Origin of the sequence: Leuconostoc mesenteroides subsp. mesenteroides ATCC 8293, assembly GCF_000014445.1 — a bacterium.
In the GTDB taxonomy this organism is placed as follows: domain Bacteria; phylum Bacillota; class Bacilli; order Lactobacillales; family Lactobacillaceae; genus Leuconostoc; species Leuconostoc mesenteroides.
Map to the genome: position 1 here is coordinate 27501 of NC_008531.1, position 55822 is coordinate 83322.

The window sequence follows — 55822 nt, forward strand, 5'->3', positions numbered from 1 at the left end:
AACCAAAGTCTAACGGATAGAAATATTCGAATAAGCAATTATGAGTGGTTTAGGATAGAAGAAGAATTTGTTACTATTTAGTTTTGAGTGGCTAACACTCAAGGTGTCGTGTCGATAGCATAGAGGACACACCTGTTCCCATACCGAACACAGAAGTTAAGCTCTATAGCGCCGAAAGTAGTTGGAGGATCGCTTCCTGCGAGGATAGGACGATGCGGTGCCGTACATAGAAAAGAAGTAGAGAGCAGTAGGAAGATAATCGGAGAGGTGTCCGAGTCTGGCCGAAGGAGCACGGTTGGAAACCGTGTAAGCAGGGGAACTTGCTTCGAGGGTTCGAATCCCTTCCTCTCCATCATGGACGCTTAGCTCAGCTGGGAGAGCACCTGCCTTACAAGCAGGGGGTCACAGGTTCGATCCCTGTAGCGTCCATTGACATTCATGTCAAACTTGCCACGTCGGGATAAGCGATGCCGACTTAGCTCAGTTGGTAGAGCACCGCTCTTGTAAAGCGGGGGTCGAAGGTTCGAGTCCTTTAGTCGGCATAATTTATGCGGAAGTAGTTCAGTGGTAGAACATCACCTTGCCATGGTGGGGGTCGCGGGTTCGAATCCCGTCTTCCGCTTCTATGCCGGCGTGGCGGAATAGGCAGACGCACAGGACTTAAAATCCTGCGATAGAAATATCGTACCGGTTCGATCCCGGTCGCCGGCATATATGCACCTATAGCGCAATTGGATAGAGCGTCTGACTACGAATCAGGAGGTTGCAGGTTCGACTCCTGCTAGGTGCATAGAGGTTGAAGGAATTCAAACTCTTTTTTTAAGTTTAGTGGGGCGATAAGCTCTCGATAGACTAATTCGGGATGTAGCTCAGCTTGGTAGAGCACCTGGTTTGGGACCAGGGGGTCGCAGGTTCGAATCCTGTCATCCCGATTGATTAGGGAAGCTAATCAAGACAGACCGCGGTGTAGCTCAGCTGGCTAGAGCGTTCGGTTCATACCCGAGAGGTCGAGGGTTCGATCCCCCCTGCCGCGATAGGCTCGATTTAGGACCATTAGCTCAGTTGGTTAGAGCAGACGGCTCATAACCGTCCGGTCGTTGGTTCGAGTCCAACATGGTCCATGCAGGACAAGTAAGAAAGATAATGGAGAATTACCCAAGTCTGGCTGAAGGGAACGGTCTTGAAAACCGTCAGGTCGGGAAACCGGCGCGTGGGTTCGAATCCCACATTCTCCTTAGGCATTTGAAGAAGGTGTCATAATATAATCGCGGGATGGAGCAGTCTGGTAGCTCGTCGGGCCCATAACCCGAAGGTCGTAGGTTCAAATCCTGCTCCCGCAATTGGTCGCATGGTCTAGCTGGTTAGGACGCCTGCCTGTCACGCAGGAGATCGCGGGTTCGAGCCCCGCTGTGACCGTTCATTGGGAACAATGAGATGGCTCTGTAGCTCAGTTGGTAGAGCAATGCATTGAAGCTGCATGTGTCGGCGGTTCGATTCCGTCCAGCGCCATAGGGAGAGGATCCCGAAGAAAAGCTTGCGAATGTAGTTCAATGGTAGAATTCCAGCCTTCCAAGCTGGCTATGCGGGTTCGATTCCCGTCATTCGCTTTTGTCTATGTAAGAGTAGGCAAGGGGAATACGGGCCATTAGCTCAGTTGGTTAGAGCGCTGTGTTGATAACGCAGAGGTCCCAGGTTCGAGTCCTGGATGGCCCATTAAGAAGTAGGAGAGGATTACCTCTCCTTTTTTGTTGTGTAAAACCTTTGTATTGTTTTCTTCATATAGAAAAAACTAAGAAATAATTACTGTAAATTACTGAAAGAAAATAAATTTCACAAGAGGAAACAAGCAATTTAATAATATTAAAAGCTTATTTGTCAACTTATTTGACAAGTATATAAGTGAATTAAAAAAATTTTGCAACCTTTGTGAAATCGTGGTAATCTAATATCAACGGCTTAACGATTACATTATTTTCATGCAAACGCGCGCAGTGTTAAAATGATTGAAGGAACGCGATATGCATGTTTTAAAATCTGATTTCAAGTTTGCACCTACATAGCTACTTTGCTATTGTTAGAGTTGCTAAATAGAATTTGAGATTGGGAAAATGGAAGAAAAATTATTTAATAAAGGCTTTTTAACAATTACTATTATTAACTTTATCGTGTACTTAGTGTATTATCTGATGATGGTTATAATTGCTGTTGTTGCACACAATCAACTACATGCTTCGTTTGGGCAAGCGGGATTGGCCTCTGGGATTTATATCATAGGAACGTTAATAGCTCGGCTAATAGTTGGAAAAGAGTTAGAACTAATCGGACGGAAAAAGATTGTTCGATGGGGCGCTATTCTATATTTAATTACAACAATTGCTTACTTATTTGTACCAACAGTCGCTATATTAGATGCGGTACGTCTCTTTAATGGTTTTGCGTACGGAATGACTTCAACAGCCCTAAATGCTATTGTGACCGAATTTATTCCTGAGAAACGCAAAGGAGAGGGTATAAATTATTATGGGTTGAGTACAAGCTTAGCTGCGGCTATTGGCCCCTTCATTGGTTTATTGTTATTGAATGCAACTAGTTTTCGATTTATCGTGATATTATCGGTTATCTTAATTGGAATTTCAATGGTTGCATTGTTTGCAATTAAAATTAACAATGTGACGCTTTCACCAGAACATTTATCCGAATTGAAGTCTTGGAAGGTTTCTAGTTTCATTGAATTTAAAGTATTATTAATTGCTGGTGTAGGATTTTTGATGGGCTTGTCTTATTCGTCAGTACTATCATTTTTGGCTTCATATGCGGAAACTTTGAACTTGGTTTCAATTAGTTCATTCTTTTTCGTAGTCTATGCCGGTATTGTAACATTGACAAGGCCAATGTCAGGACGTATTTTTGATCGCTTTGGTGAAAATTACGTTATGTATCCGAGCTACTTTTTCTTAGCTCTTGGTTTAGTTGTTTTGGCATTGACTCATAATGGATTTACTTTGTTATTGTCCGGCGCATTCATTGGTTTAGGATATGGAACATTCATGTCAAATGGTCAAGCGGTTTCCTTAAAGTTAGTTTCGAGTCATCGTGTCGGTATTGCTTTATCAACATACTTCATCGGCTTGGACTTGGGGTTAGGTGTCGGACCATACGCTCTTGGTGCTTTACACGCCGTGTTGACATTCCGTGAACTGTATTTGGTTTCAGCTGTTATTCCCGTGATTTCAGCAATACTTTATCTGGTATTTTATCATCCAGATCGCATCAAAAAAAATGTAGCAACCATTCCTAGCGAGGAATTAGCTTAAAAATAAAAGCGGTATGTTTCACGTGAAACATACCGCTTTTATTTTTTAAATTGTCCAATTGTCTAAAGTTTCAACTTCATGGGTTGGCTTTTGAACCATCTGAGAAATTTGCTTAGGTGTAGAAACGCCTGAATATACGAGTAATGTGTCAATTTGTGAATTAATGCCGGCAAGAATGTCAGTATTGTAATTATCACCAACCATAACAACATCTTGTTGATTAATATGAAGCTTGTTTAACGCACCATCCATAATGGGTATTTCTGGTTTAGCTATCACAGTTGGCTCAACCTGTGTTGCAGTTTGGATGGCAGAAATTAATGAACCAGCTCCAGGTAACATGCCACGTTCATTGGGTAAATTAGTATCACGATTTGTTGCAATAAACTGTGCACCTTGTTGGATTGCTAATGTAGCGGTAGTGAGCTTTTCATAGTTGAATGCTCGATCTAGTCCGGCAACAACAAAATCAGCATTTTCGTCACTAGTTATTGTAAAATCAGCATTTATTAATGCATCCCGTAGACCAGATTCGCCTATTATATATACTCTTTTTTTGTCAGGTGAAGCAATCGTTTTAAGAAAATCGGCTGTTGCCATTGAGCTAGTATAAACTTGGTCGGCCGATGTTTCAATATCATGGTTTTTGGTTAAGTTATCAGCCACGTCTTCTGGGTTTTTGGTTGAATTATTGGTTACAAATAGGTAAGGAATATTAGCTGCCTTTAGTCGATCAATGAAACGTTTTCCAGAAGGCATCTTTTTGTTACCTTGATATATTGTGCCATCTAGGTCGATGAAGTAAGCTTTATATTTTGACATGTTTAATCTCCATTTAATATTGAATGTCTATATTATACCCATCAACATTGGTTGATATCAAACAACGAATCAACGGACTTCTCTCCCATCTCAATCTCCCTAAAATAAAATCTCCTAAAATATTTTATAAATATAGTTCGCCCGCAAGTAATTGCGGGTTTTCGTTGGTTATAGGTTAAATCTTTATCCTAATTTGATATAGAAAGGGTAAAATAGAATAACAGGGGAATAAATTATGCCTAAAAAATATCGAACACCACCGTTTTTAACACCATCAGCTATTGTTTCCTTAATTGTTGCTATCAGTGCTGCAAATTTAGCAGTAAACGTTGCAACTGGTACAAGTGAAGGTGGGAAAGTATCATCAAGTGCTAGTAGTGCCATGAGCACTTCGATGATAACAAGTAGCACAACAAGTAAATCGACTAGTAGTGATGATAAATCAAGTAGTTCCTCAACGTCGAGCAGCGATGACGAGTCAAGTTCAACATCGGATGATACATCAGGTGAGGATACGTCATCGGCTGCTACAACTTCGGCCGCAGATACGACAACCTCAAGTGCTGCTACATCATCATCTGGTACATCATCTTCAGCAACATCGTCAAGTGATAATAATGCAACATCAAGTTCATCAAATGCAACACGTACAACAAGTAGTTCGGAGGATACCCAATAATGCTGACAGTTCTTGATTTAATTAATCATTATCTCGGATATTTTACGACAAATTCAAAAACCAAGGGTCGCATATATACTGTTGTTGGGGCCGGGGGTGTTTGGTATCTACTTTATTTAGCCTATCGTTTTTTTGTGAATGGTCGTTGGTTGCGTGGTGCATTAATTGCTGCAGTATTCTTACTATTACTTTACTTCGTCATTTTGAATATAATATATTATTTTACGAAGCATACGAGTAAGTGGGATGTTTCACCTAGGATTGAGAAATTATTAGGGGGACCTCATGAGGAAAAGAGTGAACGTGAATCGGAGACGGTTATCATGCCGGCTAATGGACTATACAGTCGACAGAATGTTATGTCAGGCACAGTGGTAAGTGACGCGCAGCAACAAGCCAATCTAGACACGCTTGCATTAGAGATGCGACAACTTGATCTAATAGCAAATGATTACGGGCATCTTGGTGAACAAGCACAACGACAAATTATTGCGCAACAAGGAGTAATTTACGCCAACCATCCTGGGACTTTGTTACCTTATTTTGCAATGCGTGAAAATAATGGTACGCTACAAATATTCGGCGGCATTAACCAATTACAAGCTCGAGAATTGGGTAATGTTTCTATGGTTGGTCTAACACCTACGGCTCAAGCATTGACTAATTATCGCTTGGCAATAGCCTCAGTAGTTCTTATAGGAGGGCCAAGTCATTTAGCGACACGGAGTGAGTTAGTTGATGACGTGCAGCCCTACAAAATAAAAATAGAAATAGCTTATGATCATATATAATAATACTATCGCATAAAAAAAGAGCTAATAATTGATTATAGCTCTTTTTTCATATGTATATGTTGTATTCCAGCTTCAAAGAAAGTCGCTCCAATCGCTGCAAAGCCGAGTGATTCATAAAATCCCCGGGCCTGAACTTGAGCACCAAGGACAAGATTTTGAATACCATAAGATGGTGCTAGGGTTTCAATGTATTCCATAAGTTTTCTACCTAACCCCTGTCCACGAAGAGGAAATAATGTAGCGACACGTTGTATGTGCCAAGTATCATCTGATTCTGCTAATACACGAGCAGTGGCTGCAAGTTTGTTATCAACATAAATAACGATATGGATAGCATTCTCTTCAGCAGCTTGATCATTCAATTCATCTTTAATGTCAACCCCTTGCTCAACAATAAAAACTGCTTTACGTATTGCTAGGGCATCTTCGTGGATAGGTCCGAGGCCTTGTTCATGTTTAATCTGTATTTTCATAGCATTATTATAGCAAGTTAAGTGCAAGAAAAGCAATGGGGATAACAGTGAGACGCTGGTTCAGCAGAAATTATAAACCTAAACCCTGCAAAGTTGGTATAATGATAGTTATGAAAAAATATTTAAAAAATATTTGGCATGAAACTTTGGCGCCAAAAAATTGGATTAAACAGCTGAATACTCGTACAGGTTTTTTTACGTGGACGGTTGTATTATTTACGTTAAAAACAATTTTGGCATATGGTGCTGATTTTTATTGGTTACATGTCTCCGACCCTTTGCAGATATTCTTGATGCTAGTCAATCCAATCGGGTTTACGATAATTATCTTTAGTATTGCGTTATTTATTAAGCCTAAGCAATTATACTATGGTGCATTGATTTTACTTGATGCCGCAATGACCGGCCTACTATATTTAAATGTGATTTATTTTCGTGAGTTTTCTGATTTTATGTCAGTTAACACAATGTTGGGATACAGTTCGGTTAATCAGGGTGGAAAAGCAGCTGGAGCAATTGCGTTTGGGATTCATGATGTATTTTTCTGGATTGATATTATCATCCTGATTGGCTTATTCTTAGCGCGAAAGATTCATTTTGATAGTCGTCCAATGATGCGGTTACAACCATTTAAAATTTTAACCATCGGTGTATTTATTTTTATGGCCAATCTATTGTTGGCTGACTTGAATCGCCCACAATTACTGGTTCGGCAGTTCGATCGAGAGTACATGGTTAAATACCTTGGTATAGGACCGTTTACAATTTATGATGCCATCAATACATATCAAACTAGTCAAATCCGAAAAACGGCTACGCCATCAGAATTGACAGCTGTGCAAAACTACATTAAGAAAAACTATGCTGCGATTAATCCTAAATTTTACGGAAAAGCTAAGGGAAAGAATGTAATCGTCATTCATCTGGAAAGCTTTCAACAAATGTCGATTGATCGAAAAATAAACGGGCAGGAAGTCACACCATTTTTGAATAGTCTTTACCACAGTAAGTCAACCATTGCTTTTGATAATTTTTTCAATCAAGTTGGGCAGGGAAAAACGTCAGATGCAGAAAATATGTTAGAAACGTCTACATTTGGTTTGCCCCAGGGGTCTTTGTTTACTAAATTGGGTGATGATCAGACTTTCCAAGCGATGCCAGCAATTTTGAATCAACGGGCCGGCTATTCCAGTGCAGTATTCCATGGTAATATGGGTTCATTCTGGAATCGTAGTACAGTTTATAAACGAATGGGTTATCAAAATTGGGTTTCAGGTGATTATTTCGATATTACTGGAAAAAAGGCAACTTCTTGGGGTCTGAAGGATAAGTTGTTATTTCATAATTCAGTACCTTATTTGGAACGGCTACAACAACCATTCTATGCTAAATATTTAACAGTAACTAATCACACACCGTTTACTCTAGATAAACAAGATCAAGACCCTAATTTCCAAACGAGCAATACTGGATCAAAATTAGTTGATAATTATTTCATTACTAATCATTATCTTGATCAATCTGTGAAAGAATTTTTTGCTTATCTGAAAAAATCGGGCTTATATAAAAATACAGCTGTTGTTTTGTACGGTGATCACTATGGTATTTCGAACACAGATGCCTCTTATTTAGCTTCAATATTAGGAAAAGACTCTGACGACTGGACTGATCTAGATAATGCAAACCTTCAGCGCGTACCATTTATTGTTCATATTCCGGGAATGAAAAACGGTTATGTTGACCATACTTATGGTGGTGAAATTGATGTGGCCCCAACGATAGAACATTTATTGGGCATTAGTACGAAACGTTACATTCAATTCGGGCAGGATTTATTGAGTAAAAATCATAAGCAAATTGTCGTATTTCGAAATAAAGACTGGATAACGCCAGAATATGCCAGTCTATCGGGAAGAATATGGAATACTAAGACAGGGCAAGAGATTACAACTCCAGGTAAGGCATTGCAGGCCAAGGTTGATAAAATTCAAGCATATGTAAATAAAAAGTTATCCATGTCAGATAACTTAAATCAAAAAAACTTACTTAAATTCTATACACCTGAAGGCTTCAAGACAGTCAAGGCCAATAGTTTTGACTACAGTAAAGAAGCGACCATTAAACGACTGAAGAAACAAAATAAAAAATTGGGAACAAAATCAACAAGTTTGTTTGCTCAAAATGGTAATAAGTCGACATTGAGTGATTATATTACTGATGCACCGGAAGTTGATGATGAAACGACAGATACAACCAGATTATTGCCACGAAATGCGGATGATTGGAGTAACGACGAATAATTTTTTAGAAATCAACCTGTCGTGATGACGGGAATATAAATTTGGAGTAATATATGGCAAAAATTTTAATTGCGCTCGAAAATATTGAACTCGGGGGAATGAAGCGAGCAACAACTGTCGTCGGTAATGCATTGGCAGCAAGCCATGAAGTTACCTATTATAGTTTTTCTGATTTACCACCGTTTTATGGATTGTCAGCACCTTTAGTTGTTGCTTCGCCCGCGCTACGTCTAACAAGTGAATCGCATCCATTTAAAAGATACGCCCAAGCTATTGAAAATTTCTCACTTTTAGCACAGCGCTATGATGTGGTTATTTTAGCAGGTGGACTACTATCCAGTTTTGCAGCTGTTTTGAAACCAAAGTTGCCACGTACAAAACTGCTTGGGTGGATGCATAACAACATTACGACTTATAGAGATCAATACTATGCAATGATGCGCGAGGAATTTATAGCTGGCTTACGTGTTTTAGATGCGGTAGTGGTACTAACTGATTTTGATTTAGGTGGCTTTAAAAAATACAATGAACGTACGGTTAAAATTTGGAACCCTTTGACAATTGCACCTAAAGGCCCTTCTAAATTGGAGAAACACATTATATCGTTTACGGCACGTATTGCTATTCAACACAAAGGAATTGATTTTGCTGTACAATTGGCCACTAAATTACCGGATGATTGGCAATTAGCAATTGCCGGGGGTGGGATGCAGGAGGATATGGAAACCTTTGAGCAATTAATCAATGAGTACGGGGCGCATGAAAAAATAATATATCGTGGTCCATTGAAAGATAATGAATTGCGTGACCATTATCGTAACTCAAGTTTATTTCTGCAAACATCACGCTGGGAAGGATTACCGCTTGTCCTAGTTGAGGCAATGAGTTTTGGTTTGCCAATTATCGCTATGAGACAGACAGGGTCCGCAGAAGTATTAAAAGAGGGTGAATTTGGGGTTTTGATAGAGAACGGTGACATTGATGGGGCAGCTATAGCGATTCAACGGCTAATCAACAGTCGTCAGCAGCAACTTGATTTAGCAGAAAAGTCCTTAAATCGTGTTCGTGATTTTCAAATCGAACCCATTTTGAAACAATGGGAAGCTTTATTTTAATTATTATATAGATATTTGTTGACAAGTAACTTGACAACTATATAATATTAACTTAGAGGTCTAATTCATGGACAATCGCAGCACCATTCATAAAAAAACAGCATTCGATAAGTTACAATTCGGCATTGGTGATCTTGCGCGGATGACAGGCGTGTCTACCCGACAACTGCGTTATTGGGAAAAACAAGGTTACGTTAAGGCACTGGACCGTAATGACGATCAAGAATCCCGCTTATATGGCTTTCGTGCATTCTTAAAGGTTAGCATTATTAAGCAACACATTGATGATGGCGATACCTTGCGTACAGCAGTGATTCATGCTAATGAACACATTGACAGTGCAATGATTACAAAGCATATTATGAAACAAGCATTTCAGGGCCTAGAAGACTTTCAAGGTACTGTGGCAGTAAATATGGGTTACTTTGATGACGACGAGACACAATTGCTATACGTATTTTTAGAGGATGGTAAAGCCAAGTATCGCGTTGTCGATAGTAAAAAATGATTGTCAAACAGACAGTCATTTTTTATTATGTATACTCACATTTCTGTGTTGGGCAACTGAATGAAAATAGCGAATTAGATATATGAAAAAGTGGCAGTATAATTTTATAATAACATCCCAGAATTCTGGCCAAACTGTTAAGGAACTATTGATAAAATGGTACGTGCCACAAAGGATTCGCGGCGCTTTGCGAATTAAAAAGCATTTTAGTGTGAACAATATTATTGTACCTACCAACTATGAATTACGAACAGGGGATCAGTTGCAGCTTAATTTCGATGCAGATGACTTTCGTACTAGTGAATCAAATTATCTACCCAACCATCAGAAGTCGGTAAATATCATTTTTGAAAATAAAGACTTGGTTGTTATTGATAAACCTGCAGGAATGAAAATGCATCCGCATTCGCCAACGGAAACTGATACTTTGTTGAACTATTTAGCAGGTGAGTTTATTCAGCGAAAGGTCAGTGATCAGCCTTATATGGTTCACAGGATAGATCGAGCAACTTCAGGTTTAGTAATTGTAGCAAAGAACCCCGTCGTGGTACCAATTCTAGATAGAATGTTAGCAGATAAACGGATTGTACGAACTTATGTAACGTGGGTTAGTGGCGTCGTGCAAGATAATCATGGTACAATCGCAAAACCGATAGGAATCGACGCTCGAGATGATCGAAAACGTGCCGTTGACGGGAAAGAAGCCCAAGTGGCGATGACACATTGGTGGCGAATGCATACGGTGTTTTGCAGTTCATTACTACGGGTGCAATTAAGTACGGGGCGCATGCATCAGATACGCGTGCACTTAGCTAGTATAGGACACCCTATTGTTGGGGATGAACTATACGGTGGAGTATACAATGGCCGTATGCTGCTACATTCAGCAACCATAAAAATACCATTGCCGTTTGATGAGGGAGTAAGAATGATTACAGGACCACTCCCAAGCGATTTTCCAAGACAGCTACGATAAGCAACACAAAAAGACGAACACTTGAATGAGTGTTCGTCTTTTTATCTGACATCATTATTTGACTAAGATGAAATTATGCTTTTTTAGTTTCTTTAACTTCTTTTGGTGTGCTTGCAACTTCTTCCTTTTTATCAAGGAAGTTAGCGGCAAATGCTGCCAATGCACCACCAAGTAAGTCAGCAACTAGGTAAACCCATACATGAGTAAGTGCTTTACCTTGAACAAAAATTGCTGGGGCTAATGCACGTGCTGGGTTGAATGCACCACCAGTAATTGGTAATACAACAACAATTAATACGGCCAACCAGATACCGATAATAAATGGTGCTGGTACGTTATTCAACTTAGTAACAATTGCGATTACCAAAACGAACAAGAATGTTAATACAAGTTCAAATGCAAATGCATACCAACCTGAACCATCAGAGAAGTTTGTTTGTCCAAGACCAGCTAAGGATACGAATTGTTTTACGGTCATTGATTGACCAGACAAAGCAGTAGTTACAGTTGATGATTTCAGGTAAGCTGTTACACCGCCATAGACAGCAGCAGAAGCAACAATAGCACCAAGTAATTGTGCAATCACATAGCCAATAAATGTCACCCATGGTAAACGCTTTTGAATAGCCATTGCCAATGAAACGGCAGGGTTAAAGTGTCCACCTGAAATATGACCAAAGGCATAGATGGCAACGGCTAATGAAAGACCGAATGCCAAACCGACAGTGATGGCCGATTGTGTTGTAGCAGCTGAATAAACAACGCTACCAGTTCCAAAGAACACTAGCATAAATGTTCCAAGGAATTCTGCGATATACTTACGCATGAAATTTCTCCTTATATGTATGTAAAATTACCAATATCTACTATTATACACTCTTAGATTAACTGGTTGTTAAATATTAAGGAAAGGTATAACTAATGCTTTAATAATAATGCATTAATTGCAACAATGATTGTGGACAGTGACATAATTAATGCGGCAATCATTGGGTTTAGCATTATACCAGCAAATGCCAACACACCGGCAGCTAAAGGAATAGCAATAATGTTGTAACTAGCTCCCCACCACAGGTTTTGCACTTGTTTAGTATTGCTACGCTTAGCTAGATTAATAAAGTCAATAATTTTTGATAACTGATCAGCTATTAATATAGCATCAGCGGAAGCATGCGCTACTTCCGTTCCAACACCGATGGCAATACTTAAATTAGCTTGAGCTAAGGCTGGGGCATCATTAATACCATCACCAATCATCATTGTCGTACCATGTTGTTGATACTCTGAAACCAGATTGATTTTGTCTTGAGGGGATACTTGTGAATGGATATCTGTTATTTTTAACTCGTCAGCAATCTGTTTAGCAGCCAATTCGTTGTCACCTGTAATCATAACAGGTGTGATCCCTTGGTTCAATAAGGTGCGAATAAAGGCAGGAGCTGATTCTTTGAGATGGTCCCCCTGTGCTATTGCAGCTATAACGCGTCCCTCTTCCAATAAGTAAGAGATTGAGCCTTCCGTTTGTAGTGGCGTAAAAGTAATATGATTTTGTTTGAGATATTTTGCCGAAGCAAGTGTATATAATTGATCATCTATTTTACCACGTACACCATAACCGGCAATGTTTTCTACGTGTGATGCTTGTATTTTTGGCGCGTGTTGTTCTTTTGCGTAGTTAACAATGGATTGCGCAAGTGGGTGGGTAGATTGCTGGTCTAATGCGCTCATAATTCCTAGTGCTTTACTTTGATCAAAGTCATAGACACTAAAGTGCTGTACAGTAAATTTTCCAGTTGTTAATGTACCAGTTTTATCCATCAAAGCAAACTTTAAATGATTTGCTGCCACTAGTGCTTTACGATTTTTGATTAATATGCCTTCTTTTGCTGCAATCGCCTTTGTTCGATTGATGACCAAAGGTACTGCTAGACCCAAAGCATGGGGGCAGGCAATGACTAACACAGTTGCGGCAATATTAACTGCAAAACCTAGTCCGCGTAGTGGCGTCCAAATAAGTAGAGAACCAATAGCAAATAATAGAGCCACCCAAAACAACCATGCTGCGACTTTGTCTGCTAGTGTTTCAGCGCGTGATTTCTTATCTTGAGAAGATAGTAAGGTTTCTTTTAGCTGGCCAATAAATGAATCATCCCCAACAGTCGTTAATTTGACATCGAGCGTACCATTACCATTAATGGTACCACCAACCACTTGAGAACCTATTTTCTTTTCGACTAGTCGACTTTCACCAGTCATTAAAGATTCATCAACCTGGCTTACACCTTCAACTACGGTACCATCAGCAGGGAAAGATTCACCAGCCAACACACGAACAATCATGTTTGATTTTAGTGTGTCAATAGGCATATCCATCAACATATCATTATGTTTGACATGAGCAATGTTTGGCATTAATTCGCGTAACTTAGCCGTCGCATCTCCGGCTTGCATGGTCACAGACATCTCAATTCGGTGACCTAGAAGCATAATAACATTTAGTGTTGCAAATTCCCAAAAGAAATCCATAACGTGAACATGAAATAGTTGCGTCGATAGAACCGCGTAAATAGAATACCAAAAAGTAACATTCAGTCCGACGGTAATTAAGCTCATCATAGCGGGCTTTTTAGTACGAAATTCAGCGCGCGCACCATCCCAAAAAGGTTTGGAACCAATGAAGTAGAGGAGGGTAGATAATAGCGCAGATACCCAAGAACTGCCAGGAAAAGTAAAAGTAAATGGCAAATGGATACCCATGAAGGGTGTGATAATGATGATTGGAAGCATTAAGAAAAAAGCCCACCAAAAACGGCGTTTCATGTCTGACATATCCATACTGTCCATGCCGGCATGAGAAGTGTGTTCATGACTGGACATTTCCATATGATCGTGGTTCATGCTTGACATGTCATGGTGCTCATGTGATGTATTTTTATTTGTCATATTCATGTGATCATGGTTCATAGTCATTTACAATCCTCACAGTTTTCGGGTAGACAGTTACAAGCAATGCTTTCCGGGGCATTTTTCACTTTTTGTGCTAGTAACGCTTGTAGTTTGACAATGTCTGATTGAGATAAGGTCATGTCAGCAAGTACATCCACTAATGTGTGGCCTATACACATGGCACACATATCGTCGATTGTGGCACGTAGTGTTTGGGTCATCGTTTCATGTTCACCTACAGTTGGTGTGTATAATCGATTGCGTGTAGCACCATCTGTACGTAACAATCCTTTTTTTAGTATTCGGTTGATCAGCGTTTTAACCGTTGATGGCTGCCAATCTTTCTGGTTATGCATAATATGAATGATTTGATTGGTGGTAGCTTCACCTAACGTCCATATCACACGCATTATTTCCCATTCACTTGTTGTTAGTAATTTATTCATACTTTTAGTCTACAACTGTAAACTAAAAAACACAACTATTTTGAATGCTTTATAAATAAAAATGATTGACAAGACAAAGTGTACTGTGTATTATAGTACACGTAGTACAGATATCATGGGGAACAATGAAACACACAAAGGAACAGTTATTGATAGGACAATTTATAAAAACCTATCAAAATTTAATAAGGAAGTGCACAGATGGCGCAAATTCAACGCAGTCAACCATTATATGAGCAGTTAATGTGGCGTATTAAAGCGCAAATTGCGTCTGGTGTATTGCATATTGGTGATAAATTACCATCAGTCCGAGAAATGGCTTTAATTGAGGGATTAAATCCAAATACAGTGGCAAAGGCTTATAAGGCTCTTGAAACGCAAAATGTGATTGAAACGGTGACTGGTAAAGGTACTTTTGTTCGCGAAAACGAGGGTATTGTAGATGATAAATTATTAGCACAATTACGTTTAAAAATGACCGAAATTGTTATTGAGGCCAAACGTGCATCTATTGATGCCAAGCAGCTACATAGTTGGATTGAAGAATTATATGGAGAAATATCATGAGTTTAATTTTAGAAAATATTTCTAAAAAGATACACCATCATGCCATTCTAAATAATGCAAGCTTTGAACTCAAAGAGGGAGAAGTTGTTGGTCTAGTTGGGCGTAATGGTGCGGGGAAAACAACTTTATTTAGAACAATATCTGGGGAGATGCAAGCTGATTTTGGTCGTATTGGTCTAGATAATAAAGATTATATGAAAACAATTGCAGTTCACGACCAATTATTTTATATTGATATGCCAGACAATTGGCTAGCATATTACACACCAAAGCGGATTAAATCAATTTTATCTGTCGCTTATGTGAATTTTGATTCAGAATGGTACGATGAACGTTTGAATCAATTTGGACTAAACAATAATAAACGTGTTCAAAATTACTCAAAAGGGATGAAAGCGTTGTTCACGATTATTGTCAGCTTCGCTAGCCGTGCCCAATATGTTTTATTAGATGAACCGCTTGATGGATTAGACGTATTAGTTCGAGATCAGGTAAAACAGTTAATTATTGACCGTGTTACAAAAAACAATACGACTGTTCTCATTGCGTCACATAATTTGGTTGAACTTGATACTTTAGTTGATCGTATTCTATTGCTAAAAGATGGTACAATTGATCGCGCATTTGCGATTGAAAATAATAAAAACATTAAAAAGTATCAACTGGCTTACGATGGGGATGTGATGCCAGAATTTCTAAGGAACAATGGGACGATCATTGCTCAGGTTGGTCATATTGTAACCATTGTGTTTGATAATTTTGATGAAGATATTGGTATTAAGTTAGCTGGATCGGATTTCAAGTTCATAGAAGAACTACCCATTAGCAGTGAAGACATATTCCGCGCGAGCTTTGCCAACGAAGTATATGCTTGGCAGCAAGAATTAGGGGGTGAACAATGAAACAAGCACTACGGTTATATGGCAGGATTAAATCTAATCAAATTATATTAATAGCGATCCTTGGTGTTCTAGTGACTTGTTTTATTGGGGGCGTGAATACATATTATGGGCGAGCAATAACAAACATAGGAAGTGACAGCGAGTTAGGAGGCGTACTTATGGGTATAATGCTCATAGCAGCAGGCGCCGCTACGTACGCAGATCAAACAAGACACTTGAATACCTGGTTGAGTACGCAAAGTGCCTCTAGAAGGCAGTTCTTCATCAGTAAGGTGGTGTGGATGATTATTGCGCCAATTATATTGGGTGCTGCTATTGACTTATTTATGTCCATTACAATACGCTCTGATAATTTGCACAAAGTGGCGAGTAACAATTTAAACGACGGTGTGGAATTATTTTACGTGGCTAGTGTGGTGGTGTTGGTTAGTACAATTGTTGGACCAATATGGCAAAAAATCGTAGGTAGTTTTTTTGCATTAGTTGTTTGCTCATCGCTATCTGTGGGTGTGAACACAATATCTATTGACTTTGGGATGAAAGAACTAGTTCAAAACGCTGAGTTTACAACGTTAGTTACATTTATCGTAGCACTGCTCTTACTGGGTGCTAGCTACTATATTGTGGGCATTATCGGGATAGAAAGTGAACACGACGCAGTACGTGTACCGGCTTTGCGGTGGCCAGTGGTTATATTTGTGTTTATCTCAACACTGTTCTTGCCACTAAATGAGAGTCCACTGACAGCAAGCTCATTCGTATTACCAGTAGTTTTGAGCGTAATCACATTCATCTTCGTATTTAAACCAAAACTATCTTGGCAAAAATAGTTGATTCAATAAAAAGGGGAAAAACATGGCATTATTGGAAGTAAAGAACGTTAATAAAAAGTATGGTAATAGAGCAGCAATGGACGACGTCAGTTTCAACGTTGAAGCTGGTCACATTGTTGGATTGATTGGTCCCAATGGCGCTGGTAAATCAACAACCATGCGTGCTATTACTGGTTTAATGAGCTACTCATCTGGACAAATCACGTTTGATGGGCAACCTGTGACCTTTAATAATCATAGTGCGCTTGATAAAATTGGTAATTTGATTGAATATCCAGCCATTTATCCGAACTTAACCGCGCTAGAACACTTGAAGTTGTATGCAATGGACACAAAAAATCCCGCTGATTTCAAAGAATTAATGCATAAAACGCAAATTGACGGGGACAATTTTGGAAAACGCAAGGCGAAAAACTTTTCATTAGGCATGAAACAGCGCCTTGGTATTGCTATTGCGCTCATCCGAAATCCAAAATTAGTTATTTTGGATGAACCAATGAACGGACTTGACCCACAATCTGTTCACGACTTGCGTGAATTAATTCGCTCATTGGCTGAAGAAGGGGTGGCTTTCTTGATTTCAAGCCATCTATTGGATGAATTGCAAAAACTAGTTGATGATGTTGTAATCATTAATCACGGTAAAATTATTCAAACGGCTACCATAGAAACGTTCTTTATTCATGACCAAGCACGTTGGACATTTGACACTAGTGATAATGAATTAGCTCTACAAATAGCACAAGATAAAAACTGGCAAGCTACAATTGACAACAGTCAGTTGCAAATTAGTGGGGCAGAAAATTTGCAGCAAGTGATCACAGCGCTCAATGCGGCCAATATACAAATTCAATCACTTAATACTGCAACTGGCAATCTAGAAAAGTCACTACTTGATATGCTAGCGGCTGATAATCAGGGGGAATAACGCATGTTAACATTAATGAAGCAAGAATATTACAAAGCATTCAAGCAAAATAGATTATACATTTGGTTGATTTTGGGATTTATTTTTCCCATTGCTATCATTGGTATCTTTAAGTCAACAAGAACAGCTGGATCGATTATTAACCTTGGTCAGTCCTTAATTTATGTTGAAATGGCAGGAATCATTATTACTGCTTTGTCTATCTCCCAAGAGTTCGGTTTTGGTACAATTCGTCCATTGCTGTCACGTCGCTTTAGTCGAGGTGAAGTGTTCATCAGTAAGTTGTTATTAAATATTAGTGTTTACATTGGATTGTTTTTATCAGCTTTTATTGGCACTGTTTTGGCTACTGCTATATTTGCCCCTAAATATGATTTCTCACAAAAGTTAGGATATATAGGGAACAGTTGGCAGGGCATGATGATTTCGATTATGGATGTAGCACTTCAAATGATATTTGTGGCTGCATTAGTATTGATGGTTACTAATATGGTCAAGAGCTCAGGAGCTGCTATTGGACTTGGCGTAGTTATGATTGTTGCTACACCAATCATCTCTGTCATTTCGTTAAAATTAATTGATTTAGCACCAATCTTGAAGTGGAATCCATTCAATATATATTTAGGTATTGCTAGTATTGGACAAGTTAAACCTAGTATAATGGCACAAATAATGGATATGTCACAAGGAGCAATGATATCAGCATACTTGATATATATTGTGTTGATGTACGGTATCGCTTATTTAATCTTTAGAAAACGTAGCGTTTAAAATTAGTAAATAATAAAAAACACGAACGTAATGTGAGTTCGTGTTTTTTATTTAAAAATCGGCTGAGGAAGCATCAGTATGGAATCCACCCACGCCAGTGAGTGAATCTAATGATTCAATTTCTGCTGATGTTAGAGCAAAGTCGAATACATCGGCATTTGCTTTAATGTATGTTTCATGTGTTGATTTTGGTAAAGGTAAAAATCCCTTATCCAAGGACCAACGAATTAATATTTGCGGTACCGATTTATTGTATTTTTCACTCAGACTAACGACTTGTGGTAAATCAACGAGCTTTCCTGTACCTAGTGGGGAATAGGCTTCGTTAAGCATGCCATGATCTTTATCATAGTCAACTAATTCTTGTTGGTTATCAGAAGGGTTTAAAAAGTTTTGATTAACCATGGGTGCTATGGTTTGTGTTTTAGCTAGCGCTTCTAGATGTTCAATTTGGAAATTTGACACGCCAATGGCTGTCGTTTTTCCTATTTTATATTCGTCTTCCAAAGCACGCCAAGTATCCGCGTTTGCATCAATCCAGGCATCCTTTCCTTGTTTTTGAAGGGCAGCAGGATTTGGCCAATGGATTAAATATAAATCAACGTAATCTAAGCCAAGCTTGCTAAGGGATGTGTCAAGCGCTTGTATAGCTCTTTCATATGTGTGCGCATCGTTCCAAAGTTTAGTCGTCACAAACAATTCATCACGTGGAATACCAGAATCTTTTATGGCACGACCGACAGAATCTTCATTACCATATACAGCCGCTGTATCGATGTGGCGATAACCTGCTTCTAGAGCCCAACGTACAGACTGATAAGCTTCTGTACCGTTTGCACTTTGCCAAGTTCCAAACCCAATTATGGGAATTTCGATGCCGTTGGTTAGCTTATATGTATCTACAAGGGACATGTTATTTACCTCCGTGAGCCTTTTATTATACGGTGTTGTTTTGATAGCACCAGTTACCATCAGTATAACATGTCAGCCTCACTAATTGATTTTTAGTGCACGGAGAAAAATAATTATTTTAACACTGGTTTAATGTTAGTGCAGTACAGTGATTATATTGACAATAATACTTAATTTGTCAAATTAGCGAAGCCCCCTAAAAAAGATACACTCAATCTATTATTATTCTCTCAAATTATAATTCTCTTCTCTCCCCCGTATCTTTGGATGCGGGGGTTTCGTTTTTGAGTGGTGAAAGAATCTAGCTGTTTTAAAGTAACTAAAAAGCACCAAAACCTTATCGATTTTGGTGCTTTTTTATACTGCTCCACTTGGATTCGAACCAAGGACCTGCGCATTAACAGTGCGTTATTCTACCACTGAACTATGGAGCAATTAGCTGAATTAATCAACTATTAAAGTATATCAACGTTGGAATATCTTGTCAACAGTTTATTGCGAAAGTAACTGCTTAATTTTTTGTAGTGCTGTTGTGAGCTGTGATTCTGATATTGTCAGTGGCGGTAACAAACGAAGCGTATTGTGCCCCGCACCCAAAGTAACAATTTTTTCATCCAATAAGTCAGCAACAACTTGCTTTACAGGTATATTTAATTCAATACCGGCCATCATACCAAGGCCACGTACTTCAACAACGTTCCTTAACTCTTTGAAGGCTGCCAATTCCTGCCAAAAAAGATTAATTTTTTCTGAAATATTAGGCAGAATTAAAGATAATTCGTCTAGCGTTGCACTAGCAGCACTCATAGCCAGTGGATTCCCACCAAATGTTGAACCATGTGCATTATATGAAAATGAACTGGCAAATTCGTTTTTAGCAAGCATTGCACCCACAGGGACACCGTTAGCCAATGCTTTGGCATTCGTAAAAATATCCGGTTGAAAATGATAATTTTCAAATGCAAACTTTTTCCCCGTGCGTCCCATGCCAGTCTGTACTTCATCAATCATGACTAAAGACCCATTATCATGAACTACTTGAATTAGTTCTGTAACAAAATCTTGATGCGCAGGAATGACACCTCCTTCGCCTTGAACAAGCTCAAGCATTACGCCAGCAACGTCTTTATTAAGGAGTTCTTTTAAACTGTTAATGTCATTAAATTCTGCATACTGGAACCCATCTAACATAGGTAATCCATAATGAATGCTATCTTGTCCAGTTGCTGACATAGCACCATAAGTACGACCATGAAAAGAGTTTTTGAAAGTAATGATTGTTTCCCGCTTAGTCACTAAACGGGCTAACTTAATTGCCGCTTCGTTAGCTTCCGCTCCTGAATTAGCAAAATAAGTGGTATAATCTTCACCACCTAATTTTGCTGCCACAGTTTCTTGCAATTCATTTTCGTATAAATTAGGCAAGTGCCAGATTTCTTTAGCTTGAGCAATAAGTGCTGACTCAACAGCATCATTATTTGCGCCAACATTATAGACACCAATACCACTGGATAGGTCTGTATACTCATTGTTCTTACCGTCAGTCCAGGTGGCATTTTTAGTTTTCTTAAATGTTAGTGGGGCACGTTGATAGTTTGGAAATAGCGTCATGTGATATACCTCAAATTGTGACAATAGTACCGGGATGGGTGACTGTATTTGTAATATGAACAGCGCGCACGCCATGACGTGCTGCAAATAAGGCACTGTTTACTTTTGGAATCATGCCACCGGTAATCATCTGTTTTTTTTGTAATTCTTCCATCGTTTTGGAAGTTAGATTTTGTAAAACGTTTCCCTTAATTTTTACACCAGAAACATCTGTTAATAGATATAATTCGTCAGCCTTTAGATACTTAGCCAGAGCTGTCGCTGCGTGATCCGCATTAACATTTAACCACTGACCACTATTAGTAATTGCCATCGGAGCAATAATAGGAATGAGATTTTTTTCCCAAAGGTTATGAATTAATTTAGTATTCACTTGGTGAATGTTGCCAACGTATCCGAATGTGTCTTGATCAATGGTGTGACCAGTTAACAGTTGATCACTCGCAGCATTTAATCCAATTACAGATAGACCGTTGACACGGCAAGATTCAAGTAGCGCAGGTTGTACCTGACCAAGGAGTGCCATTTTTGTGATGTTGATACCATTTTGTGTTGTAAAACGAATACCGTTTATCTTCTGAACAGGTTCATTAAGTTGTGACATTAAGGCAGAAATAGTGTCACCACCGCCATGAACAATCGCAATTTTATAATGTTGTTTTTGCCAAAATTTGATAGTATCAAAAAAGGCTGGTGTAAGTTGAGTGGCGGCGTTGCCACCAATTTTGATGACTATTTTTTTCATTAGACTTTATCTCCCATAAAACGAACAAGATGAGAATGAATTCTCACGTTGTATAAAGTGCATTAATTTTTACATATTCGTATGTTAAATCTGAACCCCAAGCACAACCGGATTCAGTACCGGCATGTAAATCGACATCAATGTGAATGTCATGCTCCTCAAGTTTTTCTGCCATGGTATCGGCATTAAAATCTGCAGGGGCACCATTTACTAATACAGCGATTTTATTAATGCTAATATCAATAAGATTTGGGTTAAGATCGACATTGCTGGCTCCAATAGCAGCGATAATGCGGCCCCAATTAGGATCTTTACCAAAAATAGCTGTTTTTACTAATGAGGAACCGACAATTTTTTTAGCAACCATTCGCGCATCAAGAGCACTTTGCGCATGATTTACAGCAACAGCAATTAATTTAGTGGCGCCTTCACCATCATTAGCAATAGCAATCGAAAGGGCGGTAGTTACGGTGTGTAACATGTCTTTGAATTGCTCATATTCAGCTGTATGATTCTCAATCATTTTATGACCAGCTAAACCGTTTGCCATTACTAAGACAGTGTCATTAGTTGATGTGTCACCATCGATTGTAATTTGATTAAAACTTGTCTCAACATCTTCTGAAAGTGCTTGCTGTAAAAGTTTAGCATCAATGTTAATATCGGTCGTTATAAATCCAAGCATGGTAGCCATATTTGGATGTAACATGCCCGAACCTTTTGCCACACCGCTCATTGTGACAATTTTGCCCTGAATAGTGGATTGAATGGTAATTGATTTTTCCTTAGTATCAGTAGTCATAATGGCGTGCGCAAACCCATTTGTGTCGCCATCAATCTTTAACTGTTTGATACCGTTGATAATCTTATCGATTGGCAGTACTTTGCCAATAATACCGGTAGAAGCAACGCCAACCAGGCTGGTATCGATGTTTAGTTGTTGTGCAGTAAACTCTTGCATAGATTCCGCATGTGACACACCAATGCTACCGGTGACAGCATTAGCATTTCCAGAATTAACAATAATGGCTTGCAATTGACCATTTCGAATCGTTTTTTTATCCAGTTGAACTGGAGCGGCCTGCACTAGATTCGTTGTAAAAACCCCGGCCACACTAGCTATCACGTCACTGTAAATCCAACCGAGATCTTTTGATTTGTGCTTGAGACCAACGTGTTGGCCATCCGCGTGAAATCCTATGGGAGCAGCAATGTCAGCTGTTGATAGTGTTGTAATTTGATTTAATAATTCTGTCATAAGGATTTTCCTAAGTATATTTTTAGACGTTAGTATAATGAATATTATGCGTATTGAGCAATTAAATGAAGTCCTGTGCTTTCCTCTAGATCAAACATATGATTCATGTTTTGGATAGCTTGTCCAGCAGCGCCTTTGATCATATTGTCAAGAACACTAACAATGGTGAGGTATTTGGTATCAGGATTGTATGTTAGTCCGATATCAGTAAAGTTAGTACCGATAACCTGTTTGATGCTTGGTAATTGATTTTTGGGCATGACACGTACAAATTGCTTATTTGCATACGTTGCAGTGTATAATTCCTGAATTTTTTCGGCCTGGCTGTCGTCGTTTATCTTGACATAAGCACTGACAAAAATGCCGCGATTAATTGGTAGTAGGGATGTGGTGAATTGAATATGAGCAATATCGGATTGCCATTGTTGCAGTTGCTGGGTAATTTCAGGAATGTGTTGATGATGGTTGGCCTTATACATGGTGAAGTTTTCATTAACGTTAACAAAATGACTCGCTAATGTCAGGGATTTGCCAGCACCAGATAATCCGCTTTTAGCATCAATGATGATGTTATCTTTATCAAGCAGGTGGTTTTGTGCAAGAGGGGCAAGAGCAAGAAGTGTGCCCGTGGCATAACAACCAGGATTGGCAATGTAAGTTACTTTATTGTCATAAAAATCTGCTAAGCTGTAGTGTGCTTGTTGAATCGCTTCGTCAGAGGCTGGTTCGTTTTTGTACCATTTTTTATAAATATCAGCGGGAAGACGAAAATCACCAGATAGATCAATGACGGGAAACTTAGCTTGAATAAAGTCCTGAGCTAAATCTTTGGAAACGCCACTGGATGTTGCAAAAAATACAAGATCCGCTTCTTGCATAATATGCATTGGGTCGAATGTCGTAGGCGTTAAATTATACATTGATTTTAGATGCGGAAACTGTTCGCTAATGTCAGTGTTTTCTGTTTGGGTATTATGTATGGACACAACCTTAGCATTAGGGTGATTGTAAAGCAGTCGCAATAATTCAAGACCGCCGTATCCTGTAATGCCAACGATAGCAATTTTTATAATTTTGTCTGTCATGGTGTGTCCTCCTTGTGTTTGATGTTTTAAATATTAAACCAATAAGCATTTAAATACAATAAATATGCAAAACGGAATTGGATATTTTAAATTTAATGTATAAAAAAACACTTCATACGAAGTGTTAAGCTCGTGCAGGTAATTCAAGAATTGCTATATCAAGTACGTGTTCCATGCTTTTGGAACGTAATTCATTGAGGAAAAATCCGTTCTGCAGGTCCAATTTAGTATCTAAGGCGAATACAGTTAGTGTGTAGTTATGAGTCTTATCAGGAGGCATTGGGCCAATATAAGATTGATTTATGCTAGCATTGGCTGGGTGTCCTAACTTTTGCACATCATGCCAAGTTGAATTTGTACCAAATGTACCGCGTTTGGTAGCACGAAGATTTTCAGGAATATTAGTTACAGGGAGGTTTGCCGCTAACCAGTGGATCCAGGGGAAACCGCATACAGGAACGGCATCGTAGTCGATTAAACTGACAGACAATGATTGGGTACCAGCCGGCGTGTTGGATATTTCGACTGGGAAATTAGTGGTTGGCATATCATTGGTACGATAATTAGCAGGTGCATATTTTGCATACTTATCTGGTATAAAACCGTTATCAAGTGTGACATCTATTTTCATGATCATTCTCCTATTAAGTTTTTCTTGGCCTGTGCCAAACGTGTGCGAACAGCGATGGGCATTTCAGAATTATATTTACGAATGGATGAAATAGCATCAATAACAATCTTTGTGCGGGTATCTATGTCTTGTATGCCAGCAGTTTTTGAGTGTATTTCCTTTTCGAATCGTTCAATAAAATCAAGCTGGAGTTGTGTTTTATCAGCGCGGAGGGTCTCGGCTGCGGCAACTTCACCGTTAGACTCAAGGTCAGTTATAGCTATATTATACCCCTCAAAAAAGTCAGATGCATTGGTCGTATTTTTCCAAGTAATCGGTTCATTTGCTGCGTCAATATTTTTTTCTGTCGTTTTTTTCTTTTTGAAAATGTTAAAGAAAGACATAATTAGAAATCCTTTCAAGTATAAATATATAGTAATTTTTCATGTTCGTTTAATGGCGAACAAACGTTTTATCTGATACAATAAAAATAGTTTTTGGATCGGGGAAAATTATGGCAGCACATAAAACGGTATTTAATGACAAACAACGTATCTTACGGCTTTATTCAGCATTGATAAGCCATCGAGCGCTCTCAATTGAAGAAATTGAGGACATGTTTTTTATTGGCCGAAAAACTGTCCAACGCGATATCTCCGAAATCCGAACTTTTTTGCATGATTTGCAAATCGGTGAACCAATTAAATCTGAGATTATTTTTGATCGTCATTCAAAGAAATATCGATTGACTGAGATGGAAAACTTATTTAGAGTCTTCGATAAAATCAATAAAATTGATGAAGAGGAATGACGCGGTTTTGGTGTGGATGGTTATTTATTGTTTGTTAGTTGGTCAAAATCGTCTACCATATCTTTAGGACCCACTACCGAGACAATGTCTTTCTCATGTAGTTTGTAGGTTGAATCCGGTGCCACGATAACATCCCCATCATGGCGAACAGCAATAACATTTAATCCAAATTTTTTACGAATATTCAAGTTACTAATTGATCGACCATAAAAGGCGGGGTTTACAATTTGAACCTCTGCCATTGAATAGTCATCAGATAGTTCAATGAAGTTTAACATATTAGGCGCAAGAAGTTTGCGTGCCACTCGTTCGCCCATTTCGCGTTCAGGTTGTACGACGACATCTGCGCCTATTTTTGTGAGCACACGCAGATGGGTGCGATTTTCAGCCTTAGCAATAACATTCTTAGCACCAAGATCTTTGGCGTTGATGGTCGCTAGAATGCTGGCTTGCATATTATGACCAATGGCAATCACAATATGATCAAAACTAGCAATGTCTAGTTTGCGTAACACTTCATCTTCTTGAGCATCTGCAATGACAACTTGTGTTGCGATATCACGATAATCATTAACATGTTCTTCACTAATATCAATGCCTAAAACATCTTGCCCATTGGCAACCAATGTTTCCAAAAGGGCGCCGCCAAAACGTCCGAGGCCTATAATGGCATAGGTTTGTCTCATTTTTATTTCTCCTAACTATGGTTGCAAAACGCTATCCAATGATAACGGATTCTTCTGGGTATCGGAAGGGTGCTTTATCATCATGTACATTTAGAATGGAGAACATGACGGTATAGATTCCGACACGACCAATGAACATTGCAAGCATGATAATAAGTTGTCCAAAGGTTGTTAGATGTGGGGTCAGGCCAAGAGTTAAGCCAGTTGTAGCAAAAGCACTGACCACCTCAAAAATAATGTATTCTAGCCCATAATGTGCAGTGTGCTCTTGAGTAAGCATTAATAGAAATGATAAGATGCCCAAGAATGCTAGCGATACGAAAACTAATAGCAGTGCACGAACAATGTTTTCGTGTGATAAGCGACGATGCGAAAATACAACATCCTTTTTCCCACGTAAAGCAGCGTGTGTTTGTAAAATCAACACACCAAGCGTAGTGGTTTTGATACCACCAGCAGTTGATCCTGGTGTACCACCAATATACATTAACATCATGGTTAATAACACGGTTGCTGAGCTCATTGAATCGAAACCAAATTGTGCGAATCCCGCGGTACGATATGAAATAGACATAAATAATGTATCGAAAATGCGGTTTATAGGTTGAATGTCTTGAGCAGAGTTCATATTACGTTCGGTCAATTCAAACAACAACCAACCACCTACAATTAGAACACCTGTCATAACAAGTGCTAGCTTGGAGTGTAATGTTAGGCGATGTGTTGTCCGATATATGAGCAAATCACGCCAGACTAAGAACCCGAGAGAACCAGCAATAATTAGGAAGGCAATAATTAGTAGAATCCAGGGTTGATTATTATAAGCAGCTGTCCCGTGAGGTAAAATTGAGAAACCTGAATTACCAAATGCTGAAATGGCGTGGAATACAGCATAAAACATACCATGTTTCCAACCAAAGTCATTTATAAAGAAAGGCGCTAGCAACACTGCACCGATACTTTGAATAATAACTGATAGTTTAATAACATACCCAAAGACCACCCGTGTATCATAGAGGCTTTCCAAGTTATAGACTTCTTGAACCATCATTTTACTTCTTAAATCCATTTTTTTTCGGGTGGCCGTAAATAACAGCACTGAAAACGACATGAATCCTAGTGCGCCAATCTCAATCAAAACCATGATGACGATTTGACCAAAGGTGGTCCAGTGGGTTGCTGTGTCGACAACTGTGAGGCCAGTAACTGAGGCTGCTGAAGTTGCTGTAAATAAGCCATCCATGAAGGTGTGACCCACATTACCATGATAACTAAGGGGCAGCATTAGCAATAGCGCACCGACTGTAATGACTGTTAAAAAGCCTAATGACAATCGTTGTGGCATTGATATGCGTGACCAAAAAGTATGGCGTTGCGATTTGTCATGAAATTTTTGCATTTCAGCTGCAGTTGGTAAATCGATTTTTCTAGACATATTTATTTTTGTAGGGTTCTTTCTCAAAATAGATTGTTGTTTAATAGAGAGGTATATTACCTTTGTTCAATTATACACTGTGGGTTGTAAAATCGGATATTTTTGGATGATGAGCTGATTAAGATTAGATATTTTACAGTATAGTATGATTTCACGATAATGATGACGGTTTACAAATGACGTCACTAATGTTAATATAAAATGTTCGAAAATTATGATAAAGTTGTTAGATTATTATAATTGTAACTTATATTTATCATTTCCAGATAAAAAATAAACACGAATGCCATGAATTATTTAAGGGGACATATCAAGTATGATTCGATTAATGCAAAATAAAGATCAGAGGAATAATATTAGTGTACGTATTGCTATTTATTTGACCTATATTGTACAGGGGTTTGCTTTAATTATTTTAGCGCAGACCGTGCAACAATTAAGTGAATTGTGGAATGCCTCAATTGCTGGTACAACTGCTGTCGTTTCAGCAATTGGTATTGGAAAGCTAATTGCTTATCCAATTTTGGGAGAATTGTCTGATCACGTTGATAGAAAAAAATTATTAATGATGGCTATGTTCATGTATTTAATATTTTTTTCTATTTTACCATTAACAAAGAATATATTTTTCGCCGTTGTCATAACCACGCTGGCAGGACTAGCCAACGCGGCATTAGATTCTGTGGCCTACCCCACATTATTAGAAATGAATCATGGTAAATCCAGTGGGAATGTACTCATTAAAGCAATGATTTCATTGGGTGAAGGGATATTACCGATTATTTTAGTCATGTTGATTAATCAACATATTTGGTTTGGTTGGTTATTTTGGGTTGCCACGGCTATTCTGGTAGTAAACTTAATCATCATGACTTCAATTAATGCAGCTGGTTTTTATACTATTCGTACCTCAAAAGGGGGCAAGAGAGCTACCAATAAAGGTACATGGCATTGGAATATTACAAAAATATTATTTATGATTTATGGATTCAGTGCAATGTGGGTGATGATTCATTTTACTCAGTGGGTCACGCGATATTTTCACATTGTACAATCATTTTCAACGGTTAGTTCGCATGTACTAATGTCTTTTTACAGTATTGGCTCACTCATGGGCGTGGGTACTTTGTTTTTATTGACCAACCGGGGATGGATCAGCGAAAAGATATTGTTAATGATCACAGCGATAGGGACAATAGTTGGATTAGTTATTGTCGTTTTGAGCCAAGAAACAATCAGTGCTAGTTTCGGTTGCTTTATTTTTGGTTTTTCAGCCGCAGGAGGAGCGCTACAGTTGGGATTGAGTCAATTAATAGCCTCAGATCCAAAGTTTTCAGGCCGTTTGACCGGTCTCTATTTTTTCTTTGGTAGCATTGCATTTTTTGTTATGCCAATTGTCACTGGTCACTTTGCCGCACAACATTTGCAAGGTGTGATGTTGAGTTTGTTGGCTGTGGCTGGTTTGAATTTGTTTATTGTAGTCTTTAATTTTTATCATTCGCAACAAGTGCAGAAACAATAATTTCATAAACAAATACAAAAAAGCAAGACTAACATGTCTTGCTTTTTTTGTGTTTGTTATAAGTTGGACAGATACTTTTTCATCCGGTTCTGAAAATCAACTAGTGGCTCTGGTTCAGGTTGGCTCATCCAGACAGAAATAAACGATGTGAGCATTTCAATTAAGTATTCTGTGGTTAGAATGTCAGCAGCCAACTTGGGATTATATCGTGTAATTAGCGATAAATATTTGGATTTGATAAATGTAATCCAAATATTTCTAATGTATGGGCGCGTATATAAAAGGTGTAATTCTTCTTTCTTTTCGTAGAGCATCGGTGCCATGTCGTTGATAAAAACTGATATAAGATTATCATTGGTTGACAAGCTTGTTTCTACCTTGATTTTAACGTCTTTGTCAATCCGATTGATTACAGCATAAAATAAATCATCATATGAGGGATAATATTGTTTAATTTTTTGGATAGCGATACCAGAAGTTTTTTCTAGTTGTTTGAGACTAGGCTTATCTTCTCTGTTTGAATGCATATTGGCTAAGAAAGATAGTAAAATTAGCTCTTCATCATTGTCTTCACACGAATTAGTCGGCGGAATAATAAAAAAATCCAGAGGTAAATCAAACTTTTCAATAATTAAGAGCATCATTTCCGTTGTAGGGTGCCCTTTATGACGTTCCCAATTAGAGACAGATTGAAATGAAATATATAGTTTTTCAGCGAATTGCTGTTGTGTTAGTCCGTTTTTCTTACGGAGCGCTTTAATTTTATTACCAATCTCCATAATAGTCTCCAAAATAATTCTTTGATACCATGATATAACATATTTGGAATGAATCCAATATTTTATCATAAAATGTCTGGATAATCACTAAAAAATGTCACTTTTTAAACTGCTAATTATTGAAATTCATATAAAGCGGTTTTGTTATAATTCTACAGAGGAGGGGAGCATAATGATCGAGAACCATGAGTTTTGCCGATTGAGTGAGGCAGATATAGCCACAGTTATTGGGGGCGAATCAGAAGATATTGCATATAATCTCAGACGATTGAGATTAGAATTAGGGTACAGAAGAGCAGATTTAGCAGATGAGTTGAACATCAGCTTGTCAACAATAGCAAAATATGAGACTGGATCGAGAATACCGGACATTGATACAATAATTCAATTATCCAAAGTATTGCATACAAATGTAAATAATTTAATTTTTAAATGAAAAGATATTGGACGGGAAAGCTAGTTGTATGGACAAAATGTCTCAATTTTTAAGGAACTTATTTTATATAATATGAATATATTACGAAAGGAGAATAACTATTTATGGAAAAGTTGTCAGAACAAGAATTAGCAAAAGTTTCGGGGGGATTTCCACTATTGCCAATTGTAGTTCCAATTATCGCTGGTGGAGCAACTTATGTTGCAAAAGATGCGTGGAACCATTTGGATCAAATTCGGTCAGGATGGAGAAAAGCAGGTAATAGTAAGTGGTAAAGAATTATGTGTATAACGGATTAAGCATAATGATTGGTGTTTTTCTAGCACGTATTGGGTTAAACTTTGTCTCAGAAGAAAGTTTCTTCTACGGATGGTACGATGCAATGAAGTTTACTGGTGTAATATTTTTGTTACAAATTTTATATTTTTATTCAAGGAGAAGTAAAAATGGATTTTAAAACGCAACGTAATGTATTGAACTCGGAAAAGCTAATGATGATTAGTGGAGGTTCAACAGATGATTCTTGGGAGGGCTTTGGCTCAGGACTGCATAAAACAGTGAATACAGTTGTTTATGCTGGAACAACTGTGGCAAGAGCTCATACTAGAAGTCATCAACGATGCTTTACTGGAAACAAGTGGTAATTTTGTCTCAACGAAAAAAATAAGCTTGGTTTTTAGATAAATATCATAGCAAGTTGAGATCCTAACTATAAACATGTTTTTGTGTTTAAATTTAAGATATATCCTGTCAAACTAGTAAATCTTCATATAATTCTTTTGCAAAATCTTGCGTGGACATGATTCAATAATGTTGACTATGTTTTATTGGGGATGTTTGCTGGTATATAATTTGCATTGATGTAGGTAGAGTAATGTTGATCATATGATTGAGTGAAGTAAGGATTAAATAAATTTTAGAGGTGTTGGAACCACCATATTTTACTAAATTGGTAGGGCTGTATATACTTTATTCATTAAGGCTAAGACAATACAGAATATATGCTAGATTACAAGATTTTTTCGGTAATATTAGTCGATAAGCATTTAAGAATAAGGTTATTCTTCAACCTTCCAAAATATAGGCATTCATCGTATATCATGTGGGATTTTACTTTAATATTTAACAATTTGAGTGTAAACGAACATAGTATTTTAACGCTATAAAGGGCCACACTAAAGGGAACTATTATGTTATTTATCCGTGGTGGCCTTGTCATTGACTTAATTTTGTGGATTCATCCAAAACATGTGCATATATAAATTAGACGACAATATGGTACACATGCCCCCTGCTATCTAAACTGAGTCTGTAGTACTAACTTAACTAATTATTGAAAGGGTAATCAATGATATTTAATCGTGCAATAACTGTCATATCGAAAAAGGTAGGACAACTTATTGAATTAGTTTTAGTAACAGTATTAATTGATATTATTTTAGACATACCTCCGGCCTGTGTATTTATAGATAAGTCTAACGGGTGGTTCGTGTTATTGTCAATTATACTTGGGGGTGTTGTTTCATATTTTGGCTATCGTTACTTAGCATCAAAGACAACTGCTATTTTTGAACGAATTAATCTGAAAAAATAGGATTTATTATTATCATGTTGGTCCTAACAAGAGTTCTGATGGATTTGATAATACCGGCTATATTTGGACAAAATCAAGATATTAGTTTAAATCAAAAAATGATTGAAAGTATGTTTCAGCAAGGTGGGATAGTAGCATTATTATTTAAACTGAATACTATTATTATTGCGCCAATAATTGAAGAAATTTCCTTTCGTGGCATTATATTTGAAGAGGCAAAGCCTTTAGGGAAAGTTGTACAGTTCATTTGGCCAACGTTTGTTTTTGCGGCAGTCCATGGGCCATCAACACCGGAGCAATGGACGGTTTATTTAACCGCAGGTGCCTTGTTGATGGTTGTTCGCTTAGTGACCAAAAAGTTACAATATTCAGTAATGTTTCATATGGCACATAACTTGATGGCAACGGTTGGCTTGTAGAATAAGGAAAAATAATCGTGATAAGTGGGAGTTACCTCAATTTGCTCTAATCAATAGGTAAAATGATTGCAACATACGTGTTTAGAGAACATGGTATAATATTATTTAAGGAAAATTCCGCGAACAGTTTTTGTCCGCGGAATTTTTACAACCTATATAGAAAGAAGCAGAGAGTATATGACCGAATCAACACCAGTCATTGAAATGCGACATATTATCAAAAAATTTGGTGATTTTGCGGCCAATGATGACATTAACCTACAAGTCCAACAAGGTGAAATTCACGCGTTACTTGGTGAAAACGGTGCAGGAAAATCGACGTTGATGAACATTTTGACAGGATTACTGCAGCCCACTAGCGGTGAAATTCTGATTAATGGCAAAAAAGTATCAGTTGATTCGCCTTCAAAATCTGATGCATTAGGCATCGGAATGGTGCATCAACATTTTATGTTAATTGACGCCTTTACTGTAACAGAAAATATTATTCTCGGTTCAGAAGTAACAAAAGGATTGTCCTTAGACACTAAAACTGCTGCTAAGAAAATACAAGCTTTGTCAGATCAATATGGTTTATCAGTTGATCCAATGGCTAAGATTTCTGATATATCAGTTGGTCAACAACAGCGTGTCGAAATATTAAAGACCCTTTATCGTGGCGCTGATATTTTGATTTTTGATGAACCAACAGCAGTTTTGACACCACAAGAAATCGATGAGTTAATTGTCATCATGCACAATTTAGCACAAGAAGGTAAATCAATTATCTTGATTACGCATAAACTTGACGAAATACGTGCTGCTGCTGATACGGTGACTGTCATTCGTTCCGGTAAATCAATTGATACTTTCCCAGTTGCCGGTGTGTCTTCTCAGGAATTAGCTGACTTGATGGTTGGTCGTGAAGTTAGTTTTAAAACTGAAAAAGAAGTAGCTCAACCTGGTGCAGTGATATTGTCGATTGATAACTTAGAAGTGCAAGATACACGTCGTGTTGCTGCTGTTAAAAACTTTTCGCTAGATGTGAGAGCAGGTGAAATTGTTGGTTTAGCTGGTATCGATGGGAACGGTCAAACAGAACTAATCCAGGGAATTACTGGATTAACAAAGGTACAAGCAGGACATGTTAAGCTAAAAGGAGAGGATATCACCAATAAAAAGCCGCGTCATATTACTGAAGCGGGTGTTGGTCATATTCCTGAAGATAGATTGCGTTTTGGTATGGAAGTTGAAATGACATTGTCTGAAAACTTGTCATTGCAAACGTACTATAAACAACCTATTTCAAAATCAGGTGTCTTGCAACCTGCTGAAATGGATAAATTAGCTGACAAATTAGTTCAGGAATTTGATGTGCGAGCTGCCAGTATTCATGTGACCGCGGGTTCAATGTCGGGTGGAAACCAACAAAAAGCTGTAGTTGCACGTGAATTAAATCGTGATAATGATCTCGTGATTGCTGCCCAGCCAACTCGTGGGTTAGATGTTGGAGCGGTTGAATATATTCATCAACGTTTAATCGCACAACGTACAGCTGGTAAGGCCGTATTGGTCGTTAGCTTTGAGCTAGATGAAATTCTTAATTTATCGGATCGTATTGCTGTTATTAATGACGGTAAAATTGTCGGAATAGTTGACGCTCAAGACACAAACAAACAAGAGCTTGGCTTGTTGATGACAGGTATGAGCTTAACAGAAGCTCGTGCGGCATTGAAAGAAGAGGTGGGGTCCTAATGATTGCACAAAAGAATAACCTTTCTGTGGCAATGTTTTCTGTTTTATTCGGTTTAATTGTCGGCGCATTGATTATGTTAGTATTCGGCTATAACCCAATTTCTGGTTATGTTGCGCTACTTGGTTCGGCATTTGGTTCAATGCAGGATATTGGTGGTGTATTGACGCAAATGACACCTTTAATTTTGACAGCATTAGGGTTTGCAGTGGCTTCGTCTGCAGGATTCTTCAATATTGGTTTATCAGGTCAAGCTTTAGCCGGATGGGTTGGGGCAGTTTGGTATGCTTTGAGTTTTCCTGATATGTCAGCTATCATCATGATACCAAGCGCATTAATCATTGGAGCTGGTCTGGGTGCCATTGCTGGGTTCATTCCTGGTTGGCTACGCGCACAGTTTGGTGCTAGTGAAGTTATTGTGACGATTATGATGAATTATATTTTCTTATTTTTAGGAAATGATATCTTGCAAAATACGATGTCTAAGAATATTAAGGAGTCTGCAGAAACAACCAAACAAGTTGGTGCCAATGCATCGCTCCAGATGAAATGGTTGACTGATTTGACGCAAGGTTCAAGCATTTCAGCGGGAATATTTATTGCTTTAGCAATGATTGTTGTTGTTTGGTTTGTTATGAAGAAAACAACGCTTGGTTTTGAAATTCGTGCGGTTGGTTTAAACCCTGATGCGGCTAGATATGCTGGTATGTCAGCAAAGCGTAATGCTACAATAGCTATGGCAATATCCGGAGGTTTGGCAGGTTTAGCGGGAACCATTGAGGGACTTGGTAATTATCTGAACTTCTTTACGCAAAATGGGTCACCATCAATTGGCTTTGATGGTATGGCTGTTGCTTTACTTGGCGGTGGGTCTTATCTTGGTATACTTGGTGCTGCTGCAATTTTCTCTATATTAAAAATCGGTGGATTAGGAATGCCAATGTCTTCTGGTGTGCCATTTGAGTTGGTGGATATCGTTACAGCCTCAATTATTTTCTTTGTTGGTGTGCGCTATTTGATTCTATTAATTCAAAAGCGAATTAAAGATATGGACGAAAAAGCGGCGTTAGAGGCAGCCAATAAAAAAGCGGCAAAAGCAAATCAGCAGAAAGGCGGTGAATAAAATGTCACTCATGGCAATGTTATCACTTGTTATATCTAGCACACTAGTTTATTCAGCACCTCTGATATTCACTTCAATTGGTGGCACTTTTTCCGAACGTTCAGGTGTCGTTAACGTCGGCCTGGAAGGAATTATGGGAATGGGCGCTTTTGCAGCAGTCGTCTTTAACCTAACATTTGCTGGACAACTTGGCGCTGCCACACCTTGGTTAGGCTTGCTAGCTGGTGCCATTGTTGGGGTTGTTTTTTCGCTAATTCACGCTGTTGCTACAGTGACACTACGTGCGGATCATATTATTTCTGGAACAGTCATTAACTTGATGGCCCCAGCTTTGGGTGTATTCTTAATTAAAGTTTTATATGGTAAGGGGCAAACGGAGTCCATCGGGCAAGACTTTGGTTATGCCACGGTTCCTGGATTATCAAAAATGCCAGTATTAGGGCAATTATTCTTTGAAAAAACATCTGGGCCAGCTTGGTTAGCAATTCTTGTTGCTGGGATATCATGGTATATTATCTTTAAAACAAAGTTTGGTTTACGTCTGCGCTCGGTTGGTGAGAATCCACAAGCTGCCGATACACTTGGCTTAAATGTTGCACGTTTGCGTTATTCTGGTGTGATGATTTCTGGATTGCTTGGTGGCATTGGTGGTGCAGTTGTAGCACAGTCAATTTCATTAAACTATTCAGCTAGCACAATTGTTGGACAAGGCTTTATGGCGATGGCCGCAATGATTTTTGGTCGTTGGAATCCATTAGGTGCTTTGGGTGCTTCGTTGTTCTTTGGTTTGTCACAATCACTTGCTGTGATTGGGGCACAGTTACCAGGATTGAAAAATGTTCCTTCAATTTGGTTACAAATAGCACCATACGTACTCACAATCATTGTGCTTGTGTTCTTCTTTGGTAAAACACGTCCGCCTAAGGCTGATGGTGTGAACTATATTAAAGCAGCTTAAATCACATAAAAAAGCGAATCTTTTGATTCGCTTTTTTATTTATAAGTAAGCTGCTGTTTTCTCAGCAATTGCATTAGCTGATTTTTGTAGTAGTATCTTTTCTTCATCGGTAAGTTGTAGATCAAATTCAGCAGTTACACCATCACGGCCAATAATGGCTGGCGTAGAAATATATCCTTCAAAACGTTCATCATAGTGAGAAACGATGGCTTCTCTGCGTGCATTGGATAGAACTAATTTTGCAAGAGAAACAGCAGCATGAGCAATGGCAAAATTCGTATATTTTTTACCGGCAAAAACGGTAAAGCCCCCGACACGTGCAGCCTCTGCAACCTTATCTAGATTAATATCGTACAACTTAACTAATTCATCTGCATTTTTTCCTAATGCATTAACGGTAGACCAAGCGGCAAATTGTGAATCGCCGTGTTCTCCAAGCATATAACCACTAATTCCGCGAGGATCAATTGCTAATGTATCACCTAATGCACGTTTTAAGCGTGCAGTATCTAGGTAAGTTCCAGTGCCAAAAACTTGATTCGCTGGGAGGCCAGTTGCTTTTTGATAGATACCAGTAATAACGTCAACAGGATTTGAGATAACAATGAGCACACCATTAAAGCCTGCTTGCTTTAAGTCAGATCCAACCTGTTGTACCTCTGGGGTATTAGCTTTTAGTTCTGTAAAACGATCGCCACCAGGCTTAATCAATTCGATGTGTCCCAGAGCAGAAATAACAACTTCAGCGTCTGTTAAATCTGTTACTGTTCCAGCGTGTACTTCGACATGATGATCTAATAGACTGGCAGCATCACGAAAATCAAGCTCTTCAGATGCAAGTTTTTCTGGATTTTTATCTACTAAAACAATTTCATCTGCTAATCCTTGTGCAATAATGATGTGGGCTACCGTTACACCAACATGTCCAATGCCAACAACACCTATTTTTCTCATGTGAGTACCTCGTTAATATATTATGTGTTACAAATTAGATTATACACATAATTAGTGTAAATGAAAACAGCAGTGGTACTGTCTCAGTGTCACTGCTGTTTTGGTAGGTTAAAAATTAACTGACAAAGTATTTTAAAATTTGCGTCTCATCAAGTGCTTTTTTTTCGTCATCGCGCACATCAAGTACAATATTACCGGCATTTAAAATAATTAACCTGTTACCATATTTCAACGCATCGGCTAAATTGTGTGTAATCATTAGGGCAGTCAGATTATTTGCAGTAACTTGCTCATTTGTTGCAAGCATCAGCTGCTCAGATGTCTTGGGATCAAGTGCAGCAGTATGTTCATCTAACAAAAGTAGCTCTGGTTTAACACGTGTAGCCATTAGAAAACTTAGTGCTTGACGCTGACCACCGGACAAATCACCGGTTGCTGTATTGAGACGACGGTCTAAATTGTTGCCCATGACCTTGGTTAATGCAGCATATTCAGTCAATTTTTTTTGTGTTAATCCACGACTTCGTAACGTACGCTTGCTACCTCGCTTTTCAGCAAGAAGTAGATTTTCAGCGACCGTCATTCTAGGCGCAGTACCCATTTTAGGATCTTGAAAGACACGAGCAATGTAATTTGTACGCTTAACGGCTGTTTCATGAGCAATATTATTACCGTTATGCAAGATTTTACCAGATGCTACTGATAGGTTACCTGCAATAGTGTTAAATAGTGTTGACTTACCAGCACCGTTAGTGCCCAAAACCGTGATGAAATCTCCGTCGTAAATATCGAAATTAATTGACTTTAGTATTTGAATACTATCCCCAACTGTGACAATGACGTCTTTAAGAGAGAAAACTGGTTTAGTCATGTGGTGTAACACCTTTCTTAATTATTTTATCGAGATTCAGCGCATGACGCAGTTGCGGCAAAATCATAGCAGCAGCTAAGACGATAGCTGAAATAAGGTTGATGTCGTTAGTAGAAAAACCAAGTCGTAGGACAGCTAATAAGACTAAACGGTATAGAATAGAACCGACAATAACGGCAACTAAACGCTCATTTAATGTTAATTCACCGAAAACAACTTCGCCGATAATAATTGAAGCTAAAGCAATAACGATAATGCCAATACCCATGTTGATGTCAGCATAACCATTATTTTGTGCGATAACAGCGCCTCCGAAGGCGATAAGACCATTGGACAACATTAGTCCCATGATTGTCATGCGGTCCGTTTGAATCCCAATTGATTGTGCCATGTTAGGGTTGTCACCGGTAGCAATAAAGGCTTGTCCTAATTCGGTTTGCAAGAAAAAAATTAATCCTGCTGTGATGACAGCAATAATAACCAAGCCTAAGAAAACAGAGTCAAAATATTTTGGTAAGTGCTGCAATATTTTGATAGAGAAAATCGACTTTTGATTTAGCAATGAAATATTTGCTGAACCCATAATACGGAGATTAATAGATAATGTTGCCGTCATGACTAAGATACCAGATAAAAGAATAGGAATTTTTCCTTTGGTATAAAGTAACCCAGTAATTAACCCAGCAATTGTGCCGACTAAGAAAGCGGCAATGGTCGCGATAAATGGGTCAATTCCGTGAGCAATCATCGCTACTGCTGTTGACGCACCTAAAGGGAAAGAGCCTTCAACGGTCATATCAGGAAAGTTTAAAATTCGAAATGTGAGAAACAACGCGACACCGAGCACGGCCCATAAGAGACCTTGCCCAATACTAGATACAATCATACTCATTTGAAGACTTCTCCTTTAGTTTCAGCTTCCTTAACCATGCTTGCTGGCAAATTGATACCTAGCAGTTTGGCTTGCTTTAAGTTGATGGTCATTTCGCCCTTTGTAATGGTTTTGACAGGGTAGGTTGCGGTGTTCTTGCCCTTTAAGACTTGTCCGGCCATGACACCGGCTTGATAACCTATATCATACTGGCTAACGGATACAGTGGCGACGCCACCATCCTTCACCATGGTATCCACGGCAGGGATAACTGGAATTTTTTCTTGGTTGGTGACGTTAATGAGTGTTTTCATAGCACTTGCAACGCCGTTATCTTGCGGTGCATAGACAACATCAACTTGGCTGGCCATTGTTTCGGCAACTTGTTGCATATCGTTAGTTGTTGAAATAGTGTACATTTTAACAGTGTAGCCAGCTTTTTTAGCCAGTTTTTCCATGTTTTTAGCATTATATTCACCACCATGATCTGATGTTGTGTAAATAATACCTAATGTTTTAGCTTTGGGAACGACTTGTTGAACCACATCTAAATGTTGCTGCAAAGGAGAGTCACCAGAAACACCGGTCACATTATTTCCCGGGCGTTGCGTTGTTTTGACTAATCCAGACCCCGCTGGGTCTGTAATTCCGGCTAGAATAACCGGATTATTACCATCAGCTGTTTTGGCTAAGGATAAGGCAGCTGGTGTGGCAATTCCGATTGTTAAATCAGCATTCTCATTGGCAAATTTTTGTGACATTGTTTTGAGATTTGATTGGTCAGCCTGAGCATTTTGATAGTCAATCTTAATCTTTTTACCTGAGTAACCTTGAGATTTTAGTCCCGCAACAATACCATGATGAATTTGATCTAAGGCAGGGTGTGTAACTAGTTGCAAAATGCCAACAGTTGGCACGTAAGTTGATTTTTTTTCTTGTGTGTTTGGTTTGCTAGTAACAATAAATGCTACGGCTAGAAATGCAACAATAATTGTAATTGCCGACAAAAGTCGTTTGTTCATGATATTCTCCAAATCTCTCTGCTCTTCTAAACTAAAATGACCTTGGCTCGCCACGCAGGGCTTTCCAAGGTCAAAAGAAAAGTCTGCATGGCATATTCCCATACAGACCCGATTGTTGCAAAAAATAGTCGGTATGGATAAAACAAATGTTTTAAACATCAGCTTTATCCGTTACCGAAAAGCTGATTCTACCGACGCCACCAGGCGTTATTGAGTTGAACTGCTAAGTTTTGCATAATTATCTCCGAGTTGTTTATGAAATAAGAATACTAAGAATTTGATGAGTTGTCAATAGTTTTTTCAAAATAAAAACGTATCAGTATGTGTCCTTTTAAAACAGTGTAGAATGCCTAAAAAGTTTTTCTCATAAGAAAAACTGAAAGAATAAGCAATATTTATGGATATAATAAAGATAAAAATATTATGTTTATTGTCAACGTAAACATATTAACTAAAAGGGAGTTATATGAATGATTTAGTCAATACTTTTTCAGAAGTCAATAATTTAGGTCGGTTAATTCGTGGCATGCGTGAAGCACGTGGCGTTTCTGTCAATGATTTAGTCCGAGCGACAGGGTTGTCGCGTAGTATGATTTCTAAATTTGAAAGAGGGCAGACAGACATTCAGTTAAGCAGCATGATTAAGATATTTAGTGCTATGTCCTTAACCTTAGATGACTTATGTCATGCGAGACTATTTGACGAATTTTTAATGAATGAATTGTGCGAAAAAGCTTATCAATTTCAAAATGACCACATCGTGTTAAAACAAATTTTAGATGAAATATGTAGCCGTGATTTTTTAATACGACAAGAAGAAATTTTAAAATTAATTTTGCAGACGTTGCTCAATTCTAATCGTGGTTTGCCAAGTGAAGTTGAGAATTATTTTGATAACCTAGATGGCATTTGGTCTTTCGATACTTATCTGGCATTATTGGCAGAACCTTTCTTAACTCAACGTATTCACTTACGAATTGCTAAGGAATTAGCCCAGTATCAAGGATATCGTCCCAAAATTATTAACACCGCGTATCATGTTTTTGTTCATTAGGAGGTTGTGTTTAGGCTCCGGCATCCTACAGAAAAGATCACTCTAAGGAGAATGTTGATGAAAAATATCGTTATAACGGGTGGTACTTCTGGCGTGGGATTTGCCATTGCCAAAGAAATAGCAAAAGAAGGACACAATATAATTATTGTTGGTCGTCATGAATATAAAGCCCATATAGCTCAGAAGAAGCTAGGAAATAATGTTAAAGTAGCTATCGGAGACCTATCCGACGAAGCTGAACGTGAGGGTGTGATTGATGAAATTAAAAGGTCATTTTCACATATTGACGTGCTAATTCATAGTGCAGGTGTTCTCCCACGCAATGCGAGTGAAAATATCTATGTGAATTTATTACCACATTATTATTTAACGACTAGATTACGTGGCTTATTAGCAAACAGTAGGGTGTTGATTATCACAGGACACCCACAAGCAGTAAATCTTGTACCGATTTGTGAAATACAAAGTAGCGCATTTTCTAGAGCAGCGTGGGTAATCACGCACAAAACGCTCCTAATGATCTTATTAAATCAAATGTTGCGAGATTGCAATACCACAGTCAATAGCTTTTACCCCGGACAAGTGAATAGCAATTTGATGAGATATACCAAAAAAATAGATAACACAGAAGTACCGGTAGGAGCATATTTGGCGCTTAATGCTACTTTAGAGAAAATGTCAGGCATATTTTTTGATGAAAATGGTAAAATAGTACAGCTTGATAATAAGAAGTATAATTTAAAAACAGCAGAAGAAATTTTGGCACCATACTTGAGTAAGATAACTACGTATTAGGAACTATCATATTGTGGATTAATGAATTGGATGTTATTATTCTATTGACTTAAATAGTAATAATTACTATAATTAAAAGTAATTGTTACTATTTATTGAAAAGGAAAAAATAATAATGGCAGAAAAAAATGATTTAAGCAGTGCATACCGACGATTAAAGAGTCCGAACGCGAAGACAAGAGACCGTGCTTTGAAATTATTAAAAGAAATCAAGGCTAAAAAGTCACAAAAAAGTAAATAGCTGTTCAATATGTGAAAAGGCATCGTATGTTATGATGCTTTTTTGATTGGGCGCATATTTTTAACCGTTTAGTGCATTTTTACAACCGTTTATGTTATTGAAGTAGAAAAACTAAATCAAGTGTATATAGTTATTGTTATATAGATTAAAATACAACAAATTTAAAAGGGAGGGTGAAAAACATCAAATTACATCAGAAGGGATAATCATCAAAACTATCTGATGCGTTTGTTTATGTTTTGAAATTTAGATTGATCTTAATCGTGCTAATTATTGTTTATAATTGGGGAATTGTATGAAGTGATTTTGAAAAAAGTCATTTCAGGTGATAATGTGCATGCGCCATAGAACTGTTTTTTATGGTGATTCAGTCTACATACTTGGGACACTTAATTTGAATCATAAAGTGTTCTTGTTATTGAAGTGAGTTAATGGGGAGAAGGATATGAAATGGAATCGTTATTTATTCAAGTTCATTACCTTTGCATGTGTAGTTCTATCTTCAAAATTAATGGAGATGGACAATTTTCGAAAAAGCTAGTATGTTAGATCACAATTTTACATTGATCAGCTTCGGAAAATTTGTTGCACGATAAAAAATTTTTGGAGTAGTATAGGTCCACAATTGAAAAACACAGCAAGGGGGCTGTGTTTTTCAATTGTGGTGGTCTGTGATGATGAAGAACAATTGATATTGGCGCTCATCATGTCACGCTTGTGCTCGTGTCCTATTCCTTCAACCATGGGTATGGGATGGGAATCAAAAAAAAAACGTACCACCTTTTTTACTCAAGGGTGATACGTTTTTTTAGGTTGTGCACGCTATTGATGAATCAACGTGTTTTTAATGTGCGAAATCCAAGTGCTTTTCCCCGTGATGATACTAACTGTTCCAGTTTGTCCATAATGAATATTTTGATAGTCTTTTGGACGTAAGTTTAATATTGCACTGACCTGATAAAAATTACCGTCTTTTGTTGTAATAGGATTAGCAGGAATACTTGCAATATTGCCTGGTATCACCATGTGTTTGCTATTTTTTTCTGTTAAATGATAACGTATTGATTGATTCTCCACTATCTCTGAAATTTCATTTGCAGAGATATAAAAACTAACTTTTAAGTCAGGAGTTTTTTTGAGATTTGGATATATTTGTGCAACATTAGTTCCTTGAGGAATGCTAGTTAATTTTGTTTTGTTGATTAATAAATTGACCGTGCCGGATTCAGTAGCGATGATAGTATTTTTGCCACTTGTTTCTGTTGCAGCGTGTTGTATTTTGGTCTGTTCAATTTCTTGATTAAGCGTTTCTAATTCTTTCGTAATAGAGGATAGTTGTTGTGATTTTAGTTCGTTGAGCTTGTTTGTGAGCGCATCTTCTGCTAAATTTGTGGAAGAAAAACCGGCATATTGTGTCTTATAGCTAGTTAACGCGTCATTTATTGAATCAATTTGTTGTTGAATACTAGTTACAGTTTCTTTTTTTAGTTTATCTACCTGTGAAATGGGCAACTCTTTTGTTTGATGTTGGTAGTCTAAGAAGGTGCTGTAGTAGGCATTTTTAGGTGATAAGCTTGTGTTTTTTATTATGGCATTAATCAGGTCTTGATACTGGCTAAGCTCTGAATTCTTCTTATTTATAGCTTCTGATATAATTATTTTTTGCTGTTTGACGCGATCTTGGTCATTGACTTGTTGCTGATGGTCTGTAGACAGACTGCGACGTTGAGAAAGATAACTTTGGTATGAAGTGGAACAACCAAAGTTATCGTCATCAGTAAATAAATTTTGATTCTGTTTTATGCTGTCTTTATAGATTATTAGTGCTTGTACATGTTCTTGCAGATTTTTAAGTGATGATTTTTGTAACTGTAAATTGGTATCTGATTCAGTATTTTGATACTGAATCAGAATATCTCCAGCAGTTATTTCCTTTTTTGTAAGTAATTCATTTTTAATGATGGGATTATTACTTGTTGATTGTATCGTTCTAAGTATTTTGATTGGTTCTATCTCTCCAGTGCTTTTAATAACAGTTTCTTTATGAGTAAGGCAAGCAAGCAAAATAAGCAAGACCAAAAGACTAAGTGTTGGAAAAATGATGAGTGTTGTGAAATTTTGATATCTTTTAGTATAAAATTCTGAGCTTTCTAAAAGCCTCTCGTTGAACATAGTTGTACCTCCCATTATTAATGCTTTACAAGATGATAGTATTTTGATTTTTTATGTATAAGTTCAGCATGGCTACCATCTTCACTGATGATCCCTTTTTCAAGCAGAATAACGCGTTGGACTTTTTCAGCAATAGTCAGGCGATGTGCAATAAAAATGATTGTTTTATTTTTAAGCGATAATAAATTATCAATAATCTTTTTTTCAGTTGCGACATCAAGATTACTGGTTGATTCATCCAAAATAAGTATTTGAGAATTACTAAGGAGGGCTCTAGCTAAAGCGATACGCTGCTTTTGGCCTCCAGACATGCCGCCTTCCTCTGAAATTTCGGTTTGATAACTTTGTGGCATATTTTCGATGTCATCTTTAATGTCAGCAAGCTCAACAGCATGTAGGATGTCTTCTTGTGTTGTGTTTTCACGAGCACCTAGTGTTAAATTATCTAATATGCTTCCAGTAAATATGTATGGGTTTTGTGGTAGATAAAGAATATGTTGCCTTAAATTTTGTCGTTGAACGTGTTTAATGTTTTGTTCACCAATAAAAATGTTGCCAGCACTAGGAGATATAAAATGAACAAGTAGTTTGGCTAATGTTGACTTACCGGAACCGCTAACACCGACCAGAGCAATTTTTTCACCAAAGGGGATCTTAATTGAAAAGTGGTGTAATATGTTCTTTTGATAACCATATTGATAGCTGACGTCGTCAACTGTAATGTTATGAGGGTTGTTATGATGAAGCTCTTGTGATTCTGATTTTTTAAACTCTGATTTTACAAGATAGACTTCGTTTAATCGTCGGTTAGCAACCGTTGCCGTTTGTAATTTCGCCTGCAAGTTAATAATATTTTGGAAAGGTTCAGTAAAGTAGCCTAGTAATGCATTATAGGTAACTAACTGACCGACACTAATTTGATTACTAATCACTAGCTTGGCACCCAACCATAAAACGAGCACATTGATAATGAGTTGAGTTGCTTGTTTAATACTATTTTGAATGGCTTCGCTTTTTTGATGGGCAAAGGATTTTTTTAAATAATCGATAAATTCACGATCAATTTTTTGGTAGCTCGTCTTCTCGCTTGTCAAAGATTTTATGGTTTCAATACCATTGATGTCTTCAATAATAGATGAGCTCAGCGTTGCATTACTTGCCATCTGTTCTTGATTCAATCGTTCAAATGGCTTCATGAAACAATAGACAATCAAGAAGTAGATAGGAAAAGAGATTAGAGATAGCAGAAAAAGTTTTGTATTTTGAATTGCTAAGACGCTGCCAACAATTATCGTGATACCTAAATCTAAAAAAAGTGAGAGAATTGTATTTGCCATGGCATCAATAATGGTGTTGGCGTCATTAAAACGCGTGACAATTTCACCTGTTCGACGTGTGGCAAAGAAATTAACAGGTAATTCGAACAAGTGCCGTATGTATGATAGTATGACTTCAATCGATAATCGTTGTCCCATAATAGTTAACAGATAGGTGCGAGCAAAACTAAGTAGCTGTTGTAACACATAGGTGGCAATGAGTCCTAATGAAACAACGGTTAATGTGTTAGACATAGCACTAGGAATATAAGTATCAATCACTAGTTGCATATAATAAGAGCCAGCGATACTAATTAAAGTGACTAGCAAAGAAGCGACGACAATATTAGCAATTAATCCTTTTTGTCGACTAATAATTGGCAGAAAGGATAGGATACTGTTTTTATTTTCTTTAAAAGGTTTATATCTGGGTGAAGGCGACATGAACAATGCTACACCAGTCCACTCTTTAGAGAATTCTTGTAACGTCATTGCGGTTTTAGCAACTGTTGGATCTGGATCTGCAATGATAACTTTGTTTTTAGTGAATCCGTACACTACATAATAATGCAAATATTGACCTTTTTTCTCAACATGAGCGATGAACGGCAGAGGCAAATCTTTCATGTTAAATAAGGTAAGGTCAGCTTGAATAGGACGGACATCCATATTGAATGATTCAGCGGCCTTCACTAAGCCTAGCGCCGTTGTACCCGATAGGGATGTTTGACAGCGTTCACGAATGTTAGCTAATGAAACATCTGAGCCGTGTCGCTTTAAAATCATAGCTAGTGCTGCTACGCCACAATCTTTTTCTTCAAGTTGTGATATATAATGAAACTTTCTCATGCTTATGCGCTCCTATAAAATAGCTTTAAAAGTTTATTTTATAGTGAGAATGGCATTTTGTTATTAATTGATCATAATTGGTTGTTATTTTGTGTTGAATGGTGGACTTTTAACCATTCAACATTTCAACATGACCGTTCGTTCCATTTATCTATAAAAACACAGCAAGTTAGTGTATATTTAATTCTATCGTTGCGCAGCGGTTAAATACCAAAATAATAGGGGGAAGTATGATCAACAGTACAGCGGTTAAGGAATTAAATGACATGGAATTAGAAAGCATTAATGGTGGTTGGTCACCACAAGGTTTTGCTATTTCCTTTGTACTTGGAGGGGCAGTGGGTGTTGGTGCCTATTCAATATATCAATTCGGTATGGACCAAGGATATCGAAATAATAAAAAATAGGATTATATTTATTAAGGAGGGTAATTACGTATGGCATTATTTAAAGAATTAAGCAACAAGGAATTGGTAAATGTAAATGGGGGAGTAGTCCCAGTAGCTGTAGTTTTGGGTGTGCCAACATTAGCACTTGGAATATACCAGGCTGGATATGCGGCAGGAAAAGACAGAGCTCAAGCTGGCTTACGTCGATGAAATATCTACTGTTGCTTTTACAGTGTCTAATATTTATCGCTTTATGTTTATTGGTAATATTAATAGGGTTAAGTGATCAACATCGTTTTGGAGCTTTATCATATCATGCTATGAATAATATGTTTGTTTTGTTGATGCTTCTCCAGTTTGTGTTATTTTTAATACCCAATAAATTATTAGGTGCATTCGAAAACAGTTTGTCCGGATATTTGAGAAAAAAATCATTATGGAAAATTGTTGTATGGACAGGAATAAGTGGTGGCATATTGTCGTTGAAGGAAATAGTTTGTAACAAATTTTAAATTTATGGTAGATTGTAAAATTAAACCGAACAATTGTACGTTAACACCAAATATTGAGGTCGTTCTCAATCACCACGAAAGGTCCTTTAGCAATTCTTCGTGTTCTATTAATTCTTGCAATCTACCGTGTTTATAAGTAGGAGGGAGAAGATTGGTATGAGTTTGAAAAATAATATTGTTGGATTTAATAAGTTAGATAGTGAAGAGCTTAAAAATATTAATGGTGGGTGTTATCCGTTGGTAATTATTGGTGCACTGGCTGGAATTGCTATTAGAAATAGAATCAAAAAATAGAAAAGGATAAAATTATGCATAAAAATGACCTAATTAATTTTTCTAATTTTAGTCAACTTGATGAATATCAATTGGCTAGTGTCGATGGTGGATTTATTCCGGTTGCCGTTTGGGCATTGTGGGCTGGTGCGGGTGCTGCAGGGTTCAGTGGGGGAATCGCAGTTGGATTGAATAGAGTCAATAGAAATAACTAGAACAAATGTTTGAAGGGTGGTTGTGACAATGCTTAAAGAATTATATGAGTATAGATATTGGATATTGTTTTTGGTTGTGGGATGTATTGGATTTTTTTGTGGAATTGCAGTAGGTCTTCAACACGTTAATTCTATAGTTTAATGATCGAAAGGGTTTTAATATGACTGAATTAAATAAAAAATTGCAAAATAGTTTACACGGTTATGATATTTTGGATGCACAACAATTGTCAGAAGTGGATGGTGGTATTGCGCCACTTTTGATAGCCGGTGGAATTGTTTTGGCTGGCGGTGGAGGTTTTGCTGCAGGATATGGTTTATCTAGATGGTTAGGCTGATTTAAGAAATTTTAAATTAGCCTAACGAACTACTCTTATACAAAAAACGAACTACTCTTATACAAAAAACGGACTAGTTTTATTCAGTGCGAAAATAGTATGGGAGTATTTTTTTATGTTAATTCGTTATTAACAAGATTTTAAGAGCTTTTGCAAAAAGCACTGTTGCACGTTTTAAAACATATATTCTCTTTTAGAATATTATAGTTATAGGGACAAGGTACTTTCTTATTGTGGGAATTAGCCAGATAAAGTGCAATTTAAGATGATTTAAATTTACCTGAGTGCCTATTTTATTAAGTAATTTTAAAAAGTTGAATTCTGAAGAATTACTAGAGTCAGAAGGAATAGCTCCTCTGATTGTGGCTGGTTTATGGATCGCTGGAGCAGTTGGTGGCGCCTTTGTGTGGGGATATGATAAAGGATATCAATTTGGGAAGGATTTGGCTAAATAATAATCATGACAGATGATACGAACGCTGCAATAGCATTAGGAGCATTTATATTATACTTTGTCATTGCAGCACTACGTTTTTTTACAGATGTAGGTATCTTAAATATTATTTCTGCAAGAGACTTAGAGCAAGCATCTCATTTTTTGCTAATAATAACTTTTGTTAATTTGATTGTATGGCCATTAAAAAAAGACAGTAAATTTTCTCTTCTTCGGTAAATAGTATTATATAGTTGTCTTTTATTACATAAAATACTATTTTATATAATTCAATTGTAAAAAAACAATCACATTACTTATTCAAATTAGACAGATGGCAAGAAAGTATATGGTTACTATAGGGGAAAACATATCAAAAGTTCTCAGGTTACTGCATTATTGTTAGTGATGTACTGTTGGGAAACTATTAATTCTAGCTATTGCAGATCATACACAAAAAAATAAAAAAGTCGGGTTCACTGAGATGGTAACAGTGAACCCGACTTTTTAGTCACAGGAGGTTTCTTAATGCTTTTATTTTTCTTCGGGAAATTAGACAAGTCAGTTGATTATGAAGGATAATTTCATTATTGACTTTATCAATTTGTTCAATTTTATTAATATTTACAAGATAGGAACGATGGCTACGGAATAATCGATCATCCATCGCTTCGATATCTTGTAATCGACCTGTGAACTGGATACGTTTATTTTTACTCACTAAAGCGATTTGTCGTGTACCAGATATTGTTTCAAAGAATAGAATATCATTGAAGGGTATCTGAAAATGGCATTGTGAGGTATTGTAGTGAAATAAGTCTAGAGGCTTATCTTGATGCTTTTTTTCTACAAGATGAGTTAAGCATTCTTTTAATTGCTGCTTAAAATCACTTGATGATTGCGTTTTATCTATAAAGTCCAGTGCAGAAATATGATATTGGAAAGTAAGTGGCAAGAATTCAGAATGAGTCGTGACAAAAATAATAGCAGCATATGGATCATGTTTTCTAATTTCTTTAGCGACCTGAAACCCTTTTTTATCCGATCCTTTGATTTCAATATCGAGAAAGTATATGTGATGCGTTCCATTACTAAGTAAGTGCTGTGATAATTGTTCTGGCTTTGAGTAAGTGTTAATCTGTTGGCATGACCAATTGTTTTCCTGGACTAATTCGTTTAAGTAGCGTCGCAATTTTTGTTGCTGTATGATATCATCTTCTAAAATGTTGATGTGCATAAAATTTATCCTTGTGTAATCAATGTCTGTCGGAATCGATAATTGCTGTATTCGGTTTCTATGTGTGCTTGTTCATAATTACTTAAGATATGTTGCATATTGCTCAATCCAATGCCACGATTAGCTCCTTTACTAGTTACGCCATCTTGAAAAATATGGCCGATATTAATAAATTCTTGGTTAGTGGAATTTTCAATAATGAGACGGTGCTCCTGCTTAATATTATCTGTAATAAACGCAATATTAATAAACGCCATTGAGCATGCTTCGCTGGCTTCAATAGCGTTGTCCAATAAAATACCCAGCATACGAATATAATCAAAAACATCAACGTGACAAGTGGACCATTTTTGTTCAATTTCGAATTCTATATGAATACCTTTTTCTAGTGCTAAAATAATTTTATTTGATAGAATACTTTTGATCGCGGGGATGTCGATTTTTGTTAATGATCCTAAGGTGTGATTCCCATGATTTAATACATTCGGGGAGTTTTTTAATACATCTTCATATATAGAGCGAATCTGATTGATATCACCGGCTTGTATACTTGTTTCTAAACTGACAATTAGGTTGGCATAATCATGACGAAAACCATTGATACTTTTATAGAGATCTTCGATTTGTGTTGTATAGGTTGTTAAATGATCTAATTGCTGTTGCTTTTGCTGCGCTAATTGAAAGTTGAAATAATTTTGGGTAGTATTCTTAAGATAAACCAATAATGATATTAAACTAATAACAAAGAACATATTAACAGCATTTTTATATGAAGTATTGTTAAATTGGTACGTCAATAAATAAAGTATTAGGCTAATAGACAATAGTGAGTTGATAAATTTCAAACGATTGCTTTTCTGTAAATGTTGGTTTTTTCGTATAATTTCTAGATTCGGTGCAATCAGTTTGATTACACCAAACTGTATAATGCCTATGAGTATTGGTGTTATCATTGTATCGTAAATAGCTATGATATTATTTTCCAAGAGGTATGTTAGTCCAAACCACTTGCCCAGTGACTGAATTATGGCACCGAAGGCTGACACGGATACAACGGTATATAGTGCGTAAAAAGCGATAAGATTAAGATTTTGTTTTTCTTTGTTCAGTAAGACGTTAAGTAATATCAGAATAAAGATATGTATTATCCGAGCTGGGATACCTAACAATGACGTTGTCAACAGTTCGGCTAAGATAAACAGCAAGTAAATTTTAAAGCGTATTTTAGTTCTACTTATAGTGCAAAACATGATAAATTCAATACTTGATAAACTACAAAACCCTAGTAGAATGTGAGTAACTGATAAAATGTACATAATCATCCCCCTTGATTATAGTTATATTTTACAGTAAAAGATAAACGTTTACCACAAGTGTTTAAGTAGTAACCATTTACCACATTATAACAACCGTTTGTGAACATTTTATTGTGATAGAATGCGATATTAGGGAAAATAATAAGTAAATATAAAGTATAATTTGAGGAGGAAAAAATGGTTTTTTTAGAACAATTTGAAAAGTTAGGTCAAGATAAATTAGTTAGCACTACAGGTGGTGATTGGGTTTCGTTTTTTAGCAATAGGTTAGCTACCAAAGGACACATTTTGAAATGAGGGGCAACTAAGTTTTTAGCTTACATAAATACCTCGGACAAGGTTAATTACTTGTCTGAGGTATTTTTAAACAATAAAATAAATTTGATATCACCCAGTAAACTAGTATAATAGCATTTATAATTACAACTTGACAAAATTTAAATGGGAGAATTATGAATAAAATATTATCTATCGGTGGGTCAGATACAAGTGGTGGCGGTGGTATAGAGGCGGACATTAGAACTTTCGAAAAATACAACATATTTAATTTGGTTGCTATTGAAAATATTGTGACTATGGCACCACAAACATGGGCAGTGACACAATATACAGTGCCAAATCATCTGTTTGCGTCTCAATTACAAACAGCAGTGGCGGTTGATCTAGCTGGCATTAAAGTTGGTATGGTTTCAGATGTTGATAATTTCAATACACTGGTTGGCTATCTAGAAAGCGTGAAGCCCAGTGCATTGTTAGTGGATCCCGTCATGGCTACAAAATTGTCAATCGATAATGATCGTACGGTTGATCTAGAGACTTATAAAGAAAAGTTATTAGCCAAAGCGGACATTATTACACCCAATATTTTGGAAGCAGCGATGTTAACGGGAGTGAAGTCTATTAACAACGTGTCCGAAATGAAAGTAGCCGCTGAAAAGCTATCTAGCTACGGCATCAAATATGTTGTCATTAAATCAGGTAGTAGGTTTGATAATAATCTAGCTACAGATATGCTGTATGATGGCACTACTTTTGAAATATTCCAACGAGAATTGATAGCAACTGATTACAATCATGGTGCAGGCTGTACTTTTTCTGCAGCTATATTGGCGAACATTGTGAAGGGGATGCCGATACACGAGGCGGTTCTTGATGCCAAAAATTTTACATTTCAGTCGATAGAAAATGCAGTTAGAGTCAATCAATTTGTAGGCCATGTTTGGCAAGGAGAAAATGGTCATGAGACAACAAAATAGGATAGTCATAGACATTGTGTTAGTTGCTTTATTTACTAGTATTACATTTGTAGCGACCAGTATACAGGTTCCAATGCCGGCACTGATAGGAAAACCATTTGTACATTTGGGCAACTCAGCAGTGCTCCTTTCAGTACTCTTATTAGGCTATAAACGGGGTGCATTGGCTGGTGGCTTTGGATTAGCATTATTCGATGTGATGCATGGTTATGCCATGGAAGCGCCTTATTATTTTGTTGAGTGCTTCATTGTTGGTGGTGTTGCGGCCTATGTGTTTTCATTAGTAAACTATAAACAACATGGAACCAATTTAAAATTAATTCTTGTTATTCTTTCAGCTGTTTTTGCTAAATTAGTAATGACAACGGGGCATAATTTTGTGATGAGCTTATTTAAGGGGATGACACTGCAACCGGCAATAATAGCTACTATTTCATCTCTTTTTCCTACTATAATTAATTGCATTACGACATTAGTTGTTGTCTTTGTGATATATCGAGTACTAGCTGAACAGTTTAAACGATTATTTGTAAGAAATAATTTTAGTTAAACTTCGACTTAACGGTAAAAAGCTATTATCTTATTATTTATAGGATAGTAGCTTTTTTGCTCATAACAGTTGTGATTAACGAACACTATTTTTTCTGACGGTGGTTTCTGAATTAACTCTAAAACGACTGAAGTATAGTAAGATAAAGATATATTTTATTAAGCATAGTGATTGCCATAAAATGGGGGGAGCAAATATGGTCAAATTTAATTTTTCATGTACCAATATTGATAATTTGAAAAGTTCATATGATTTTGTAGTTATTGGGTCGGGCGCGACGGGAATGACTGCTGCCATTCAGGCGCAAGAATTAGGGCTGGATGTGGTTATATTTGAAAAGTTAAATAGCCTAGGGGGTAATTCAATGCGCGCGTCTACTGGTATGAATGCTGTTGAAACGATGACACAATTAAAGTATCAGATAATTGACTCGCAGGAATCATTTTATGAAGAGACACTTAAGGGTGGAAAAGGTAGTAATAATAAGGAATTATTGTCATATTTTGTGAGACATACTGAATCTGCAATTGAATGGTTGTCTTATCATAATATTGAATTAAATGAGATTGTATCGACAGGTGGTATGTCAAAAAAACGCGCTCATCAACCAACCGGTGCCACTGCAATTGGCGGTTATCTTGTAAAGGGGCTGCAACAGCAGTTAGCGGAGAAGCGCATCCCCGTCTTTAATCAGACAAAAGTCTTATCTTTAGTTAAGAATGATGGTCATATCTCGGGGGTTGAGATTGAGCACCCGCAAGCAGGAAAAAAGATTATTAATGCCAAAACAGTTCTGATTGCTAGTGGTGGGTTCGCACAGAATCGTGCCATGATGTCAGTATATGCTCCTGATTTATTAAGGTTAGGCACGACAAATCATCCCGGTGCGACCGGTGACGGTATTAAGCTTGCAACAACTGCCGGTGGTGCACTGGTAGATATGAACAAAGTACAAGTTCACCCAACTGCCCAGCAGGAAACGGATCATATTTATTTAATAGGCGAGGGATTGCGCGGTGCTGGTGCTATTTTGATCAATCATTTAGGCAAACGCTTTACTAATGAAATGGCTACGCGTGATCAGGTGACTAAGGCCATTGATGACCTGCATCAGGATGGAGCGACACTGGTATTTGATCAGGGCATTTGCGAGGCATTTAAAGCAGCCGACTTTTATGTTGCCATGGGGTTAGCTGTTTCAGGAAATACAATATATGAGCTAGCGGAAAAAATAGGTGTAAACCCTAATAACTTGGAAAAAACAGTAAGTGGTTGGAACATGTATCAAAAGGCCTTTGAGGATATAGCATTTGATCGCCAGACAGGCATGGATCGTGGTATTGAGAAGTCGCCTTATTATGCAATTCACATTAAACCGGCCGTTCATTACACAATGGGCGGAATAAAGACTAATCGTTTAACTGAAGTTTTAAATGAGATAGGTGAGGCAGTACCAGGATTATTTGCTGCTGGTGAGGTGGCTGGTGGATTACATGGAGATAATCGCATTGGTGGTAATTCAATTGCCGAAACAATTGTTTTTGGTCGACAGGCGGGCCAGCAAGCTGCAAAACATGTTTTGAGTTTGTCATAAATTAAATTTTTGAGAGAAACGTGGAAAGACTATTGGTGAGGCAATAGTCTTTTTAGTATGCAACTACTAGTTGCGACCAGCGCAGCTAAAGGGATACAGAGATATTGCGCTTTTGATGGTCAAGTGAAATCTTTTACGTATAATAAAACCTGTGCACAACAAAGTGAAGGGAATTAAAATATGGAAAATATATTCAGTTATCAGCTCAATATGTTACGGCAAAAGAAAAGTTTATCGCAGGAGATTATTGCTCAAAAGTTATATGTTTCGCGTCAATCCGTTTCAAAATGGGAGCGTGGGGATGCTGAACCAGACATTGATAAACTTATTGCGTTAGCGGACATCTTTGGAGTTGATTTAAATTATTTATTGGCCGGACAACAGAGCCCAGAAGAATTATTATTGAAGTTGACGGCCGTTCGTAAAGGCTTTAAAAAACCAGTATTAAATGATGTGAATTTAGAAATTTATGGTAAGGATCGCATTGCATTATTAGGGAGCAATGGTTCGGGTAAGTCTACTATTGTAAATATTATTGCGGGCATGCTACGACCAGATGCAGGTCACATCGAAAGATTATTTGATCCCAAAGAGGATTTAAATGTTATGCCCCAAGAAAATACTTTAATAGAAACGCTTCGATTGGCAGAACATATAGCTCTTTCTGCCGGCATTCATCGCATTTATTCAACGCAATTTGTTAGTGGATTATTACAAAAGTTTCATTTGGAAGAACAAGCTAATGTCAGAATTAGTGATCTATCTGGCGGTCAAAAAAGAAGACTTGCATTATTGCTAAGTGTAATGAGTTCTTCAAAGCTTTTGATTCTAGATGAACCGACAGTTGGCATGGATTTAGAATCTATTGATTTCTTTTGGAATTATATGGATCATGTTGCTGGTAGTGTTTTGACTATTACACATGATTTTAATCAAATTGATCGGTATTTTAATCGTGTTTTGTTATTAAAAGACGGCGTGATTGTACAAGATGAAAAAGTGACGGTAATACATTCTAATAATCAGACAATTGAAGAATGGTACCGTAAGTATAATAATAACGAGGGGTGATACAGGATGATTACATATATAGAATTAAAGGAAACGTTTCGAAATAGACGCTTCATTTTATTTACACTTATTTCACCAGTAATGTGGTACATATTCATGGTTAATATAGCAAAGTCTGCCGGGTTCTTTACTCATCGTTATTCGAGTATTTGGTTTGTTGCTTCTTGCGTAATGGGTATTATGGGCAACTCGGTTGTTACGTTTGGAAAAACCATTAATCGTAGTCAAAATTTTTACTTTTTACAGGCTAAAACCTCGCGTTATGGTATAAAAAATTGGGTGTTGGATCAAATGATGATTCAGTTGATTTTAAATGTCCTCATTGCGTTAACTGTAACCATTTGTGGTGTTGTTATGCAGACAATACAAGTAGACATTAATTTTATTTTTGAGGTCTTGTTGT

The 55822-nt window shown here is 37.4% G+C and carries 60 protein-coding genes, 16 tRNA genes and 2 rRNA genes (2 of these 78 only partly in view); 54 read left to right on the forward strand and 24 right to left on the reverse strand.

Features of this window, described 5'->3' with window-relative positions; all coding sequences use genetic code 11:
- The 18 genes from LEUM_RS00110 to LEUM_RS00195 all read left to right on the forward strand — a co-directional run.
- A 23S ribosomal RNA gene (locus LEUM_RS00110) occupies nucleotides 1–6 on the forward strand; it begins 2910 nt to the left of the window's first position.
- Nucleotides 7–104: 98 nt separating this feature from the next.
- Nucleotides 105–221, forward strand: a 5S ribosomal RNA gene (gene rrf / locus LEUM_RS00115).
- 40 nt (nucleotides 222–261) lie between these two features.
- Nucleotides 262–352: transfer RNA gene (locus LEUM_RS00120), tRNA-Ser, on the forward strand.
- Nucleotides 353–356: 4 nt separating this feature from the next.
- Nucleotides 357–429 (forward strand) — tRNA-Val (locus LEUM_RS00125).
- A 40-nt stretch (nucleotides 430–469) separates the two neighbouring features.
- Nucleotides 470–542, forward strand: a tRNA-Thr gene (locus tag LEUM_RS00130).
- 8 nt (nucleotides 543–550) lie between these two features.
- Nucleotides 551–622: transfer RNA gene (locus LEUM_RS00135), tRNA-Gly, on the forward strand.
- A gap of 5 nt (nucleotides 623–627) precedes the next feature.
- Nucleotides 628–711 (forward strand) — tRNA-Leu (locus tag LEUM_RS00140).
- 5 nt (nucleotides 712–716) lie between these two features.
- A tRNA-Arg gene (locus LEUM_RS00145) sits at nucleotides 717–790 on the forward strand.
- 68 nt (nucleotides 791–858) lie between these two features.
- Nucleotides 859–932: transfer RNA gene (locus LEUM_RS00150), tRNA-Pro, on the forward strand.
- 28 nt (nucleotides 933–960) lie between these two features.
- Nucleotides 961–1034 (forward strand) — tRNA-Met (locus LEUM_RS00155).
- Between the two features lie 13 nt (nucleotides 1035–1047).
- A tRNA-Ile gene (locus tag LEUM_RS00160) sits at nucleotides 1048–1121 on the forward strand.
- Nucleotides 1122–1145: 24 nt separating this feature from the next.
- Nucleotides 1146–1235: transfer RNA gene (locus tag LEUM_RS00165), tRNA-Ser, on the forward strand.
- A 31-nt stretch (nucleotides 1236–1266) separates the two neighbouring features.
- A tRNA-Met gene (locus LEUM_RS00170) sits at nucleotides 1267–1340 on the forward strand.
- Nucleotides 1341–1342: 2 nt separating this feature from the next.
- Nucleotides 1343–1416 (forward strand) — tRNA-Asp (locus tag LEUM_RS00175).
- Nucleotides 1417–1436: 20 nt separating this feature from the next.
- Nucleotides 1437–1509 (forward strand) — tRNA-Phe (locus LEUM_RS00180).
- A 27-nt stretch (nucleotides 1510–1536) separates the two neighbouring features.
- A tRNA-Gly gene (locus LEUM_RS00185) sits at nucleotides 1537–1607 on the forward strand.
- Nucleotides 1608–1639: 32 nt separating this feature from the next.
- Nucleotides 1640–1713: transfer RNA gene (locus LEUM_RS00190), tRNA-Ile, on the forward strand.
- A 395-nt stretch (nucleotides 1714–2108) separates the two neighbouring features.
- Nucleotides 2109–3314: an MFS transporter gene (locus LEUM_RS00195; protein WP_011679034.1), complete on the forward strand. Its 1206-nt coding sequence runs from the start codon at nucleotides 2109–2111 to the stop codon at nucleotides 3312–3314.
- A gap of 45 nt (nucleotides 3315–3359) precedes the next feature.
- Here the strand turns inward: LEUM_RS00195 and LEUM_RS00200 are convergent, their stop codons facing one another.
- On the reverse strand, nucleotides 3360–4136 hold the full coding sequence (locus tag LEUM_RS00200; protein ID WP_011679035.1) for a TIGR01457 family HAD-type hydrolase: 777 nt from the start codon (nucleotides 4134–4136) through the stop codon (nucleotides 3360–3362).
- A 235-nt stretch (nucleotides 4137–4371) separates the two neighbouring features.
- Between LEUM_RS00200 and LEUM_RS00205 the strand changes: the two genes are divergently transcribed.
- Nucleotides 4372–4815 (forward strand): hypothetical protein, encoded by a 444-nt coding sequence (locus tag LEUM_RS00205; protein ID WP_011679036.1) that lies wholly within the window; start codon nucleotides 4372–4374, stop codon nucleotides 4813–4815.
- Nucleotides 4815–5606: a DUF6681 family protein gene (locus tag LEUM_RS00210; RefSeq protein WP_011679037.1), complete on the forward strand. Its 792-nt coding sequence runs from the start codon at nucleotides 4815–4817 to the stop codon at nucleotides 5604–5606. The genes LEUM_RS00205 and LEUM_RS00210 overlap by 1 nt, the downstream gene beginning before the upstream one ends.
- Nucleotides 5607–5641: 35 nt before the next feature.
- Here the strand turns inward: LEUM_RS00210 and LEUM_RS00215 are convergent, their stop codons facing one another.
- Nucleotides 5642–6082 (reverse strand): GNAT family N-acetyltransferase, encoded by a 441-nt coding sequence (locus tag LEUM_RS00215; RefSeq protein ID WP_010287964.1) that lies wholly within the window; start codon nucleotides 6080–6082, stop codon nucleotides 5642–5644.
- Between the two features lie 101 nt (nucleotides 6083–6183).
- Here LEUM_RS00215 and LEUM_RS00220 point away from each other — a divergent pair, with 101 nt between their 5' ends.
- The 4 genes from LEUM_RS00220 (at nucleotide 6184) to LEUM_RS00235 (ending at nucleotide 10981) form a co-directional block, all read left to right on the forward strand.
- The gene (locus LEUM_RS00220) at nucleotides 6184–8382 is read left to right on the forward strand and encodes an LTA synthase family protein (protein ID WP_011679038.1); all 2199 of its coding nucleotides are present in this window, start codon (nucleotides 6184–6186) and stop codon (nucleotides 8380–8382) included.
- A gap of 53 nt (nucleotides 8383–8435) precedes the next feature.
- On the forward strand, nucleotides 8436–9497 hold the full coding sequence (locus LEUM_RS00225) for a glycosyltransferase (RefSeq protein WP_011679039.1): 1062 nt from the start codon (nucleotides 8436–8438) through the stop codon (nucleotides 9495–9497).
- Between the two features lie 67 nt (nucleotides 9498–9564).
- The gene (locus LEUM_RS00230; protein ID WP_010284476.1) at nucleotides 9565–10005 is read left to right on the forward strand and encodes a MerR family transcriptional regulator; all 441 of its coding nucleotides are present in this window, start codon (nucleotides 9565–9567) and stop codon (nucleotides 10003–10005) included.
- Between the two features lie 82 nt (nucleotides 10006–10087).
- Nucleotides 10088–10981, forward strand: coding sequence for an RluA family pseudouridine synthase (locus tag LEUM_RS00235; protein ID WP_010284478.1), 894 nt, complete (start codon nucleotides 10088–10090; stop codon nucleotides 10979–10981).
- Between the two features lie 73 nt (nucleotides 10982–11054).
- Here the strand turns inward: LEUM_RS00235 and LEUM_RS00240 are convergent, their stop codons facing one another.
- From LEUM_RS00240 to LEUM_RS00250, 3 genes are all read right to left on the reverse strand, one after another.
- Complete coding sequence (locus LEUM_RS00240; RefSeq protein WP_010284482.1) at nucleotides 11055–11807, reverse strand: MIP/aquaporin family protein; 753 nt, start codon at nucleotides 11805–11807, stop codon at nucleotides 11055–11057.
- A gap of 92 nt (nucleotides 11808–11899) precedes the next feature.
- The gene (locus tag LEUM_RS00245; RefSeq protein WP_011679040.1) at nucleotides 11900–13951 is read right to left on the reverse strand and encodes a copper-translocating P-type ATPase; all 2052 of its coding nucleotides are present in this window, start codon (nucleotides 13949–13951) and stop codon (nucleotides 11900–11902) included.
- Entirely contained in the window at nucleotides 13948–14373 is a 426-nt protein-coding gene (locus tag LEUM_RS00250; RefSeq protein WP_011679041.1) for a CopY/TcrY family copper transport repressor, read from the reverse strand. Before LEUM_RS00250 ends, LEUM_RS00245 begins: the two co-directional genes overlap by 4 nt.
- Before the next feature lie 201 nt (nucleotides 14374–14574).
- Between LEUM_RS00250 and LEUM_RS00255 the strand changes: the two genes are divergently transcribed.
- The 5 genes from LEUM_RS00255 to LEUM_RS00275 are packed head-to-tail and all read left to right on the forward strand — an operon-like array spanning nucleotide 14575 to nucleotide 18374.
- Nucleotides 14575–14940: a GntR family transcriptional regulator gene (locus LEUM_RS00255; RefSeq protein WP_010289471.1), complete on the forward strand. Its 366-nt coding sequence runs from the start codon at nucleotides 14575–14577 to the stop codon at nucleotides 14938–14940.
- Nucleotides 14937–15842, forward strand: a complete 906-nt coding sequence (locus LEUM_RS00260; RefSeq protein ID WP_011679042.1) for an ATP-binding cassette domain-containing protein — start codon at nucleotides 14937–14939, stop codon at nucleotides 15840–15842. Before LEUM_RS00255 ends, LEUM_RS00260 begins: the two co-directional genes overlap by 4 nt.
- A complete protein-coding gene (locus tag LEUM_RS00265) occupies nucleotides 15839–16672 on the forward strand; it encodes an MFS transporter (RefSeq protein WP_025267643.1) in 834 nt (277 codons plus the stop codon). The genes LEUM_RS00260 and LEUM_RS00265 overlap by 4 nt, the downstream gene beginning before the upstream one ends.
- A gap of 25 nt (nucleotides 16673–16697) precedes the next feature.
- A complete protein-coding gene (locus LEUM_RS00270; RefSeq protein WP_011679044.1) occupies nucleotides 16698–17603 on the forward strand; it encodes an ABC transporter ATP-binding protein in 906 nt (301 codons plus the stop codon).
- Nucleotides 17604–17606: 3 nt separating this feature from the next.
- The gene (locus LEUM_RS00275) at nucleotides 17607–18374 is read left to right on the forward strand and encodes an ABC transporter permease (protein WP_011679045.1); all 768 of its coding nucleotides are present in this window, start codon (nucleotides 17607–17609) and stop codon (nucleotides 18372–18374) included.
- 51 nt (nucleotides 18375–18425) lie between these two features.
- On the opposite strand, the gene LEUM_RS00280 is transcribed toward LEUM_RS00275, so the two are convergent.
- The 8 genes from LEUM_RS00280 to LEUM_RS00315 all read right to left on the reverse strand — a co-directional run bounded on the left by LEUM_RS00280 (nucleotide 18426) and on the right by LEUM_RS00315 (nucleotide 24999).
- Nucleotides 18426–19286: an aldo/keto reductase gene (locus LEUM_RS00280; RefSeq protein ID WP_011679046.1), complete on the reverse strand. Its 861-nt coding sequence runs from the start codon at nucleotides 19284–19286 to the stop codon at nucleotides 18426–18428.
- A 362-nt stretch (nucleotides 19287–19648) separates the two neighbouring features.
- Nucleotides 19649–19720 (reverse strand) — tRNA-Asn (locus LEUM_RS00285).
- Nucleotides 19721–19778: 58 nt separating this feature from the next.
- Complete coding sequence (locus LEUM_RS00290; RefSeq protein WP_011679047.1) at nucleotides 19779–20897, reverse strand: aminotransferase class III-fold pyridoxal phosphate-dependent enzyme; 1119 nt, start codon at nucleotides 20895–20897, stop codon at nucleotides 19779–19781.
- Nucleotides 20898–20907: 10 nt separating this feature from the next.
- Nucleotides 20908–21642: an acetylglutamate kinase gene (argB, locus tag LEUM_RS00295; protein WP_011679048.1), complete on the reverse strand. Its 735-nt coding sequence runs from the start codon at nucleotides 21640–21642 to the stop codon at nucleotides 20908–20910.
- 43 nt (nucleotides 21643–21685) lie between these two features.
- Entirely contained in the window at nucleotides 21686–22900 is a 1215-nt protein-coding gene (gene argJ / locus LEUM_RS00300; protein WP_011679049.1) for a bifunctional glutamate N-acetyltransferase/amino-acid acetyltransferase ArgJ, read from the reverse strand.
- A 44-nt stretch (nucleotides 22901–22944) separates the two neighbouring features.
- The gene (gene argC, locus LEUM_RS00305) at nucleotides 22945–23985 is read right to left on the reverse strand and encodes an N-acetyl-gamma-glutamyl-phosphate reductase (RefSeq protein WP_010286005.1); all 1041 of its coding nucleotides are present in this window, start codon (nucleotides 23983–23985) and stop codon (nucleotides 22945–22947) included.
- Nucleotides 23986–24109: 124 nt separating this feature from the next.
- A complete protein-coding gene (locus tag LEUM_RS00310; RefSeq protein WP_011679050.1) occupies nucleotides 24110–24616 on the reverse strand; it encodes a YbhB/YbcL family Raf kinase inhibitor-like protein in 507 nt (168 codons plus the stop codon).
- Nucleotides 24617–24618: 2 nt separating this feature from the next.
- Nucleotides 24619–24999: a hypothetical protein gene (locus tag LEUM_RS00315; protein ID WP_011679051.1), complete on the reverse strand. Its 381-nt coding sequence runs from the start codon at nucleotides 24997–24999 to the stop codon at nucleotides 24619–24621.
- 110 nt (nucleotides 25000–25109) lie between these two features.
- On the opposite strand from LEUM_RS00315, the gene LEUM_RS00320 reads away from it, so the two are divergent.
- Nucleotides 25110–25406 (forward strand): helix-turn-helix domain-containing protein, encoded by a 297-nt coding sequence (locus LEUM_RS00320; protein ID WP_002815450.1) that lies wholly within the window; start codon nucleotides 25110–25112, stop codon nucleotides 25404–25406.
- 20 nt (nucleotides 25407–25426) lie between these two features.
- Here the strand turns inward: LEUM_RS00320 and LEUM_RS00325 are convergent, their stop codons facing one another.
- Together LEUM_RS00325 and LEUM_RS00330 are read right to left on the reverse strand one after the other, a co-directional pair.
- Nucleotides 25427–26092 carry a potassium channel family protein gene (locus tag LEUM_RS00325; RefSeq protein WP_010286784.1) on the reverse strand — a complete coding sequence of 222 codons (666 nt, stop codon included), beginning with the start codon at nucleotides 26090–26092 and terminating at the stop codon, nucleotides 25427–25429.
- A gap of 31 nt (nucleotides 26093–26123) precedes the next feature.
- On the reverse strand, nucleotides 26124–27527 hold the full coding sequence (locus LEUM_RS00330) for a TrkH family potassium uptake protein (RefSeq protein WP_011679052.1): 1404 nt from the start codon (nucleotides 27525–27527) through the stop codon (nucleotides 26124–26126).
- Between the two features lie 316 nt (nucleotides 27528–27843).
- Here LEUM_RS00330 and LEUM_RS00335 point away from each other — a divergent pair, with 316 nt between their 5' ends.
- A complete protein-coding gene (locus LEUM_RS00335) occupies nucleotides 27844–29049 on the forward strand; it encodes an MFS transporter (RefSeq protein ID WP_011679053.1) in 1206 nt (401 codons plus the stop codon).
- 56 nt (nucleotides 29050–29105) lie between these two features.
- On the opposite strand, the gene LEUM_RS00340 is transcribed toward LEUM_RS00335, so the two are convergent.
- On the reverse strand, nucleotides 29106–29828 hold the full coding sequence (locus tag LEUM_RS00340) for a helix-turn-helix domain-containing protein (protein WP_010288463.1): 723 nt from the start codon (nucleotides 29826–29828) through the stop codon (nucleotides 29106–29108).
- 172 nt (nucleotides 29829–30000) lie between these two features.
- Between LEUM_RS00340 and LEUM_RS00345 the strand changes: the two genes are divergently transcribed.
- From LEUM_RS00345 to LEUM_RS00380, 8 genes are all read left to right on the forward strand, one after another.
- Nucleotides 30001–30264, forward strand: coding sequence for a helix-turn-helix domain-containing protein (locus LEUM_RS00345; RefSeq protein ID WP_010288464.1), 264 nt, complete (start codon nucleotides 30001–30003; stop codon nucleotides 30262–30264).
- A gap of 104 nt (nucleotides 30265–30368) precedes the next feature.
- On the forward strand, nucleotides 30369–30539 hold the full coding sequence (locus LEUM_RS10395; RefSeq protein ID WP_010288466.1) for a bacteriocin: 171 nt from the start codon (nucleotides 30369–30371) through the stop codon (nucleotides 30537–30539).
- Nucleotides 30540–30710: 171 nt separating this feature from the next.
- Nucleotides 30711–30908 carry a hypothetical protein gene (locus tag LEUM_RS00355; RefSeq protein ID WP_011679054.1) on the forward strand — a complete coding sequence of 66 codons (198 nt, stop codon included), beginning with the start codon at nucleotides 30711–30713 and terminating at the stop codon, nucleotides 30906–30908.
- A gap of 704 nt (nucleotides 30909–31612) precedes the next feature.
- Nucleotides 31613–31858: a hypothetical protein gene (locus tag LEUM_RS00360; RefSeq protein WP_010293490.1), complete on the forward strand. Its 246-nt coding sequence runs from the start codon at nucleotides 31613–31615 to the stop codon at nucleotides 31856–31858.
- Nucleotides 31859–31896: 38 nt separating this feature from the next.
- Nucleotides 31897–32277: a CPBP family intramembrane glutamic endopeptidase gene (locus tag LEUM_RS00365; RefSeq protein WP_010293492.1), complete on the forward strand. Its 381-nt coding sequence runs from the start codon at nucleotides 31897–31899 to the stop codon at nucleotides 32275–32277.
- 177 nt (nucleotides 32278–32454) lie between these two features.
- Complete coding sequence (locus tag LEUM_RS00370) at nucleotides 32455–34011, forward strand: ABC transporter ATP-binding protein (RefSeq protein ID WP_011679055.1); 1557 nt, start codon at nucleotides 32455–32457, stop codon at nucleotides 34009–34011.
- Nucleotides 34011–35132: an ABC transporter permease gene (locus tag LEUM_RS00375; RefSeq protein ID WP_011679056.1), complete on the forward strand. Its 1122-nt coding sequence runs from the start codon at nucleotides 34011–34013 to the stop codon at nucleotides 35130–35132. The genes LEUM_RS00370 and LEUM_RS00375 overlap by 1 nt, the downstream gene beginning before the upstream one ends.
- Nucleotide 35133: 1 nt before the next feature.
- On the forward strand, nucleotides 35134–36090 hold the full coding sequence (locus LEUM_RS00380; RefSeq protein WP_011679057.1) for an ABC transporter permease: 957 nt from the start codon (nucleotides 35134–35136) through the stop codon (nucleotides 36088–36090).
- A gap of 39 nt (nucleotides 36091–36129) precedes the next feature.
- Here the strand turns inward: LEUM_RS00380 and LEUM_RS00385 are convergent, their stop codons facing one another.
- The 4 genes from LEUM_RS00385 to trpX all read right to left on the reverse strand — a co-directional run bounded on the left by LEUM_RS00385 (nucleotide 36130) and on the right by trpX (nucleotide 39808).
- Nucleotides 36130–37044, reverse strand: coding sequence for a lactate/malate family dehydrogenase (locus LEUM_RS00385; RefSeq protein WP_011679058.1), 915 nt, complete (start codon nucleotides 37042–37044; stop codon nucleotides 36130–36132).
- A gap of 115 nt (nucleotides 37045–37159) precedes the next feature.
- Nucleotides 37160–37915 carry an ABC transporter ATP-binding protein gene (locus LEUM_RS00390; RefSeq protein WP_011679059.1) on the reverse strand — a complete coding sequence of 252 codons (756 nt, stop codon included), beginning with the start codon at nucleotides 37913–37915 and terminating at the stop codon, nucleotides 37160–37162.
- Entirely contained in the window at nucleotides 37908–38807 is a 900-nt protein-coding gene (locus LEUM_RS00395) for an ABC transporter permease (protein ID WP_002815468.1), read from the reverse strand. The genes LEUM_RS00390 and LEUM_RS00395 overlap by 8 nt, the downstream gene beginning before the upstream one ends.
- Nucleotides 38804–39808, reverse strand: coding sequence for a tryptophan ABC transporter substrate-binding protein (gene trpX, locus LEUM_RS00400; protein WP_011679060.1), 1005 nt, complete (start codon nucleotides 39806–39808; stop codon nucleotides 38804–38806). The genes LEUM_RS00395 and trpX overlap by 4 nt, the downstream gene beginning before the upstream one ends.
- Before the next feature lie 466 nt (nucleotides 39809–40274).
- Here trpX and LEUM_RS00405 point away from each other — a divergent pair, with 466 nt between their 5' ends.
- From LEUM_RS00405 to LEUM_RS10650, 3 genes are all read left to right on the forward strand, one after another.
- Nucleotides 40275–40862 carry a helix-turn-helix domain-containing protein gene (locus LEUM_RS00405; RefSeq protein WP_002815470.1) on the forward strand — a complete coding sequence of 196 codons (588 nt, stop codon included), beginning with the start codon at nucleotides 40275–40277 and terminating at the stop codon, nucleotides 40860–40862.
- A 57-nt stretch (nucleotides 40863–40919) separates the two neighbouring features.
- Nucleotides 40920–41657, forward strand: coding sequence for an SDR family NAD(P)-dependent oxidoreductase (locus tag LEUM_RS00410; RefSeq protein ID WP_002815471.1), 738 nt, complete (start codon nucleotides 40920–40922; stop codon nucleotides 41655–41657).
- Between the two features lie 115 nt (nucleotides 41658–41772).
- Entirely contained in the window at nucleotides 41773–41898 is a 126-nt protein-coding gene (locus LEUM_RS10650; protein WP_011679061.1) for a putative metal homeostasis protein, read from the forward strand.
- An 822-nt stretch (nucleotides 41899–42720) separates the two neighbouring features.
- Here the strand turns inward: LEUM_RS10650 and LEUM_RS00415 are convergent.
- Both LEUM_RS00415 and LEUM_RS00420 read right to left on the reverse strand, forming a co-directional pair.
- On the reverse strand, nucleotides 42721–44070 hold the full coding sequence (locus tag LEUM_RS00415; protein WP_011679062.1) for a bacteriocin secretion accessory protein: 1350 nt from the start codon (nucleotides 44068–44070) through the stop codon (nucleotides 42721–42723).
- Nucleotides 44071–44087: 17 nt separating this feature from the next.
- Nucleotides 44088–46235: a peptide cleavage/export ABC transporter gene (locus tag LEUM_RS00420; RefSeq protein WP_011679063.1), complete on the reverse strand. Its 2148-nt coding sequence runs from the start codon at nucleotides 46233–46235 to the stop codon at nucleotides 44088–44090.
- A 230-nt stretch (nucleotides 46236–46465) separates the two neighbouring features.
- On the opposite strand from LEUM_RS00420, the gene LEUM_RS10400 reads away from it, so the two are divergent.
- The 7 genes from LEUM_RS10400 (at nucleotide 46466) to LEUM_RS00435 (ending at nucleotide 48635) form a co-directional block, all read left to right on the forward strand.
- Nucleotides 46466–46642 carry a class IIb bacteriocin, lactobin A/cerein 7B family gene (locus LEUM_RS10400; protein WP_010287032.1) on the forward strand — a complete coding sequence of 59 codons (177 nt, stop codon included), beginning with the start codon at nucleotides 46466–46468 and terminating at the stop codon, nucleotides 46640–46642.
- A gap of 30 nt (nucleotides 46643–46672) precedes the next feature.
- Entirely contained in the window at nucleotides 46673–46834 is a 162-nt protein-coding gene (locus LEUM_RS10405; RefSeq protein WP_010287029.1) for a class IIb bacteriocin, lactobin A/cerein 7B family, read from the forward strand.
- A gap of 458 nt (nucleotides 46835–47292) precedes the next feature.
- Complete coding sequence (locus LEUM_RS10410) at nucleotides 47293–47430, forward strand: class IIb bacteriocin, lactobin A/cerein 7B family (RefSeq protein WP_011679065.1); 138 nt, start codon at nucleotides 47293–47295, stop codon at nucleotides 47428–47430.
- 14 nt (nucleotides 47431–47444) lie between these two features.
- Entirely contained in the window at nucleotides 47445–47624 is a 180-nt protein-coding gene (locus LEUM_RS00430) for a class IIb bacteriocin, lactobin A/cerein 7B family (protein ID WP_010287277.1), read from the forward strand.
- Between the two features lie 161 nt (nucleotides 47625–47785).
- Nucleotides 47786–47962 (forward strand): class IIb bacteriocin, lactobin A/cerein 7B family, encoded by a 177-nt coding sequence (locus tag LEUM_RS10415; RefSeq protein ID WP_010287275.1) that lies wholly within the window; start codon nucleotides 47786–47788, stop codon nucleotides 47960–47962.
- A 284-nt stretch (nucleotides 47963–48246) separates the two neighbouring features.
- On the forward strand, nucleotides 48247–48417 hold the full coding sequence (locus LEUM_RS10655) for a hypothetical protein (protein ID WP_011679066.1): 171 nt from the start codon (nucleotides 48247–48249) through the stop codon (nucleotides 48415–48417).
- Nucleotides 48418–48422: 5 nt separating this feature from the next.
- The gene (locus LEUM_RS00435; RefSeq protein ID WP_011679067.1) at nucleotides 48423–48635 is read left to right on the forward strand and encodes a hypothetical protein; all 213 of its coding nucleotides are present in this window, start codon (nucleotides 48423–48425) and stop codon (nucleotides 48633–48635) included.
- A 271-nt stretch (nucleotides 48636–48906) separates the two neighbouring features.
- Here LEUM_RS00435 and LEUM_RS00440 read toward each other — a convergent pair whose 3' ends face one another.
- Both LEUM_RS00440 and LEUM_RS00445 read right to left on the reverse strand, forming a co-directional pair.
- The gene (locus LEUM_RS00440; protein WP_011679068.1) at nucleotides 48907–49632 is read right to left on the reverse strand and encodes a response regulator transcription factor; all 726 of its coding nucleotides are present in this window, start codon (nucleotides 49630–49632) and stop codon (nucleotides 48907–48909) included.
- A gap of 5 nt (nucleotides 49633–49637) precedes the next feature.
- Nucleotides 49638–50618, reverse strand: coding sequence for a sensor histidine kinase (locus LEUM_RS00445; protein WP_242824524.1), 981 nt, complete (start codon nucleotides 50616–50618; stop codon nucleotides 49638–49640).
- 782 nt (nucleotides 50619–51400) lie between these two features.
- Between LEUM_RS00445 and LEUM_RS00450 the strand changes: the two genes are divergently transcribed.
- The 5 genes from LEUM_RS00450 to LEUM_RS00470 form a co-directional block, all read left to right on the forward strand.
- On the forward strand, nucleotides 51401–52204 hold the full coding sequence (locus LEUM_RS00450; RefSeq protein WP_011679071.1) for a hydroxymethylpyrimidine/phosphomethylpyrimidine kinase: 804 nt from the start codon (nucleotides 51401–51403) through the stop codon (nucleotides 52202–52204).
- Nucleotides 52188–52754, forward strand: coding sequence for an ECF transporter S component (locus LEUM_RS00455; RefSeq protein WP_011679072.1), 567 nt, complete (start codon nucleotides 52188–52190; stop codon nucleotides 52752–52754). The genes LEUM_RS00450 and LEUM_RS00455 overlap by 17 nt, the downstream gene beginning before the upstream one ends.
- A gap of 196 nt (nucleotides 52755–52950) precedes the next feature.
- Complete coding sequence (locus LEUM_RS00460; RefSeq protein WP_011679073.1) at nucleotides 52951–54348, forward strand: flavocytochrome c; 1398 nt, start codon at nucleotides 52951–52953, stop codon at nucleotides 54346–54348.
- A gap of 180 nt (nucleotides 54349–54528) precedes the next feature.
- A complete protein-coding gene (locus LEUM_RS00465; RefSeq protein ID WP_011679074.1) occupies nucleotides 54529–55419 on the forward strand; it encodes an XRE family transcriptional regulator in 891 nt (296 codons plus the stop codon).
- A 96-nt stretch (nucleotides 55420–55515) separates the two neighbouring features.
- Nucleotides 55516–55822 carry the 5' end (the start) of a hypothetical protein gene (locus tag LEUM_RS00470; RefSeq protein ID WP_242824525.1) on the forward strand. Its footprint extends 332 nt past the window's final position, so 307 of the gene's 639 nt are visible here — the first part of the coding sequence; its start codon is at nucleotides 55516–55518; the stop codon falls past the right edge of the window.

Coding starts and splice junctions, on each gene's coding strand:
- LEUM_RS00195 (WP_011679034.1), top strand. CDS start 2,109: ATGGAAGAAAAATTATTTAATAAAGGCTTTTTAACAATTACTATTATT.
- LEUM_RS00200 (WP_011679035.1), bottom strand. CDS start 4,136: ATGTCAAAATATAAAGCTTACTTCATCGACCTAGATGGCACAATATAT.
- LEUM_RS00205 (WP_011679036.1), top strand. CDS start 4,372: ATGCCTAAAAAATATCGAACACCACCGTTTTTAACACCATCAGCTATT.
- LEUM_RS00210 (WP_011679037.1), top strand. CDS start 4,815: ATGCTGACAGTTCTTGATTTAATTAATCATTATCTCGGATATTTTACG.
- LEUM_RS00215 (WP_010287964.1), bottom strand. CDS start 6,082: ATGAAAATACAGATTAAACATGAACAAGGCCTCGGACCTATCCACGAA.
- LEUM_RS00220 (WP_011679038.1), top strand. CDS start 6,184: ATGATAGTTATGAAAAAATATTTAAAAAATATTTGGCATGAAACTTTG.
- LEUM_RS00225 (WP_011679039.1), top strand. CDS start 8,436: ATGGCAAAAATTTTAATTGCGCTCGAAAATATTGAACTCGGGGGAATG.
- LEUM_RS00230 (WP_010284476.1), top strand. CDS start 9,565: ATGGACAATCGCAGCACCATTCATAAAAAAACAGCATTCGATAAGTTA.
- LEUM_RS00235 (WP_010284478.1), top strand. CDS start 10,088: ATGAAAAAGTGGCAGTATAATTTTATAATAACATCCCAGAATTCTGGC.
- LEUM_RS00240 (WP_010284482.1), bottom strand. CDS start 11,807: ATGCGTAAGTATATCGCAGAATTCCTTGGAACATTTATGCTAGTGTTC.
- LEUM_RS00245 (WP_011679040.1), bottom strand. CDS start 13,951: ATGACTATGAACCATGATCACATGAATATGACAAATAAAAATACATCA.
- LEUM_RS00250 (WP_011679041.1), bottom strand. CDS start 14,373: ATGAATAAATTACTAACAACAAGTGAATGGGAAATAATGCGTGTGATA.
- LEUM_RS00255 (WP_010289471.1), top strand. CDS start 14,575: ATGGCGCAAATTCAACGCAGTCAACCATTATATGAGCAGTTAATGTGG.
- LEUM_RS00260 (WP_011679042.1), top strand. CDS start 14,937: ATGAGTTTAATTTTAGAAAATATTTCTAAAAAGATACACCATCATGCC.
- LEUM_RS00265 (WP_025267643.1), top strand. CDS start 15,839: ATGAAACAAGCACTACGGTTATATGGCAGGATTAAATCTAATCAAATT.
- LEUM_RS00270 (WP_011679044.1), top strand. CDS start 16,698: ATGGCATTATTGGAAGTAAAGAACGTTAATAAAAAGTATGGTAATAGA.
- LEUM_RS00275 (WP_011679045.1), top strand. CDS start 17,607: ATGTTAACATTAATGAAGCAAGAATATTACAAAGCATTCAAGCAAAAT.
- LEUM_RS00280 (WP_011679046.1), bottom strand. CDS start 19,286: ATGTCCCTTGTAGATACATATAAGCTAACCAACGGCATCGAAATTCCC.
- LEUM_RS00290 (WP_011679047.1), bottom strand. CDS start 20,897: ATGACGCTATTTCCAAACTATCAACGTGCCCCACTAACATTTAAGAAA.
- argB (WP_011679048.1), bottom strand. CDS start 21,642: ATGAAAAAAATAGTCATCAAAATTGGTGGCAACGCCGCCACTCAACTT.
- argJ (WP_011679049.1), bottom strand. CDS start 22,900: ATGACAGAATTATTAAATCAAATTACAACACTATCAACAGCTGACATT.
- argC (WP_010286005.1), bottom strand. CDS start 23,985: ATGACAGACAAAATTATAAAAATTGCTATCGTTGGCATTACAGGATAC.
- LEUM_RS00310 (WP_011679050.1), bottom strand. CDS start 24,616: ATGAAAATAGATGTCACACTTGATAACGGTTTTATACCAGATAAGTAT.
- LEUM_RS00315 (WP_011679051.1), bottom strand. CDS start 24,999: ATGTCTTTCTTTAACATTTTCAAAAAGAAAAAAACGACAGAAAAAAAT.
- LEUM_RS00320 (WP_002815450.1), top strand. CDS start 25,110: ATGGCAGCACATAAAACGGTATTTAATGACAAACAACGTATCTTACGG.
- LEUM_RS00325 (WP_010286784.1), bottom strand. CDS start 26,092: ATGAGACAAACCTATGCCATTATAGGCCTCGGACGTTTTGGCGGCGCC.
- LEUM_RS00330 (WP_011679052.1), bottom strand. CDS start 27,527: ATGTCTAGAAAAATCGATTTACCAACTGCAGCTGAAATGCAAAAATTT.
- LEUM_RS00335 (WP_011679053.1), top strand. CDS start 27,844: ATGATTCGATTAATGCAAAATAAAGATCAGAGGAATAATATTAGTGTA.
- LEUM_RS00340 (WP_010288463.1), bottom strand. CDS start 29,828: ATGGAGATTGGTAATAAAATTAAAGCGCTCCGTAAGAAAAACGGACTA.
- LEUM_RS00345 (WP_010288464.1), top strand. CDS start 30,001: ATGATCGAGAACCATGAGTTTTGCCGATTGAGTGAGGCAGATATAGCC.
- LEUM_RS10395 (WP_010288466.1), top strand. CDS start 30,369: ATGGAAAAGTTGTCAGAACAAGAATTAGCAAAAGTTTCGGGGGGATTT.
- LEUM_RS00355 (WP_011679054.1), top strand. CDS start 30,711: ATGGATTTTAAAACGCAACGTAATGTATTGAACTCGGAAAAGCTAATG.
- LEUM_RS00360 (WP_010293490.1), top strand. CDS start 31,613: ATGATATTTAATCGTGCAATAACTGTCATATCGAAAAAGGTAGGACAA.
- LEUM_RS00365 (WP_010293492.1), top strand. CDS start 31,897: ATGGATTTGATAATACCGGCTATATTTGGACAAAATCAAGATATTAGT.
- LEUM_RS00370 (WP_011679055.1), top strand. CDS start 32,455: ATGACCGAATCAACACCAGTCATTGAAATGCGACATATTATCAAAAAA.
- LEUM_RS00375 (WP_011679056.1), top strand. CDS start 34,011: ATGATTGCACAAAAGAATAACCTTTCTGTGGCAATGTTTTCTGTTTTA.
- LEUM_RS00380 (WP_011679057.1), top strand. CDS start 35,134: ATGTCACTCATGGCAATGTTATCACTTGTTATATCTAGCACACTAGTT.
- LEUM_RS00385 (WP_011679058.1), bottom strand. CDS start 37,044: ATGAGAAAAATAGGTGTTGTTGGCATTGGACATGTTGGTGTAACGGTA.
- LEUM_RS00390 (WP_011679059.1), bottom strand. CDS start 37,915: ATGACTAAACCAGTTTTCTCTCTTAAAGACGTCATTGTCACAGTTGGG.
- LEUM_RS00395 (WP_002815468.1), bottom strand. CDS start 38,807: ATGAGTATGATTGTATCTAGTATTGGGCAAGGTCTCTTATGGGCCGTG.
- trpX (WP_011679060.1), bottom strand. CDS start 39,808: ATGAACAAACGACTTTTGTCGGCAATTACAATTATTGTTGCATTTCTA.
- LEUM_RS00405 (WP_002815470.1), top strand. CDS start 40,275: ATGAATGATTTAGTCAATACTTTTTCAGAAGTCAATAATTTAGGTCGG.
- LEUM_RS00410 (WP_002815471.1), top strand. CDS start 40,920: ATGAAAAATATCGTTATAACGGGTGGTACTTCTGGCGTGGGATTTGCC.
- LEUM_RS10650 (WP_011679061.1), top strand. CDS start 41,773: ATGGCAGAAAAAAATGATTTAAGCAGTGCATACCGACGATTAAAGAGT.
- LEUM_RS00415 (WP_011679062.1), bottom strand. CDS start 44,070: ATGTTCAACGAGAGGCTTTTAGAAAGCTCAGAATTTTATACTAAAAGA.
- LEUM_RS00420 (WP_011679063.1), bottom strand. CDS start 46,235: ATGAGAAAGTTTCATTATATATCACAACTTGAAGAAAAAGATTGTGGC.
- LEUM_RS10400 (WP_010287032.1), top strand. CDS start 46,466: ATGATCAACAGTACAGCGGTTAAGGAATTAAATGACATGGAATTAGAA.
- LEUM_RS10405 (WP_010287029.1), top strand. CDS start 46,673: ATGGCATTATTTAAAGAATTAAGCAACAAGGAATTGGTAAATGTAAAT.
- LEUM_RS10410 (WP_011679065.1), top strand. CDS start 47,293: ATGAGTTTGAAAAATAATATTGTTGGATTTAATAAGTTAGATAGTGAA.
- LEUM_RS00430 (WP_010287277.1), top strand. CDS start 47,445: ATGCATAAAAATGACCTAATTAATTTTTCTAATTTTAGTCAACTTGAT.
- LEUM_RS10415 (WP_010287275.1), top strand. CDS start 47,786: ATGACTGAATTAAATAAAAAATTGCAAAATAGTTTACACGGTTATGAT.
- LEUM_RS00435 (WP_011679067.1), top strand. CDS start 48,423: ATGACAGATGATACGAACGCTGCAATAGCATTAGGAGCATTTATATTA.
- LEUM_RS00440 (WP_011679068.1), bottom strand. CDS start 49,632: ATGCACATCAACATTTTAGAAGATGATATCATACAGCAACAAAAATTG.
- LEUM_RS00450 (WP_011679071.1), top strand. CDS start 51,401: ATGAATAAAATATTATCTATCGGTGGGTCAGATACAAGTGGTGGCGGT.
- LEUM_RS00455 (WP_011679072.1), top strand. CDS start 52,188: ATGAGACAACAAAATAGGATAGTCATAGACATTGTGTTAGTTGCTTTA.
- LEUM_RS00460 (WP_011679073.1), top strand. CDS start 52,951: ATGGTCAAATTTAATTTTTCATGTACCAATATTGATAATTTGAAAAGT.
- LEUM_RS00465 (WP_011679074.1), top strand. CDS start 54,529: ATGGAAAATATATTCAGTTATCAGCTCAATATGTTACGGCAAAAGAAA.